General features: G+C 68.1%; 54 protein-coding genes, 1 tRNA gene and 1 pseudogene (1 of these 56 only partly in view). 33 read left to right on the top strand and 23 right to left on the bottom strand.

Going from position 1 to position 56070, the window contains the following annotated elements:
• Together DI526_RS08260 and DI526_RS08265 are read right to left on the bottom strand one after the other, a co-directional pair.
• Positions 1–629, bottom strand: a 629-nt coding sequence (locus DI526_RS08260; RefSeq protein WP_304276422.1) for a hypothetical protein, incomplete at its 3' end; no start/stop codon positions are given.
• Positions 630–729: 100 nt separating this feature from the next.
• Entirely contained in the window at positions 730–1068 is a 339-nt protein-coding gene (locus tag DI526_RS08265; protein WP_304276424.1) for a DUF3768 domain-containing protein, read from the bottom strand.
• Positions 1069–1213: 145 nt separating this feature from the next.
• Here DI526_RS08265 and DI526_RS08270 point away from each other — a divergent pair, with 145 nt between their 5' ends.
• A complete protein-coding gene (locus DI526_RS08270; protein WP_304276426.1) occupies positions 1214–1408 on the top strand; it encodes a hypothetical protein in 195 nt (64 codons plus the stop codon).
• Here the strand turns inward: DI526_RS08270 and DI526_RS08275 are convergent.
• From DI526_RS08275 to sfsA, 6 genes and pseudogenes are all read right to left on the bottom strand, one after another.
• The gene (locus tag DI526_RS08275; protein WP_304276428.1) at positions 1405–1743 is read right to left on the bottom strand and encodes a hypothetical protein; all 339 of its coding nucleotides are present in this window, start codon (positions 1741–1743) and stop codon (positions 1405–1407) included. The genes DI526_RS08270 and DI526_RS08275 overlap by 4 nt on opposite strands.
• A gap of 74 nt (positions 1744–1817) precedes the next feature.
• Positions 1818–2303 (bottom strand): annotated as a pseudogene (locus DI526_RS08280) (RadC family protein); the annotation flags it as partial.
• 27 nt (positions 2304–2330) lie between these two features.
• Positions 2331–2594 carry a hypothetical protein gene (locus DI526_RS08285; RefSeq protein ID WP_304276430.1) on the bottom strand — a complete coding sequence of 88 codons (264 nt, stop codon included), beginning with the start codon at positions 2592–2594 and terminating at the stop codon, positions 2331–2333.
• A gap of 41 nt (positions 2595–2635) precedes the next feature.
• Positions 2636–3466 carry a type I methionyl aminopeptidase gene (gene map / locus DI526_RS08290; protein ID WP_304276432.1) on the bottom strand — a complete coding sequence of 277 codons (831 nt, stop codon included), beginning with the start codon at positions 3464–3466 and terminating at the stop codon, positions 2636–2638.
• Between the two features lie 117 nt (positions 3467–3583).
• Complete coding sequence (locus tag DI526_RS08295) at positions 3584–3970, bottom strand: hypothetical protein (protein WP_304276434.1); 387 nt, start codon at positions 3968–3970, stop codon at positions 3584–3586.
• Between the two features lie 83 nt (positions 3971–4053).
• A complete protein-coding gene (sfsA, locus tag DI526_RS08300; RefSeq protein ID WP_304276436.1) occupies positions 4054–4761 on the bottom strand; it encodes a DNA/RNA nuclease SfsA in 708 nt (235 codons plus the stop codon).
• A 53-nt stretch (positions 4762–4814) separates the two neighbouring features.
• Between sfsA and DI526_RS08305 the strand changes: the two genes are divergently transcribed.
• The gene (locus DI526_RS08305) at positions 4815–5585 is read left to right on the top strand and encodes a competence/damage-inducible protein A (protein ID WP_304276438.1); all 771 of its coding nucleotides are present in this window, start codon (positions 4815–4817) and stop codon (positions 5583–5585) included.
• Positions 5586–5685: 100 nt separating this feature from the next.
• On the opposite strand, the gene DI526_RS08310 is transcribed toward DI526_RS08305, so the two are convergent.
• On the bottom strand, positions 5686–6084 hold the full coding sequence (locus DI526_RS08310; protein ID WP_304276439.1) for a helix-turn-helix domain-containing protein: 399 nt from the start codon (positions 6082–6084) through the stop codon (positions 5686–5688).
• Positions 6085–6627: 543 nt separating this feature from the next.
• Here DI526_RS08310 and DI526_RS08315 point away from each other — a divergent pair.
• From DI526_RS08315 to DI526_RS08330, 4 genes are read left to right on the top strand one after another with little or no spacing between them, the layout of a single operon-like run.
• Positions 6628–7182: a cupin domain-containing protein gene (locus DI526_RS08315; protein WP_304276441.1), complete on the top strand. Its 555-nt coding sequence runs from the start codon at positions 6628–6630 to the stop codon at positions 7180–7182.
• Positions 7179–8087: an NAD-dependent epimerase/dehydratase family protein gene (locus tag DI526_RS08320; RefSeq protein WP_304276443.1), complete on the top strand. Its 909-nt coding sequence runs from the start codon at positions 7179–7181 to the stop codon at positions 8085–8087. Before DI526_RS08315 ends, DI526_RS08320 begins: the two co-directional genes overlap by 4 nt.
• Positions 8084–8851 (top strand): SDR family NAD(P)-dependent oxidoreductase, encoded by a 768-nt coding sequence (locus DI526_RS08325; protein ID WP_304276445.1) that lies wholly within the window; start codon positions 8084–8086, stop codon positions 8849–8851. The genes DI526_RS08320 and DI526_RS08325 overlap by 4 nt, the downstream gene beginning before the upstream one ends.
• A 30-nt stretch (positions 8852–8881) precedes the next feature.
• The gene (locus tag DI526_RS08330) at positions 8882–9850 is read left to right on the top strand and encodes a fumarylacetoacetate hydrolase family protein (protein ID WP_304276447.1); all 969 of its coding nucleotides are present in this window, start codon (positions 8882–8884) and stop codon (positions 9848–9850) included.
• A gap of 197 nt (positions 9851–10047) precedes the next feature.
• On the opposite strand, the gene DI526_RS08335 is transcribed toward DI526_RS08330, so the two are convergent.
• The 3 genes from DI526_RS08335 to DI526_RS08345 form a co-directional block, all read right to left on the bottom strand.
• A complete protein-coding gene (locus DI526_RS08335) occupies positions 10048–10977 on the bottom strand; it encodes a VOC family protein (protein WP_304276449.1) in 930 nt (309 codons plus the stop codon).
• 64 nt (positions 10978–11041) lie between these two features.
• Positions 11042–13348, bottom strand: coding sequence for a TonB-dependent receptor (locus tag DI526_RS08340; protein WP_304276451.1), 2307 nt, complete (start codon positions 13346–13348; stop codon positions 11042–11044).
• Positions 13349–13621: 273 nt separating this feature from the next.
• Positions 13622–14290, bottom strand: a complete 669-nt coding sequence (locus DI526_RS08345) for a TetR/AcrR family transcriptional regulator (protein ID WP_304276452.1) — start codon at positions 14288–14290, stop codon at positions 13622–13624.
• Between the two features lie 113 nt (positions 14291–14403).
• On the opposite strand from DI526_RS08345, the gene DI526_RS08350 reads away from it, so the two are divergent.
• From DI526_RS08350 to DI526_RS08375, 6 genes are all read left to right on the top strand, one after another.
• The gene (locus tag DI526_RS08350; protein WP_304276454.1) at positions 14404–15636 is read left to right on the top strand and encodes an MFS transporter; all 1233 of its coding nucleotides are present in this window, start codon (positions 14404–14406) and stop codon (positions 15634–15636) included.
• Between the two features lie 14 nt (positions 15637–15650).
• Positions 15651–16454: a dienelactone hydrolase family protein gene (locus DI526_RS08355; RefSeq protein ID WP_304276456.1), complete on the top strand. Its 804-nt coding sequence runs from the start codon at positions 15651–15653 to the stop codon at positions 16452–16454.
• Between the two features lie 20 nt (positions 16455–16474).
• Positions 16475–17155, top strand: coding sequence for a cytochrome b (locus tag DI526_RS08360; protein WP_304276458.1), 681 nt, complete (start codon positions 16475–16477; stop codon positions 17153–17155).
• 1 nt (position 17156) lies between these two features.
• Complete coding sequence (locus DI526_RS08365; protein WP_304276460.1) at positions 17157–17837, top strand: TetR/AcrR family transcriptional regulator; 681 nt, start codon at positions 17157–17159, stop codon at positions 17835–17837.
• A gap of 399 nt (positions 17838–18236) precedes the next feature.
• Positions 18237–19313 carry a fumarylacetoacetate hydrolase family protein gene (locus DI526_RS08370; protein WP_304276462.1) on the top strand — a complete coding sequence of 359 codons (1077 nt, stop codon included), beginning with the start codon at positions 18237–18239 and terminating at the stop codon, positions 19311–19313.
• A gap of 46 nt (positions 19314–19359) precedes the next feature.
• Positions 19360–20430, top strand: a complete 1071-nt coding sequence (locus DI526_RS08375) for an amidohydrolase family protein (protein ID WP_304276463.1) — start codon at positions 19360–19362, stop codon at positions 20428–20430.
• A 196-nt stretch (positions 20431–20626) separates the two neighbouring features.
• Here the strand turns inward: DI526_RS08375 and DI526_RS08380 are convergent, their stop codons facing one another.
• Complete coding sequence (locus DI526_RS08380; protein WP_304276464.1) at positions 20627–21838, bottom strand: MFS transporter; 1212 nt, start codon at positions 21836–21838, stop codon at positions 20627–20629.
• A gap of 388 nt (positions 21839–22226) precedes the next feature.
• Here DI526_RS08380 and DI526_RS08385 point away from each other — a divergent pair.
• The 11 genes from DI526_RS08385 (at position 22227) to DI526_RS08435 (ending at position 36774) form a co-directional block, all read left to right on the top strand.
• Positions 22227–22311: transfer RNA gene (locus tag DI526_RS08385), tRNA-Leu, on the top strand.
• Between the two features lie 212 nt (positions 22312–22523).
• The gene (locus DI526_RS08390) at positions 22524–24044 is read left to right on the top strand and encodes a phosphoesterase (protein ID WP_304276466.1); all 1521 of its coding nucleotides are present in this window, start codon (positions 22524–22526) and stop codon (positions 24042–24044) included.
• A gap of 226 nt (positions 24045–24270) precedes the next feature.
• Positions 24271–26730 carry a prolyl oligopeptidase family serine peptidase gene (locus tag DI526_RS08395; protein WP_304276467.1) on the top strand — a complete coding sequence of 820 codons (2460 nt, stop codon included), beginning with the start codon at positions 24271–24273 and terminating at the stop codon, positions 26728–26730.
• A gap of 171 nt (positions 26731–26901) precedes the next feature.
• Positions 26902–28995, top strand: a complete 2094-nt coding sequence (locus tag DI526_RS08400) for an ATP-binding protein (RefSeq protein WP_304276469.1) — start codon at positions 26902–26904, stop codon at positions 28993–28995.
• A 93-nt stretch (positions 28996–29088) separates the two neighbouring features.
• Entirely contained in the window at positions 29089–30087 is a 999-nt protein-coding gene (locus DI526_RS08405; protein WP_304276471.1) for a methionine ABC transporter ATP-binding protein, read from the top strand.
• A complete protein-coding gene (locus DI526_RS08410) occupies positions 30084–30758 on the top strand; it encodes a methionine ABC transporter permease (protein WP_304276473.1) in 675 nt (224 codons plus the stop codon). Before DI526_RS08405 ends, DI526_RS08410 begins: the two co-directional genes overlap by 4 nt.
• Positions 30759–30767: 9 nt before the next feature.
• Positions 30768–31109 carry a hypothetical protein gene (locus tag DI526_RS08415; RefSeq protein ID WP_304276475.1) on the top strand — a complete coding sequence of 114 codons (342 nt, stop codon included), beginning with the start codon at positions 30768–30770 and terminating at the stop codon, positions 31107–31109.
• A gap of 81 nt (positions 31110–31190) precedes the next feature.
• Complete coding sequence (locus DI526_RS08420) at positions 31191–32009, top strand: MetQ/NlpA family ABC transporter substrate-binding protein (RefSeq protein ID WP_304276477.1); 819 nt, start codon at positions 31191–31193, stop codon at positions 32007–32009.
• Between the two features lie 184 nt (positions 32010–32193).
• Positions 32194–32925 (top strand): GntR family transcriptional regulator, encoded by a 732-nt coding sequence (locus DI526_RS08425; protein WP_304276479.1) that lies wholly within the window; start codon positions 32194–32196, stop codon positions 32923–32925.
• Positions 32926–33116: 191 nt separating this feature from the next.
• Complete coding sequence (locus DI526_RS08430; protein ID WP_304276480.1) at positions 33117–35495, top strand: TonB-dependent siderophore receptor; 2379 nt, start codon at positions 33117–33119, stop codon at positions 35493–35495.
• 1 nt (position 35496) lies between these two features.
• Positions 35497–36774 (top strand): MFS transporter, encoded by a 1278-nt coding sequence (locus tag DI526_RS08435; protein ID WP_304276482.1) that lies wholly within the window; start codon positions 35497–35499, stop codon positions 36772–36774.
• A gap of 68 nt (positions 36775–36842) precedes the next feature.
• On the opposite strand, the gene DI526_RS08440 is transcribed toward DI526_RS08435, so the two are convergent.
• Together DI526_RS08440 and DI526_RS08445 are read right to left on the bottom strand one after the other, a co-directional pair.
• A complete protein-coding gene (locus DI526_RS08440) occupies positions 36843–37547 on the bottom strand; it encodes a TorF family putative porin (RefSeq protein WP_304276483.1) in 705 nt (234 codons plus the stop codon).
• A gap of 362 nt (positions 37548–37909) precedes the next feature.
• On the bottom strand, positions 37910–38713 hold the full coding sequence (locus tag DI526_RS08445; protein ID WP_304276485.1) for an SDR family NAD(P)-dependent oxidoreductase: 804 nt from the start codon (positions 38711–38713) through the stop codon (positions 37910–37912).
• A 108-nt stretch (positions 38714–38821) separates the two neighbouring features.
• On the opposite strand from DI526_RS08445, the gene queF reads away from it, so the two are divergent.
• Complete coding sequence (gene queF / locus DI526_RS08450; RefSeq protein WP_304276487.1) at positions 38822–39277, top strand: preQ(1) synthase; 456 nt, start codon at positions 38822–38824, stop codon at positions 39275–39277.
• A gap of 1 nt (position 39278) precedes the next feature.
• Here queF and DI526_RS08455 read toward each other — a convergent pair whose 3' ends face one another.
• Both DI526_RS08455 and DI526_RS08460 read right to left on the bottom strand, forming a co-directional pair.
• Positions 39279–39569 carry a hypothetical protein gene (locus DI526_RS08455; RefSeq protein WP_304276489.1) on the bottom strand — a complete coding sequence of 97 codons (291 nt, stop codon included), beginning with the start codon at positions 39567–39569 and terminating at the stop codon, positions 39279–39281.
• Positions 39570–39608: 39 nt separating this feature from the next.
• A complete protein-coding gene (locus tag DI526_RS08460; RefSeq protein WP_304276491.1) occupies positions 39609–40226 on the bottom strand; it encodes a nitroreductase in 618 nt (205 codons plus the stop codon).
• A 98-nt stretch (positions 40227–40324) separates the two neighbouring features.
• Here DI526_RS08460 and DI526_RS08465 point away from each other — a divergent pair, with 98 nt between their 5' ends.
• From DI526_RS08465 to DI526_RS08480, 4 genes are all read left to right on the top strand, one after another.
• On the top strand, positions 40325–40930 hold the full coding sequence (locus DI526_RS08465; RefSeq protein ID WP_304276492.1) for an NUDIX hydrolase: 606 nt from the start codon (positions 40325–40327) through the stop codon (positions 40928–40930).
• A 95-nt stretch (positions 40931–41025) separates the two neighbouring features.
• Positions 41026–41826 carry a hypothetical protein gene (locus DI526_RS08470; RefSeq protein WP_304276495.1) on the top strand — a complete coding sequence of 267 codons (801 nt, stop codon included), beginning with the start codon at positions 41026–41028 and terminating at the stop codon, positions 41824–41826.
• A 110-nt stretch (positions 41827–41936) separates the two neighbouring features.
• A complete protein-coding gene (gene cysE, locus DI526_RS08475) occupies positions 41937–42776 on the top strand; it encodes a serine O-acetyltransferase (RefSeq protein WP_304276497.1) in 840 nt (279 codons plus the stop codon).
• A gap of 10 nt (positions 42777–42786) precedes the next feature.
• Complete coding sequence (locus tag DI526_RS08480; protein ID WP_304276498.1) at positions 42787–43572, top strand: glutaminyl-peptide cyclotransferase; 786 nt, start codon at positions 42787–42789, stop codon at positions 43570–43572.
• A 108-nt stretch (positions 43573–43680) separates the two neighbouring features.
• On the opposite strand, the gene DI526_RS08485 is transcribed toward DI526_RS08480, so the two are convergent.
• Entirely contained in the window at positions 43681–43866 is a 186-nt protein-coding gene (locus tag DI526_RS08485; RefSeq protein WP_304276500.1) for a hypothetical protein, read from the bottom strand.
• Between the two features lie 72 nt (positions 43867–43938).
• Between DI526_RS08485 and DI526_RS08490 the strand changes: the two genes are divergently transcribed.
• The 3 genes from DI526_RS08490 (at position 43939) to DI526_RS08500 (ending at position 45899) form a co-directional block, all read left to right on the top strand.
• Positions 43939–44904 (top strand): LysR substrate-binding domain-containing protein, encoded by a 966-nt coding sequence (locus DI526_RS08490; RefSeq protein WP_304276501.1) that lies wholly within the window; start codon positions 43939–43941, stop codon positions 44902–44904.
• 19 nt (positions 44905–44923) lie between these two features.
• Positions 44924–45130: a DUF3126 family protein gene (locus DI526_RS08495; protein WP_013078225.1), complete on the top strand. Its 207-nt coding sequence runs from the start codon at positions 44924–44926 to the stop codon at positions 45128–45130.
• An 85-nt stretch (positions 45131–45215) separates the two neighbouring features.
• Positions 45216–45899 (top strand): GNAT family N-acetyltransferase, encoded by a 684-nt coding sequence (locus tag DI526_RS08500; RefSeq protein WP_304276506.1) that lies wholly within the window; start codon positions 45216–45218, stop codon positions 45897–45899.
• A 169-nt stretch (positions 45900–46068) separates the two neighbouring features.
• Here the strand turns inward: DI526_RS08500 and DI526_RS08505 are convergent, their stop codons facing one another.
• Together DI526_RS08505 and DI526_RS08510 are read right to left on the bottom strand one after the other, a co-directional pair.
• Positions 46069–48063 carry an OPT family oligopeptide transporter gene (locus DI526_RS08505; protein WP_304276507.1) on the bottom strand — a complete coding sequence of 665 codons (1995 nt, stop codon included), beginning with the start codon at positions 48061–48063 and terminating at the stop codon, positions 46069–46071.
• Positions 48064–48147: 84 nt separating this feature from the next.
• Entirely contained in the window at positions 48148–48939 is a 792-nt protein-coding gene (locus tag DI526_RS08510) for a PhoH family protein (RefSeq protein WP_304276509.1), read from the bottom strand.
• Between the two features lie 317 nt (positions 48940–49256).
• On the opposite strand from DI526_RS08510, the gene DI526_RS08515 reads away from it, so the two are divergent.
• Positions 49257–49790 carry a gamma carbonic anhydrase family protein gene (locus DI526_RS08515; RefSeq protein WP_304276511.1) on the top strand — a complete coding sequence of 178 codons (534 nt, stop codon included), beginning with the start codon at positions 49257–49259 and terminating at the stop codon, positions 49788–49790.
• A gap of 499 nt (positions 49791–50289) precedes the next feature.
• On the top strand, positions 50290–51954 hold the full coding sequence (locus tag DI526_RS08520; protein ID WP_304276513.1) for a choline dehydrogenase: 1665 nt from the start codon (positions 50290–50292) through the stop codon (positions 51952–51954).
• On the opposite strand, the gene DI526_RS08525 is transcribed toward DI526_RS08520, so the two are convergent.
• From DI526_RS08525 to DI526_RS08535, 3 genes are all read right to left on the bottom strand, one after another.
• Positions 51951–52496 carry a PAS domain-containing protein gene (locus tag DI526_RS08525; RefSeq protein ID WP_304276515.1) on the bottom strand — a complete coding sequence of 182 codons (546 nt, stop codon included), beginning with the start codon at positions 52494–52496 and terminating at the stop codon, positions 51951–51953. The genes DI526_RS08520 and DI526_RS08525 overlap by 4 nt on opposite strands.
• Positions 52497–52661: 165 nt before the next feature.
• Positions 52662–55565 (bottom strand): pitrilysin family protein, encoded by a 2904-nt coding sequence (locus DI526_RS08530; protein WP_304276517.1) that lies wholly within the window; start codon positions 55563–55565, stop codon positions 52662–52664.
• A 105-nt stretch (positions 55566–55670) separates the two neighbouring features.
• Positions 55671–56070: the 3' portion of an ABC transporter permease gene (locus DI526_RS08535; protein WP_304276518.1), read on the bottom strand. It continues 359 nt past the right edge of the window; 400 of the gene's 759 nt are visible here — the last part of the coding sequence; its start codon lies off the right edge, out of view; its stop codon occupies positions 55671–55673.

A 56070-nucleotide genomic window follows, 5' to 3' on the forward strand; every position in this document is an offset into this window, starting at 1 on the left:
GCTTCACGTTCATCAGACACTCCTCTCCAGCTCCGAAAAGCTAGCATGGGTGTCCACTGAAACGAGGGAGGATCACCATAGCCGTTCTGGGCTTGGTATTTCTCAGACGGCTCCAGGGCGGTCTTGAGGTTGCAGATAAAGGTGCCCTTGTCGGTCGAGTAGCTGGTCGAGGAGCACTCGTCTCCGTATTCCTTGCCGAAGATGAAGGCCTGAGCGTCGGCGTCGTATTTGTATCCGACCTCCATCTGGAATGCGTAGGTCGTCTGCATTTCGATTGGGGCGATGATGTCGGTGGCGTTGGCCATCCGCGCTTCGTAGGCCGCCGTCGTCTCGAACTCGTCCTTCTCCTGCTTTTTCTCGGCTGCGGTCAGGATGTCGAGAAAGCGGAGAGCATCGGCGCCCTTGTAGTTCGCCGGCAGAGGCGCACCCGAACCCGGATAAGCAGCGGGCTTCCAGGGAGCGGGAGCCGGGGCGGGAGCAGGAATGGGAGCGGCTACGGGTGCGGGCTTGGGAGCAGGCTTGGCAGCGGCCGGAGCGGGCTTCTTAGCTGGTGCTTTTTGAGGTGCAGCAACGGCACCGGATGCGAGCGCCACACTGGCGATCGAGCACAACAGGGCAATGCGTCTCATAGATTGGTTCCCCAGACTTTGACCCACCATAGGTCGTGTTTCGATAGCGCTGCAATGGCGAAGCCCCGCTCGTGGCGGGGCTCCGGTGCGCGGATTGGGTTCAGAATTCTTCGGCTAACATCACCGTCAGGACGCGGCGGCATTTGCTTGGATCGGAGGGGTCTTCGCTGCCGAACTCAAAGGCTGGATCGTAGTAGTCGATCTTCCAGAGGACGGTTTCGCCATCGACAGTCACGCGCCCAAAGTCGTGTTCGCGGTGCGGATCGTTGCCGTTGTTGAACTGGTCGAACTCGCGAACAGCACGGCAGGCACGCTGCACGAACAGCGCGCCCTTGTCGTTGACGCCACGGGTAATCACCCACCGGCCAAGGCTGACATCCATGTCTTTGCGGAAGCGGTCGTTGAGCGTGCGGATCGGAGCCGCATCAATCGTCGTCATAGGTCCCTCACGAGCCGCGGAATTGCGGCCCTGATTGATCTACGCAGATAGACTCATGGCGTCAGCCAGAAAAAGTGAATTAAAACAGGATCTTAGGTCGTAAAAATCCTACGCGGCTGTATCTCCATTGAACAAGGAGATGCACATGCAAACGCAAACCGAAGACTTCCTGGATGCGCTGGTCGACCAAATGGTTCAGGACTTCTCGCCCGAGGGTTCGCTTGTGCAGCGCAAGTCGGGTGAAACCTACTTCCGTGGCGTGCCGGTCTACTACAAGCGCCAACGGGACCTGCTGGTGCTGATCGTCCACGAGGAACGCTTCGAGCTTCCCTTGTTCTAAGCAGCGCCTTCGGAGTGTTTCTTCCACGTCCTCCTAGGCGCGAATGTCGCGCCCGTGACTCTTGAATACCAACGACCGGTCTTAATCGCGGATACCTGGGCAGGGGTGATGCCGTATCGGCGACCGATTTCGGTGCAGTTGCCACCGGCCAGATAGACCTCTCGCGCCAAGTCATCACTCAGCCGAAGCTGCTTTCCATTCCTCGCCTTGTTGATGGTGTGGTTGGGATTGCGAGCGGCAAAGCACTCAAATGAGCAGGCGGTCCAAAGCTGCATTTGCTTGGTGGCTTCGACCATCGTGCGGCAGTTAGGGCAGATCAGAAAAAGCTGGGTCATGCTCCTACTTAGCGGCCGCGAAATGCCAGCCTGCGCTAAGCGAGCCCTAAAATGCCGTGTGCGCGGAACGCTTTTTTCCTGTCCAGGAAGAGCACCCGAAATTGCTCGCGCGACTCGTTGGCCAGCGCCACGCGGACATAGCCGAGCAGCGCGCTCCAGGACGAGATCACCGGCCGCTTGGCGATCTTGTCGCGGCCGGCGCGCAGCGTGACCTCGTGCAGCAGCTTCAGGTCCATGGCCGCCGCCTCGCCGACGCCCGGCACCGTGCGCAGTTCCTCCACGGTGGCCCCCAGCACCCCGTCCAGCGAGCCGAACCGCGTCAGCAGGGCCTTGGCCAGCGGCTTGACGTCGCCGCGCGGGAAGGTGCGGAACAGGAAGAGCTCGATCAGCTCATAGTCGGGCAGGGCGATGAACCCGCCTTTGGCGGCGCGCTCGCGCAGCCGCTCCCGGTGACCCAGGTGGTAGGCGTGGGCGGACTTGCGGACGGGCTTGGACCGAGCGGGGGCTGGCGGCGCGTCCGACGCGCCGTCGGAGATCGTCAGGGATGAAACGCTGACCATGCCGTCCCTCGACTCTTGAGGGTGATATTAGGTCAAATCAATCCAGGATTGTCGAGCAAGAAACTGGCGGTGGCGTTGCGCGTGCAACGTCCGCGATCTCCACAAGGCGTAGCCAATCGCCGGGACGAACTGAAACGCCACGCCAGCTTGAGCCATCACGAAGCGCTGGTGCGTCATCGCGCCGTCGTGAAAGCGCAGCCAGCACCAGGCGGCGATTGCGGCCCACGTGATCAGAAGCGCCAGCACGCCAAGGCGTTGTCTAAAGGGGCTGCCGGGCTTCCAGTCGCGCATAGGGCGAGCTTCACAAGAAGCTCGCTGCAGGTCAAGCGCGACTAACCGCCCAGGATCACCGGCTGGAACAGGCCGGCCGGCGAGGCCGTGAACACCTCGTAGCCGTCTCCCGTCACGCCGATCGAGTGCTCGCACTGGGCCGACAGCGACTTGTCGCGGGTCACGGCCGTCCAGCCGTCCTGCAGCACCTTCACGGCCGGCTTGCCCAGGTTCACCATCGGCTCGACGGTGAAGAACATGCCGGGCTTGAGCACCGCGCCCTGGCCGGGGCGGCCGAAGTGCAGGATGTTCGGGGCGTCGTGGAACACCTTGCCCAGGCCGTGGCCGCAGAAGTCGCGCACGACGCTGCAGCGCTGGGCCTCGACATAGGACTGGATGGCGTAGCCGATGTCGCCCAGGGTGGCGCCGGGCTTCACGGCCTCCAGGCCGCGCTTCATGCCTTCATAGGTGATCTCGACCAGGCGGCGGGCGCGCGGGCCCACTTCGCCGACGCCGTACATGCGCGAGGTGTCGCCGTGCCAGCCGTCGACGATGACGGTCACGTCGATATTGACGATGTCGCCTTCCTTCAGGTTCCAGTCGCCGGGAATGCCATGGCAGACCACGTGGTTGCGCGAGATGCAGACCGTCTTGGGATAGCCGCGATAATAGAGGCAGGCGGGCAGGGCCTTGTGGTCGAGGATGAACTCGCGGGCCAGCCGGTCCAGCTCGTCGGACGAGACGCCCGGCTGGACGTGCGGGATCAGCATGTCCAGGCACTCGGCGGCCAGCTTGCCGGCGCGGCGCATGCCCTCGAAGTCTTCCGGCTTGTGGATCTTGATCTGGCCGGTGCGGGTTTCGGCTTCGATCTCGAGGGCGGTGTCCAGGGTCATGCTCTACTCGGGGCGCGTCGCCGCGCAAAGGCGGCGATCTAGTCTGTGAAAGGCGTATCTCGCCATCCTAGCACGGATTTCAAGCCTTTGGCGGACAAGAGTGTCACGGGGGCAAGGCTACGGCGTGACGCGCCGCACCACGCCGTCGCCCGCGTGGATCTCCTTGATGAAGCGCGCGTCCAGCCAGGTCGGCTTGTCGCGCCGCACGTGGCACACGCCTTCGTAGCGCGTGACCCGGCCCGAGCCCTTCTCGGTCACGTCGGCGGTGAACTTGACGTCCCATTCGCCCGGACGCCCCGTCGGGCGCGGGTCCATGTCGTCGGAATTGACGCCCTCGATCTCCTTCAGGGCGAAGCGCTCGCGAAGCTCGGAGGTGCAGGTCTTGAAGGCGAAGGCGACCCGCAGGCCGGTCATCATCTTGCCCTCGGGCTTGTTCGGGTCGGCGCGGCCGCACCCCGACAACGCCACGGCCAGGACGGCCAGAGCCAGCACGGTCCTCTTCATACGCTTCCCCCACCGCCGCGCCCCTCTCGCGCGGGTGCGTGAAGGGGTACCGCGAGCGGCGCGGAATGCAGCTTAAATCGGTGTTAGGTGGGGGTTGTCCACAGCATCCGCCGCTCAATCCGCACCGCCTCCGTCCCCATCGCGCAGGCATAGACCAGCACCTCCACGCCAGCCTTCGCCGCCGCCTCCAGCCCCCGCGCGAACGCCGGATCCAGATCCGCGCAGGCCTGGAACGCCTCGCAGTCCTCGCGCTGGACGACGAACAACACGACGGCCCGCTCGCCCAGCGCCACGCGGGCGGCCAGTTCGGAGAGGTGCCGGGTCGAGCGCTCGGCCTTGCAGTCGGGGAATTCGGCCAGGCCTGGAACGCGGGAGAAGTGGCAGTTCTTGACCTCCAGCCAGCAGGGCGGGCGGCTCTGGCTGGTCAGCAGGAAGTCGACGCGGCTGGCCTCGCCGTACTTCACCTCGGGGCGGACGGTGTCGTAGCCCGCCAGTTCCGGGATCGCGCCGGCCGCCAGGGCCTCGGCGACCAGCTTGTTGGGCAGCAGGGTGTTGACGCCGACCAGGGTGTTTCCCTGCTCGACCATCTGCAGGGTGTAGGCGAGCTTGCGCTTGGGATCGTCGGACTTCGAGGCCCAGGCGACGAGGCCGGGCGCCTTCAGGCCCAGCATGGCGCCGGGGTTGGGGCAGTGGGCCGTGACCGCCTGTCCGTCATCCAGCACGAGGTCGGCGAAGAAGCGCTTGTAGCGCGACACCAGGCGGCCGCGAACGAGCGGTTGCGGGAGCAGCATGCGAAGCCTAAGTCGATCCTCGAAGAACAACGGCGATGTAGGGGATGCGGGCGATGACGGCCATCAAAAGCGAGCGCGTGACGGCGGCGGTGATGATCATCGGCGACGAGATCCTCTCCGGCCGCACCCAGGACACCAACCTCGCGGCCATCGCCAAGTACCTGGCGACCTACGGCGTCGACCTGTGCGAAGCGCGCGTTGTTCCCGATGTCGAGCAGGAGATCATCGACGCGGTCAACGCCCTGCGCACCAAGTACGACTACGTAATCACCACCGGCGGCATCGGCCCGACCCACGACGACATCACCGCCGACTCGATCGCCAAGGCCTTTGGCGTCACCGCGCCCGAGCATCCCGAGATCATGGCCATGCTGCGCGAGCGCTGGGGCGAGCCGAACGCCGCCCGCCGCCGCATGGCCCACGTGCCCGAAGGCGGCAGCCTGGTGAAGAACCCGGTGCAGGGCCCGCCCGGCTTCCAGAAGGAGAACGTCTTCGTCCTGGCCGGCGTGCCGGCGATCATGCGCGGCATGCTCGAAGACGTCGGCCCGCGCCTGCGGACCGGAGCGGTGGTGCTGAGCAAGACCGTGCGGGTGACCGGCACCGGCGAGGGCGTCATCGCCGCGCCTCTGGAGGCCGTCGCCAAGGCCCATCCGGACATGTCGCTAGGCAGCTATCCGTTCTTCTCGCCGCCGGACGTCTATGGCGCGAACCTGGTGCTGCGCGGTCGCGACGCGGCCGAGCTGGACGCGGCCGTGGAAGAGCTGGTCGCGGCCCTGGAAGAGGCCGGCGCCAAGAATATCGAGCGGGTGGAGGTCCCGGCCTAGCGGGCAAACACTACCTAAACGTCCACCTCATCTTCGTCATTCCCACAACAAGGCCGGGAATGACGGTTGTTTATTGATGGGGGAGGAGGCGCAACGCCCCCTACTCGTCGTCGGCGATGGCCTTGGCCAGGTCGGCCAGGTGACGGCGCATGGCCGCAGAGCCGATGCCGACATAGGCGCGGGCCAGCTCGGGGCCGCCCGGCGTCGACCAGAACGCGGCCATCTCGTTGGCGAGGTCGGCGGCGGTGCTGTCGGCGCCTTCCGGGTCGTCCAGGCCCTCGAAGAAGAAGCCGATCGGCGTCTTCAGGAACATCGCCGTCGCGTGCAGCTTGCTGGCGCTGATCCGGTTGGCCCCGCCCTCGTACTTTTGCACCTGCTGGAAGGTCAGCCCCAAGGCGTCGGCCAAGGCCTGCTGGGAATAGCCCAGATCCTTCCGGCGCATGCGCAGCCGGCGGCCGACGTGGATGTCGACGGGATCGGGAGTCTTGTCTTCAGCCATGGGATAGCACTCGAACGCAACAAAGGACGGACAGTAGCCGCGCCCGGCGACCGGGCAAGCCGTTCTCCGGACGAGGAGCGCTTTGGGCGCATCGACCAATCAGGCCCGCAGGCCGATCGCCGCATACGCCGAGGCCCTCCTCAGGAAACTCTGCAATTCTGGCGGGAGTCGAGCGGCGGAGAAATGGGTATTACACTCGCACGCGTCGATTCAGTTGGCGCGCGAACTTGAGTAGGAATTTCCACCTTAAGTGGAAAGGGCGCCATGATCTAGGCGCTTCACGCTCTTCCGGGCGATGGCCGACAGGGGCGGGAAAACCGAGGAAACCTGACCGCCCTGCGGTCCGGGTGAGCTGAATCGGTCACAAAATATTGAAATAAAGCGACTTTTAGCTCGCTTGTCGCCGCGCCAAACGCGAGTTTGAGGGCGCGTGCGAGGCTTCATAATCGGGCCGACAGGCTGTTGCGCGCGCCGGTCGAAACCGCGCAACGCCGGGTCGGCCCTCCGCGGCCGGACCAAGCCTAACAGTAGGGAGTCGCTTCCATGAGCACTGAACCTGGCGCGCCGTTCCGCCGCATCGTGACGGGCCATACGAGCGACAACCGGGCGGTGATCGCCTCGGACGCGCCACCCACTCGGGTCTTCGACAATCTGGGCGAGGAAGGCCTCGTCTTCTACGAGGTCTGGAACACGCCGCAGACGCCGGCGATCATCGACCGCAACGACGCCGAGCCGGGCGAGGCGCAGCTGACATTGGCCCCGCCGCCGGGCGGCACGCGCATCCGGGTCCTCGACATTCCGCCGGACAAGTCCGACACCGACTATTCGACGATCTTCGAGCGCATTGGCGGCGCGGACGCGCACGTCGACGAGGCCAAGCGCCGTCACGCCAGCTTCCACCGCACGCGCTCGATCGACTACGGGATCGTGCTCTCCGGCGAGATCACCCTGCTGGTCGACGAGGGCGAGGTGACGGCGTTCGCCGGCGACATCGTGATCCAGCGCGGCACCAACCACGGCTGGATCAACCGTTCCGACAAGCCCTGCCGCATCGCGTTCGTGCTGATCGACGGCGTGTTCACGGACGGCCTGGAATGACCCTGCTCGTCACGGGCGCCGCCGGCTTCGTGGGCCAGGCGATCGTTCGACGCCTGGCCGAGACGAACAGGCAGGACGTGCGGCTGGTCGATGTCGCCCCGCCCGCGGACCTTCCCACCGGCCGGTTCGAGGTGTTGACCGGCGATCTGCTCGACCCAGACGTCCGCGCGCGCGCCGTTCAGGGAGTCGACAAGATCGTGCACCTGGTGTCGCTGCCGGGGGCCAGCGCCGAGCGCGATGTCGCGCTGTCGCGGCGGGTCAATCTCGACATGACGATGGCCCTGGCCGAGGCGCTGGCGGAACAGGCCCGCGACGGCGCCCGACCTCGCTTCGTCTTCGCCAGCTCGATCGCGGTGCTGGGCGGCTTCCACGGCGCCGTCGACGACAACGCCCAGCCTGCGCCCAGCATCAGCTACGGCGCCCACAAGTGGATGGCCGAGATCGGCCTGTCCGACCTGCACCGTCGCGGCCAGATCCAGACGCTCTCCCTGCGCCTGCCCGGCGTGGTGGCGCGTCCGCGCGGGGCGACCGGCCTCAAGTCGGCGTTCATGAGCGACGTCTTCCACGCCGCCAAGGCCGGGGAGCCGTTCACCTTCCCCGTCAGCCGCGAGGCGACGTTCTGGCTGATGTCGGCCGATCGCGCCGCGCGCAACCTCCTGCACGCGCTGGACCTGCCGGCGCTCGACGGCCGAAGCCTGACCTTGCCGGCGCTCCGCTGCTCGGCCGCAAAGCTGGCCGCGGCGCTCTTCTCGTCGCTCGAGGCGGTCCGCTACGACCCCGACCCGCTCACCGATCAGGTGTTCGGGCGCTATCCCGACCTTTCGGCCGATGCGGCCGAAGCCTTGGGCTTCCGCGATGACCTGGATCTGCCCGGCCTGATCGAAGCGGTGTGGACCTCGCTATGAGCCTGCAACGCTATTTCGGGCTGGAAGACAAACGCGTTCTGATCACCGGCGCGACCGGCGGCATCGGAACGGCGATGGCCCAGGCCTGCGCCGAAGCCGGCGCCCGCCTGGTCCTGGCCAGTCAGGATGCCGAGGCCTGCGTGGCCCTGGCGGCGAGCCTGCCCAGGGCGCAGGCCTTCACCTGCGACGTCGCGCGCGCTTCGGAGCTGGAGGCGCTCGCCGGTTTTACCGAGGCCGAACTGGGCGGCGTCGACGCGCTGCTTTGCAACGCCGGCGTTTCCGGCGCCCCGGGCCCGATGGGCTCGATCCCCGACGCCGACCGCGACCATCTGCTGGCCGTCAACCTGCTGCATCCGATGACCCTGAGCGCGCGCCTGGCGCCCGTCATGGCCCGCGACGGCGGCGGATCGATCGTTCTGACCGCTTCGCTGGCGGGATTGCGCGGCAACAAGTCCTTGGGTCTCTACGGCGTGACCAAGGCCGGCGTGATCCAGCTGGCCCGCAACCTGGCTGTCGAATACGGGCCCCAGAACATCCGCGCCAACGCCATCGCGCCCGGCCTGATCAACACCAGCTGGGCGGACGCCATCCTGAACGCGCCCGCCGCCGCCGAACGCCGCCTCTCGCTGACCCCGCTGCGGCGGATCGGCGAGCCCTGGGAAGTCGCCGCCGCGGCGCTGTTCCTGGCGGGGCCGGGCGCGGCGTTCATCACCGGCCAAACCCTGGTGATCGACGGCGGCACGCTGATCACCGACGGCAACTGACCGGCGCGCGGCGCCGAAGGACGTAGAACCATGCGACTCGCCACGCTCGACCACGCCGGACCCGACGGCGTTCTGGTGGTCATCTCCCAGGACGGGGAACGCTACGCCCCCGTGCCGGGTCATCCGACGCTGCTCGGCGCCCTGGAGCAATGGGCCAGCGCCGAGAGCGCGATCGCCCGTGTCGTCGAGCGGCTGGCTGAGGGCGGCGGTCAAGCCCTGGCCGGTCAGAAGCTCGCCGCGCCCCTGCCCCGAACCTGGCAGTGGCTCGACGCCTCGGCCTATCCGAGCCATCGGTTGCTGATGGAGCGCCTGTTCGGCGTGGCCGCGCCTGCGGAGGGCCGGCCGCTGATGTACCAGGGCCTGTCTCACCGGTTCCTGTCCGCCACCGAAGACGCCGCCTTCCCGTCCGAGGACGGCGGGATCGACTTCGAAGGCGAGTTTGGGGTGATCACCGACTTCGTGCCGATGGGGACGCGCGCCGAAGACGCCTCCAAGCACATTCGCCTGATCGTGCAGATCAATGACTGGTCGCTGCGGGCCATCGCCCCGATCGAAATGAAGACGGGTTTCGGCTGGATCCAGGCCAAGCCCGCCTGTTCGCTGGCCCCCTACGCGATTTCCCCGGACGCGCTGGGCGACGACTGGCGCGACGGCCGCGTGCAGCTGCCGTTGCGCGTCTGGTGGAATGGCGCCCTGTTCGGCGCGCCCGAGGGCGGCCACATGGAGTACGGCTTCCACGAGCTGATCGCGCACGCGGCGGCCACGCGGGACCTCTGCGCGGGCACCCTGATCGGGTCCGGCACCGTCTCCAACAGCAATTTCCGCGAGGTGGGCTCGAGCTGCATCGCCGAGCGCCGCGGCATCGAGCTGCTGGACTCAGAAGCCATCACCACGCCCTTCATGGCGTTCGGCGACACGCTCCGCATGGCGGCCGGCCGCGAGGGTCAGGAGAGCCCGTTCGGCGCCATCGACCAGCGCGTCGTTCGCGCCGATATCTGAACCGTCAGTCTGCTCGGCGACGCAACCCGGGCCGCTTGAGCCCCTTCCCGACCACCGCGACAGACACGAAAGAAAGGACGGCGGCCGAGCGATCGGCCGCCGTCAGTTTGAAGGGCGCTTGAGCACGTGCGGGAGTCACGGCTGAAGGTGATCAGGTCGCCCTTGGTTGTCGAAGCCCGCCGGGTTGGACCTGGCGGTCAGGCGAAGTAGCGCTCGGGCGACTCCGAACTCCACAGGTCCATCTGCGCTTCCTTGACGTCGTAATTGCCGCCCTGATGCTGGTTGTTGACCAGATCGGTGTCCGAGAAGGTCTCGAAGCGGTAGCCGTCCGGGTCGAACCAGACATCGAACACGTGGCTGCCCAGCGGGTGACGGCCCACGCCCCAGTTCGGCTTCCAGCCGCGCGACTCCAGCCAGCGATGGGCGATGAACTGGGCTTCGAAATCCTCGATCTCGAACGAGATGTGGTGCGCGTCCGTCTTGCCCCACTGGGCCAGGAAGACCACGTGGTGGTCGACATAGTCCGCTCCCCGGTCGATCCGGAAGAAGCCGGCGATCTTGTGGTCAGGCTCGCCGGCGAACATCGTGTCGGAGGCCTTCAGACCGAGCACGCGCTCGTACCAGGCGGCCATGGTCGCAAAGTCCTTCACATAGAGCCCGATGTGGCCAAGCCGGAACAGGTGGGCGGGCTGCAGAGCGCGCGTCGATTGGGCGGCGTTGAAGCGCGTGCGCGCATCGGGCACGTTCAGGGCCAGGGGGCGGTGGCTGACGGGCAGATGCTCTCCGGCGATCCCCGTGACCAGCCAGACGCACTGGCCTTCCGGATCGGTCAGGCTGACGCTGTAGCCGCCGCCGGGCCCGTCGATCGCGACGATCGGCGTCGCGCCATGGTCGCGAACGGCTTGCTCAAGATCGCTGATGTCTTCGACGGCGAAGGCCATGCCCAGGAAGCGGCGAACGTCCGACGGCTCGGCGACATAGTTGTAGGCGTCCCCGCCGGCGGTCTTCATGTAGAGCACGCCGTTGCGCGTTTCGACCGTCTTGAGGCCGAAGTCCGTCGCGAACCGCTCGGTGGTCGCGATGTCGGTGACCCCGAACTTGACATGGTGAAATCCGACGATGCGCATTGGCGAGGCTATCCCCCATTGAAAAGGTCGGCCGCGCGCCTTCGACGCGCGGCCAGTGACGAGGTTAGAAATCGAGGTGAAGGCGCGCGCCATAGGTGCGCGGCGGCTGCAGCCAGACGAAGGTGGGGCCACCGTTGGCGATGCTGTAGCTGCGGCCGACCTGGGTCTGGGCGAAGATCACCTTGTTGGTCACGTTCAGGACGTAGGCGCTGAGGCTCCAGCGACGGTTCGGCTCGTGATAGGTCAGGTTCAGGTCGGTCTTGGTGTAGGCCGGCGCCTTGGTCTCGGGCAGATAGTTCAGCTGGGTCTCGCGGCTGCTTTCGTGACGGGCGTCCACCGAAGCGACCAGGTCGCCGCCATTGCCCAGGCGGAAGGTGTGCTCGATCCCGCCGCCCAGGGTCAGGGTCGGGGTCAACAGTAGGTCACGGCCGCTGCAATCGACCGTGAAGCCGCCCGCCGGATTGGCCGGAGAGGCGCAGGTCGAGTTGCCGCTGACGCTGAACGGCGAGGGATAGGTCAGCTTGTCGTACTGGCCGTCCAGATATTGCAGGTCGAGGTGGACGAGCGTGTCGCTGGTCACCGCGAACTGGGACTCGATCTCGAGGCCCTTGATCGTGGCGGTGCCGGCGTTGTCGGTCACGAAGATGTTGCCGAACGGCGGCGGCAGGACGCGGAAGTGCGGGATCTGCTGGTCGCGATAGCGGTAGTAGAAGGCCTCGGCGTTGACCTGCAGGCGGTTCTCCAGGAAGCGGTTCTTGGAGCCGATCACATAGGCGGTGACCTTCTCGGGCTTGTAGACGTTGTCGCCGGGCGGGCCGAAGTAGAAGCCGCCGGCCTTATAGCCGGTGCTGACGTTGGCGTAGAGCAGCGAACGCGGCGCGACATCCCATTCGACGCCAGCCTTCCAGGTCACGGCGTTGTACTTGGTGTCGCCGACGGTGGTGAAGCGTTGGAAGCCGGACTTCAAGTCGGGGAACGGGTCGAACGTGGCGTTGGCGTAGTCGAACGGCGCGGTGCCGCCGAAGCCGATGTCGCGACGCACGCTGTTGGTCGTCTTGCGCTCGTGGGTGTAGCGCAGGCCGCCGCTGAGGCGGAAGGTTTCGCTCAACGAATAGGTCAGCTGGCCGAAGGCCGCGGCGGTCTCGGTCCCGGTGTGGATTTCCTGATTGCTCATCACCGTCGGGGAGTTTTCCGTCAGGTACTGCGAGTTCAGCTTGTCATCGAGATAGAAGCCACCGACGACATAGCGCAGCTTGGTGTCGCCGCCGGACGCCAGCCGGGCCTCGATCGACTTCTGGTTGGTCTTGGCGTCCTCGCCGACATAGAAGCCGGCCGAGTTGCCGATGAAGTGGATGTCGGTGCCGCGATAGCCCGGGACGATGGTCAGGTTGCCGACCGGCGTCACCCACGAGATCGTGGCGCTGACCCCGTAGTAGTTATTGTCCTGCTTGGGGACGTTCGGATTCCGCTTGATGGCCGGCGCGTACATGTTGGCGATCGTCGGATTGCTGCTGAGATTGCCGATCCAGGGATCCACCAGGAAGTGGAGCGAGCCGACCGGTCCGCCGATCACGTCCCGCGTTCCATAGACGGCCGTGCCCGCGCCCTTGCCGCCGTCATGCGAATAGTCGCCCACCACATCGATGATGACGTCGTCGTTGGGAACGATGCGCGCCGACAGGCGGCCGGAGGCGGCCTTCTCGTCGCCGGTGCCGTCCTTGAAGAAGCCGTCGCGGTCCACGACCTGGAACGCGCCGCGCAGGGCGAGCTTGTCGTTGACCGGCAGGTTCAGCGCGCCCTGTGCATGGCGCTTGTTGTAGTTGCCGATCTCGATGTCGAGGTTGCCGTTCAGGTCACCGATCTGGGCGTGGTTGGGGATGACGTTGACGGCGCCGCCCGTGGCGTTGCGGCCGTACAGCGTGCCCTGCGGCCCCTTGAGCACCTCCACCCGCTCCAGGTCGTAGAACAGGCCATGCGCGCCCGTCGGGTGGGACAACGGAACGCCCGCGGTGCTGACGACGACGGCGGGATCGGCGAAGCCGTTGGCGGCGAAGTTGTTGATGCCTCGAACCGAGAAGCTGTCATACGGGCCCGCGCCCGGCGCCACCTGCAGGGCGGGCGCCAGCTGGGTCAGCTGGGTCACGTCGGTGACCCCCTTCTTGAGCAGGGCCTGGGCGCTCACCGCCGTCAGCGAGACGGCCGCGCGCTGCGCGCTCTCTTCGCGGCGCTGAGCCGTGACGACCACCTCTTCCAGTTCGGCGGGCTTGTTGGCGCTGGCCGCCCGGTCTTGCCCCGCAGCCAAGGCCGCGCCCGACGAGACCGACATGAATGCAGTCGCAAGGGCGATGACGGACGATGCAGTGACCTTCATGGCGTTTCCCCTTCTCTGTGTTGTTTCCCCGCCGCCTGGGCGCTGCGCTAGCCCGGCTGGCCCGGTGAGGGGCAAGGACCGGTCCGGCGGCGGCGCCAGCGGAAAACGGGCCGTCATTTGATTGACGTTACGCACAAGCCTAGAGCCGCTCCCGAAGGCGAAAAACTCGCCTTTCCGCGGCGTCGACCGACCTGTTACAGAGTTGAATATATTAGACTTTTAGCGTCGCAAACGTAGAACCCATCAGATCCTCGCTCAGTTTTTGAAGAGGGTTCAAGACTCTTCTGCTGGGCCTTGCGGCGCCAGGGCGGCCGCCATGCTCGACAGCCCGTCGATCAAGGCCCTGATCGTGAAGTCGAAGCGGACGGCCGCCGGGATCGAGATGGTCGCCTCGAAGGCCTTGGCGAATTGCGGGATCAGGTCGCGCTTTTCCTGGATCTTCCGCCGAAACGCCGACTGCTGCTTTTCATCCTCGGTGACGCGCGCCTCGTCCCGGGCCACCCACCAGGAGACGAACTCGACGACGGCCCGCGTCGCCCACTGGGCTTCAGTCTCTCGAAAGCCGCTGCGCAGGGCGACAACCATCGACATGTTGTAGCGCGTAAGCATCGAGACAGTCTGGGGAATCCGGCTGGTGGCATGGTGGGCCAGACCAGGATTGCGCTCGTAGAAATCGCGAAGATCGTGGGCGAAGCGGTACGCCCATTCGCTCCAGGACGCCCCGTCGTCCAGGGGCATCGGGAAGGGCTCCATCAGGTGCTCGGCCACCTGGTCGCGCAGCTCCTCCACGTCTTTGACGTGGTAGTAGAGGGCCTGGACACTGACGCCCAGTTCGGCCGCCACGGCCTTGACCGTAAGCCTCGACAAGCCCAGCGCCCGCGCCGCGTCCAGCACGTCGGCATGGCTGATCTTGCTGGGCCTTCCCCCTGCTGGCCTACCCATGCCTTCTCCTCAATCTACGGGTTATTGAAACGGTTTAAAAAACTGATACAGCTGAATCCAAGAAGGCGCGCGACCGATTTTTTCCGGCACGCCGCCCGCCAGAGGAAGCGCACATGACACAGGGCCCGACAACGGTCGATTCCCAAGCCGACTCGCGAACCCCGCGCCGGGTGTTCATCGCCGCCTTCGGCGGGAATGCGTTGGACAATTTCGACTTCTCCCTTTTCAGCCTGCTCATTCCCACCTTCGCCGCCCTGTGGGGCATGTCGCGGGGCGAAGCGGGCCTGATCGCCAGCAGCACAATCCTGGCCGGCTCGCTCGGCGGCGCCCTGGCCGGCGCGCTCGCCGATCGCCTGGGGCGCGTGCGCGTGCTGCAGTGGACCATCCTCTGGTTCTCCCTGTTCACGTTTCTCTGCGGGTTCGCCGGCGACGCCCAGCAGTTGCTATGGCTGCGGATCGGCCAAGGGATCGGCTTTGGCGGGGAGCTGGCGGTCGGCGCGGTGCTGATCGCCGAGTCGGTCGGCGCCAAGGCGCGCGGGCGGGTCATGGGCGCGGTCGCGAGCGGCTACGCGGTCGGCGCGATCGCGGCGACACTGGCGTATGGCGCGCTGTTCGCGCTCCTGCCACCGGAGAAGGCCTGGCGCTGGCTGTTCTGGGCGGGCGTCCTGCCGGCCCTCTTTGTCCTGTACATCCGGCGCGGAATTCCCGAGCCGCCCACCTACGCCCGCGCCCGAAGCGATGGCGAGGGCGGGTCGCTGCTGCGCCTGCTGTCGGGCGAGCTGGCGCCGCGCATGGTTCTGGGCACCCTGCTCGTGGCCGGGGTGACCGGCGCGCAGAACATCTTCGTGGTCTGGCTGCCGACCTACCTGCACGCCGAGCGCGGCTTCTCCATGCCCGCCAGCGGCGCAAACTACATCGCTAACAGCCTCGGCGCGCTGATCGGTTTCCTGTTTGGCGGCGCGGTCATCGATCGGCTCGGCCGGCGCCGAGGCTTTCAACTCGCCTCACTGGCGGCGGCCGCCGCCGTCCTGGGCTATGTCTTCCTGCCGATCTCCGGCCTATGGCTGATGCCGGCCGGCCTGGTCGTCGGCGTTCTGATCGTCGCCGCCGGGGTGGGCGCCACGCCGTTCCTGACCGAGCTGTTCCCGACCGCCCAGCGCGGCGCGGCCACCGGCTTCTGCTACAGCGTCGGGCGGGGGCTCGGCGCCCTGATGCCGGCCCTCGTCGGCTGGCTGGGCGATCGCATGGCTTTGGCGCCGCTGATCTCCGGCCTCAGCCTGGCGGCCTACGCCGTGGTGATCCTGGCGGCCACAGCCCTTCCCGAAACCCGCGGACGCGAACTCTGAGGAAGCCTGCCGCCATGACAATCACGGCCTATAGCCTCGACATCGCCACGCCCTCGGGAACCATGCCCGTCCATGGCGTTCATCCGGCCGCCAAGCCCGCCCACGCCTGGCCGCTGGTGGTGATGTTCATGGACGTCAACGGCGTGCGCTCCGAGCTCAAGGCGTTCGCCGAACGGTACGCGCGCGAAGGCTTCAACGTGGTCCTGCCGGACCTGTACTACCGGTTCGGCGAGAACATCAGTTTCGACGCGCGCACGCCGGTGCATGAGCGTCCGCAGCCCGAGATCGATCGGCTGGTGGCCCTGATGACGGCCCTGACCGACGACCTTGTGATCGAAGACGCCGTCGCGCTCGTCGAAGGCCTGCGGACGGCCGGCAAGACGGCGGAGGGGCTGGTCGGCTGCGTGGGCTATTGCATGGGCGGACGCCACGTCCTGCGCGTGATGTGCGAGCGTCCGGACCTCTTCTTCGCGGGCGCGGCCCACTTCCCCACCTATGCCGTCACCGACCAGCCGGATGCGCCTTACCGCCGCCTGGGCCAGGCGCGAGGGCCGATCTACATTGCGCTGGGCGGGTCGGACCAACTGATGCCGGCCGACCAGATAGCCACGCTGCGACACGCGGTCGAAGCCCTGGACCAGGACATCGAACTGGTCGTGCATCCCGGCGCGGGCCACGCCTACGCCTTCCCCGAGCGCCCCTCCACCTACCAGCCGGAAGCCGCCGAGCAGGATTGGGCCAAGTCCTTCCTGCTGTTCGCCAAGCTTCGCGACCGCTTCGCCGCCGACCTCGCCGGGCCGGCGCCTTCGCAAGCCTGACCCGCACCGGAGATTTCCCCATGGTCGAAGACACCGCTCCGCCCGTGACGCCCGTCCTGCAAGATGTCGCCGCGCGTCCGTCGCCGGCGAGCTGGCGCTACAGCCGCGGCGCAGTCGTCCTGCATTGGACGATCGCGGCCATGATCATCGTGAATCTTGGCCTTGGCTTCGTCGCCGCCGCCACCGAGGGCGACCTGCATCGGCAGGCCCTTGATTGGCATAAGCCGGTCGGGATCGTGATCCTGGGCCTGAGCCTCGTGCGCCTGGGCTGGCGGCTGACGCACCGGCCACCGCCCGCCGAAAGCGGGCTCGCTCCCTGGGAGACGGTCTTGGCCAAGCTGACCCACTGGGGCTTCTACCTGGTGATGATCGGCCAGCCGCTGACCGGCTGGTGGCTGAGCTCCGCCGTGCCCAAGCGCCACGCCTTCGGATGGATCGGCGTCATCGAGGTTCCGTTCCTGCCGGTGACCCAGTCGATGGCCAGCGCCGGCATGGCTCACCAGCTGCATGTGTGGATGGGCCTGTCGACGATCGGGCTTCTGGCCCTGCACCTGGCCGGCGTCCTCAAGCATCAGCTCATCGATCGCCACGAGGTCCTCTCAAGCATGACCCTGTCGAGGACCCGAGCGCCTCTCCCGACGTCGGCGCGCGTCTCCAGCGCGGGTCGGCGCCCCTGTCTCAACCCAAACCCAAGAGGTTGAAATGTCAGCGACCGCCCATTCACGCCACGACGCCTATCCGAACGTGCAGATGCGACGCCTGCCGGTCCAGAGCCGCTCCACCCAAACGATCGAGTGCATTCTGGAGGCCGCATCCCGGCTGATCGGGATGGCGGGCCGGGCGCACTATACCACCAACGCCGTGGCCGCGCGGGCCGGGGTGAGCATCGGCACCCTCTACCAGTACTTCCCCAACAAGGACGCCTTGACGGCCGCCCTGATCCTGCGGGTCCACGAACGGATAGCCGACAATCTGCGCGTCGTCGTGGAAACGACGGAAGACCTTGATCTGTCCACCGCCCTCGCTCGCGCAATCGAGGTGGCGATCACCTCCGTGGGCGAGGACGGCGCCCTGCATCGCGCGCTCGAGCAGGAGGAAGACCGGCTGCCACGCTCGGACGCGCTGGCGGCGGTCGAGGCGAAGATCGAAGCGCTGAACGCCGCGCTCCTGGAGCGCTATCTCGACCCCGATAAGGTCCAGGGCTCGGCCCGCCACACCGTGGCGATGGACGCCTTCAAGATGGTCCGCGCCATGACCCAGTCGGATGCAGTCCAGGTCGCGGGTCCGCTCGATCTCAAGGAGCGCATGCATCGCGCGATCCTAGGTTATGTCGCGCCGCTGTGCCGGCCGGACCTGGTCGGCCCCACCTATTTTTCGACCTGACATCGGGCGGATTGCGCGTCTGCGCCGCAGGCGGTCGCCCGCGCTTCTCGAACGTCACTCACGGAAAAAGCGGCGTGCTTCGACGTCGCCATCACGCTCGCCGCGACCGCGCGGACCAAGCCTGGCCGTTCCAAGCCCGCCGCCCTGCGCGACCGCTTCGCGAGCCGTCTCTCCTTCCGCCCGCCGGCGGGGCCGACACAAACCGAGCGGGCCGCCGCGGCCAAGCGCCGAACAGGCCCTATTCAATTGAAAAAAATGATCTTTTCATCCCTCGGAAGGCTCGCCAAACGCGAGTGGAAGCAAGCCAAGGTGTCCGCATAATCAGATCAACCCCGTCTCCTCGCGCGAGGCCGACAAGGGTTGAGCGCCTCCAATTTTCCTCAAGGCAAGAGTCCTCCCATGAGCCACAAGGCCAACTTCGACACCGGCGTGCTCCCGGCTGTTCCGCCCGAAAACATCGACGAGGCCACCGGCCTGGTCCGCGGCAGCTTCGGCGTCGGGACCTATGAGGACAAGGGCCGCGTCTTCCCGGGCCTGGTGCAGCCGGACGGTACGGTGTTCGATATCAGCGACCTCTATCGCGACACCCACGCCCTGTTCGACGACTGGGCCAACGGCCTGGACAAGCTGGCGGATCTGGCGGCGAAGGGCGGCGAGACGGGACTGCGCCTGGAGAACCTTCGCGCCTTGCCGGTGGTCGCCCACCCCAACGTCCTGGCGACCGGCGCCAACTACCGCCAGCACGTCGCGGAGATGATGACGCTCAACAAGTTCAACCAGCACAATCGCCGCGAAGGCGAGGACGACCAGGCGTTCTTCAAGCGCAACTACGCCGAGGTCGATCGTCGCGGCCGTGAAGGCATGCCCTATTTCTGGACGGGCCTTCACTCGGCCCTGACCGGCGCCAATGACGACGTCGTGCTGCCGCCGGTCGGCGAGCAGCATGACTGGGAGCTGGAGCTGGGCGTCATCGTCGGCGGCGCCGCGCGACTGGCCACGCCCGAGGAGGCCGGTGATTTGATCGCCGGCTATGTGATGGTCAACGACCTGGGCACCGTGGACGAGTTCCGGCGCGCCGACGTCAACTGGGGCTTCGACTGGATCAGCAAGAGCCAGCCGGGCTTCTTCCCCACCGGCCCGTTCATGGTCCCCAAGCAGTTCGTCGACCGCACGAAGATCCAGATCACCATGAAGCTGAACGGCGAGGTGATGCAGGACTGGCCGGCCAGCGACGTGATCTTCACGCCCGAGCAGGTGCTGTCCTACGCCTCCGAGCGCATCCGCCTGGTGCCTGGCGACCTGCTGCTCAGCGGCTCACCGCCCGGAAACGGCGCGTTCCATGGCGGCCGCTGGCTGAAGCCGGGCGACGTCATCGAGAGCTCCATCACCTATCTCGGGCGGCAGACCAACAAGGTCGTGGCCGAGGAGACCCATGGCCGCAAGCCCACGTGGGGCGCCTTCAAGACCCAGTGGTGAGACCAGAGGAAGCCCCCAGCGCCCTCGCTGTTTTCCGGGAAAAGTCATGAGCGACACCATCTCGCTTTGCGAGCATCGGCAGCGAAAGCCTATTCCGGTGGAGCAGCGCGGGCGCCACCTGGTGGTCGACCTGCATTGCCACCTCAACGTCATGGCCGCCGCCGCGGTGATCCGCGCCCAGGTCAGCGATCCGCCCGACCCGCTGCGGTTCATGTCGCCAGCGTCCAAGGCGGTGATGAAGCAGCTGTTCGGCCAGATCGGCCCGAAGCTGAACGGCGTGACCGAGCGGATCGCCGACATGGATCGCCTGGGCGTCGACGTCCAGGCCATCAGCCCCAGCCCCGGCCAATACTACTATTTCGCGCCGCCGGAGCTGGGCAGGGAGGCCGCGCGCGCCACGAACGACGGCGTCGCCGCAGCGGTGGGCCAGCATCCCGACCGCCTGGTCGGCCTGGGGACGGCGCCCATGCAGAACACCGAAATGGCGATCGCCGAGATGCGTCGATGCGTGAAGGATCTCGACCTGCGCGGGATCCAGATCGGCGCCAATATCAACAGACGCGAGCTTTCCGACCCCGAGTTCCGCCCGTTCTTCGCCGCAGCCGAGGAGCTGGGCGTGCTGGTGTTCCTGCACCCCCTCGGCTTCACCCACGGCGAGCGGTTGGCCGAGCACTACCTCGACAACATCATCGGCAATCCGCTGGAATCGACCATCGCCCTCAGCCACCTGATCTTCGGCGGCGTGCTCCAGGACCACCCGGGCTTGAAGCTCTGCGTGGCCCACGGCGGCGGCTATCTGCCCGGCTACTGGGGGCGGATGGACCACGCCTATCGCGCCCGCGAGGACTGCCGGCAGCACATCTGCTGCGAGCCGTCGTCCTATCTCCGCAAGGTGTGGCTCGACACCCTGGTGTTCGACAAGGTCCAGCTGGACGCCCTGGTGCGCTCGCACGGCGCCGATCGCCTTTGCCTGGGCACCGACTACCCGTTCGACATGGCCGAGCCGGACCCGGTCGGCTTCCACGACCAGCTCTCGGAGGCCGACGCGGCCAAGATGCTGGGGCTGAACGCCGCCGAGCTGCTGGGCCTGAAGGTCACCAACCGCGCTGCGCGCTGAGCGCATCGGTCGCGAGCGACAGCGAGCGCGGCGCCCGATGCGGCGCCGCGCTCGAAAGCCGTTTCAGGCTTGAGACGGATCCGGCCCATCTCCTGAGTTCACCCCCTCATCCTGACTTGAACCGCCGAGGCGCTGAGCCAGGCCGCGCCGCCAGAATGCGGGGTGGCGCGATGCCTGGCCCGCCGCGCCCTGGACCCTACTGCGCCACTTGCTCCAGGCCGCCCGACTGCAGGCGAAGCACGACCGCGGTCAAGGCCAGCGTCAGGCCGACGACCCCGATGACGAAGAAGGCCGACAAGATCCCGTCCCCAAGCGCTCGGCTCAGGAACGGTACGAGCAATCCGCTCACGAACTGCCCGGCGGCGAACATCGTCTGCCAGACGCCGGTTCCGCGCGCCCGGACGGCGAACGGCAGGCCCCGCATGGTCCAGGTGATCAGCGTCGGCAGCAGCAGCCCGGCGCCGAACAGGCCCCCGAAGGCGGCCAGGGTGAAGGCCGCGCCGCTCTCGGCGCGTCCCATGGCCATGAAGGCGCCGCCCAGCAAGGCGAACGCGATCGCCAGCAAGGTCGGCGTGCTGCGCTGGGCGATGCGCCAGAACACCAGCGTGCCCAGCGGATTGGCCAGGCTTGCGATCGCGGCCAGCTTGCCGATCTGAGCCGGATCGGTGACGCCGAGCGCGGCCAGGGCGATGCCCTGCTGGATCGCGATCGTGTAGAAGAAGACGCTGCCGACCAGCGTCACGGCGCCGGTCACGGCCATGTGCGCCCAGGGGAAACGCGGCTTGGCTTCTCCCGCCGCCGCGGCTTGTCGATGGGGGCTCGGCTCCCAGGTCAGGAGGAGCATGGCCGGCGCGATCAACAGCGCCAGACCATAGACCGCGCTGGCCGCGCGCCAGCCGTACTGCGCGCCGATCTGCCCGCCCAGGACCAGGAACACCACGGCCGACAGGCTGGCGACCGTGCTGATGCTGGCCAACCACCGATCGCGGGCCTTGCCGTCGTAATAGTCCGCCAGCATGGTCGCGCTGAGGGTGATGATCACCGCCTCGCACAGGCCCAGCACGACGCGGCTGGCCAGGACGTGCGCGAAGTCCTTCAGGACCAGCGGCGCCATGCCGATCAGGCCATAGACCGTCACGGCGACGATCAGGGGCCAGCGCCGGCCGACGCGGTCGCCCAGCACGCCGGCCAGGATCGAGAACAGGGCGATGCAGATCGAGGGCGCGGTCAGGATGAGCGGCGTCAGGTATTGCGCCCCGGGACGAGGGCCGATCTCGGCGGCGATCGCCGGCGCCAAGGGGACCAGGAGCATCGCGCCCACGGTCGGGAGCGCCGCCTGGGCCACAAGCGGAAGGCCTTGAGCGAGACCGGCGGGGCGTCCCGCCAGCGAGGATGGGGCCGTGGACATCGATTGCTCCTAAGGGTCTCCACGGTGAAGCGCAGTGACCACACAGGATGACTCGCCGGCCGCGGGGGATCTGATGGGCCGGCCAAGCCGGCGTGCCCCCTAACAATCGTTCGCCCCTCCGGCGGCGCAAACTCGCATCGAACGCGGCTGAAGACTGACAATTACCTTATTGAAAACCGGAACTTGCCCAACCAAACCGCCGCCGGGCCAGGCGTGCGCTCAGGTTTGCGCATCAGCGGCGACGCAGCGTCGTCGCGGGCGGGCCACACCTTCGCGCCCCTGGCCTATCCGGCGACGCGTTCGTCCCCGAGCCCAGACGGGGGTCTGCGATGGCTATACAGCCTGGAAGCCTTGTGATCGCCTCTGAAACCCCTTACGCCACAAGCATGGGGACGTGGCGGAATCGGTAGACGCGCCGGACTTAAAATCCGTTGGAGCAATCCGTGTGGGTTCGAGTCCCACCGTCCCTACCAGCCGCGGCGACCTGGGCGTGCGTGCTGGTTGAAGCCGGGCCCGAACGGTGGAGGCCGGCCTCGACAGGGGGCGAGCGTCTGCGGAGGCCGGAGGACGTTATTGTCATAACCGCCGGTTAGAGCGGCCGCCGGGCTTCAGGCTGTCGGAAATCGAGCCCGTTTCGCCGCTTCTGGTGTTTCCATCGGGCGCGGACAGGCTCTAGGACGTCGTCATGCCCATGCTTTCCTCGAAAACGCGCCAAGGCGTTTCCCGCGCTGTCGTCGCCATGGTCCTGATGGCGGACGTGCTGTCGGCGACGACGGCGTTGGCCCATCCGGGGCACGCCGTAGAGCCGGTCGGGCCGCAACAACGCGCCGCGCGGCCGGCCAAGGCCTCCGAACGTCGCTGGCTGGCCGGCGACCACCACGTCCACAGCTGGTTCAGCGTGTCGGTGAAGCCCGCCGCCGACCCTTCCCAGCCCCCGATCCTGGTCAAGGCCGGGGACGCCAGCAATCCGATCACCACCAACGCCCGCATGGCGGCCAAGCATGGCCTGACCTGGATGGTGGCTACCGACCATGGCGGGCCGAACCACTCCAAGCTCAATCGGGACGAGGCCTATCCGGAGCTCCTGCGATCGCGGCGGGAGACGCCGGGCGTGCTGCAGTTCTGGGGCATGGAGCTCGACACCCCGGCGGCCGAGCACTCCAGCCTGATCCTGCCGCGCTCGGCGTCGGAGCGCGACGCGCTGTTCGGGATCGAGAGCCGCTATAATCGCCGTGAGCCCTGGCCCGCCGATCCGACGCGCGACCGGGAAGAGTTCATGCTCGACGCCCTCCGGCGCATGAAGGCGCTGCCGGAGCCGCCCGTCGTCATCGCCAACCATCCGTCGCGGTCCGCGACCGGGGTCGGTCGCTATGGCCTGGTGTCGCCGTCCGAGCTGCGGAACTGGAACGACACCGCGCCCGACGTCGCCGTCGGCATGGAGGGCGCGCCTGGCCACCAGGCGTCCGCCCTGAACCCCGACGGTTCGCTGAAGCCGAAAGGCGACCGGGGCGGCTATTCACGCGCCCCGACCATGGGCGGCTTCGACCAGATGACCGCACGGCTGGGCGGCTTCTGGGACGCCATGCTGGGCGAAGGGCGCCGCTGGTGGATCACCTCGACCTCGGACTCGCACCGCCACTACACCGACGGCGGCGAGGACTTCTGGCCCGGCGAATATTCCAAGACCTATGTGAAGGCTGCGCCAACCTACGATGACGTGCTGGACGGCCTGCGCAACGGACGGATCTTCGTGACCCTGGGCGACCTGGTTTCGGAGGTGGACGTCACGGCCATGGCCGGCGGCCGCAAGGCCGAGATCGGCGGGCGCCTGGAGGTTCCGGCGGGAAGCGACGTCACGCTCGTGATCCGCGTTCGCGATCCGGCGGGCAAGAATTTCGGCGGGCGTTCGCCGAGCGTCGCCCGGGTCGATCTGATCCAGGGCGAGGTCACAGGCCCCGCGCGCGACCGGGCGCTGGACGCCAACCCCACCACCCGCGTCGTCCGCGCCTTCACCCCCACGTCCTGGGCGCGCGAGGGCGAGGTGCTGTCGATGGTCCACGTGCTCAAGAACGTGCAGGGGCCGACCTATATCCGGGTTCGCGGGACCAATGGCGCCGAGGGTGAGCCGTCGCCGGATCCGCTGGGCGAGGAACCGTGGTCTGACCTGTGGTTCTACGCCAATCCCATCTTCATCGCCGTCAAATAGGAAAAGGCAGGGCGCGGACGATCGGCGGACGGAAGATTTCGGGCGAGAAACGAAGTTTCGTCCTCGCAATCGAAATTCGGCGGATTGTTCGAAAATCAATGCGCCAGGCTCCCCTCTTGCGGGATGTTCGTGGTGAAAATGGGTTCTCCTCTTCGTGGTCTGCGCATAATCATGCCTCTTTGAAAGGCGCCGGGTTGGGCGGCGCGCGACAGTTGAGGGGCTCTCGATGATGCAGACTTCATTCCGGCGGCGCGCCATGGCGCTGGCCGCTTCGGTGGCTTTCATTGCGCTGTCGACGAGCGCCAGCGTGGCGGCCGAGGTCTATCGCACGCCCCCCGCGCCGATCGCCCAGATCCTCGACTCGCCGCAGACGCCGGGCGTCGCCGTCAGCCCCGATCGCAAGGTCCTAGTCCAGCTGGGCCGCGAGAACCTGCCGTCGATCGCGGCGGTGTCCGATCCGATCCTTCGGCTGGCCGGCTATCGCATCAATCCGCGCACCAACGGGCCGATCGAGGCCCGCGCCAACTGGATGAACAGCCTGGCGTTCGAGGACGTCGCCACCGGCAAGGTCCGTCCGGTCAGCCTGCCCGCCGGCGCGCGCTTCATCGCGCCGAGCTGGGCGCCCGACGGTTCGAAGATGGCCTTCGTGCTCGACGCCAAGACCGGCCTGGAGCTGTGGGTCGCCGACGTGAAGACCGCCACGGCCCGCAAGGTGACCGAGCCGGTGGTCAACGCCGTGTTCGGCGGCGGCTACAGCTGGCTGCCGGACGGCTCGGGCCTGCTCGTCCAGACGATCGTCCCGGGACGCGGCGCGCCGCCGGTCGCGAGCACCACGCCGACCGGCCCGACCGTCCAGGAGTCCAAGGGGCGCGCCTCGGCGATCCGCACCTACCAGGACGTGCTGACCAACGCCCATGACGAGGCGCTGTTCGACTACTACTTCACCTCGCAGCTGACCCGCGTCAGCCTAGCCGACGGCAAGGCTACGCCCATCGGCCAGCCGGGGATCATCGCCAGCGCCTCGATCTCGCCCGACGGCCAGTACCTGCTGACCTCGCGCCTGAAGCGGCCCTACAGCTATCTGGTCCCGGCCAACCTGTTCCCGACCGAGATCGCCGTCTCGACCATCGACGGCAAGCCGGTGAAGATGATCGCCGACCGGCCGCTGGCCGACACCCTGCCGCCGGCCTTCGACGCGACCTCGACCGGCCCGCGCTCGGTCGACTGGCGCGCCGACGCCCCGGCGACCCTGGTCTGGGCCGAGGCCCAGGACGGCGGCGATCCGCGCAAGAAGGTCGCCGTGCACGACAGCGTCTTCATGCTGGCCGCGCCGTTCTCGGCCGCCCCGACCAAGCTGATCGACCTCGACCAGCGCTATCGCGGCATCGAATGGGGCAAGAGCGACTTCGCCCTGCTGACCAGCCGCTGGTGGCAGACCCGCGCCGAAAAGCGCATCGCCATCGATCCCAGCAAGCCCGGCGCCGGCCGCGTGCTGCTCGAGCGCAACTACCAGGACCGCTACAACGATCCGGGCCGCCCGGTGACCCGCCGCGACGCCCATGGCGAGGAGCTGCTGCACTTCACGCCGGACGGCAAGGCGGTGTTCGTGTTCGGCGACGGCGCCTCGGCCAAGGGCGAGTTCCCGTTCGTGGGCCGCATGGCCCTGGCCGATGGCAAGACCACCAAGCTGTGGCAAGCCGAAGCGCCGTATTACGAGGCCCCGGTCGGCCTCGCCGACGAGGCGGGCAAGACCGTGATCACGCGCCGCGAAAGCGCCAAGGATGCGCCGAACTACTTCATCCACGCGGTCGCCAAGGGGGCCAAGGCCAAGCCCCTGACCAGCTTCCCCGACCGCGCGCCGCAGTTCGCCGGCGTCACCAAGCAGACCATCACCTACAAGCGCGCCGACGGCGTGACCCTGTCGGGCGTGCTCTACCTGCCCGCCGGCTACGACAAGGCCAAGGACGGCCCGCTGCCGCTCTTGATGTGGGCCTATCCGGCCGAGTTCACCGACGCCAGCGTCGCCAGCCAGACCGTCGACGAGGGCAACCGCTTCACCCGTCCGGGCGGCATCAGCCACCTGTTCCTGCTGACGCAGGGCTATGCGATCCTCGACAACCCGGCCTTCCCGATCATCGGCCAGAACGGCGCCGAGCCGAACGACACCTATGTCGAGCAGCTGGTGGCCGACGCTCAGGCCGCCGTCGACGCGGTGGTGGCGATGGGCGTGGCTGACCGGGACAAGATCGCCGTCGGCGGCCACAGCTATGGCGCGTTCATGACCGCCAACCTGCTGGCCCACACGCGCCTGTTCCGGGCCGGCATCGCCCGCTCGGGCGCCTACAACCGCACCCTGACGCCGTTCGGCTTCCAGGCCGAACAGCGCACCTACTGGGAGGCGACCGACACCTATACGAAGATGAGCCCGTTCACCTACGCCCCGAACATCAAGGACCCGATCCTGCTGATCCACGGCGAGGCGGACGACAACCAGGGCACCTTCCCGATCCAGAGCGAGCGCTTCTATGCCGCGCTGAAGGGCGCGGGCGCGACCGTGCGCTACGTGACCCTGCCCAACGAGGCGCACGGCTACCGGGCGATGGAGTCGACCAAGCACACCCTCTGGGAAATGGTCGAGTGGATGAACAAGTACGTGAAGAACGCCCCCAAGCGCGACGCCAAGTAAGGCTCGCCAAGCCGGGATTTCCGTCACGGATCAGCCAACACCCCGGGGTCCGAAAGGGCCTCGGGGCGGTTCCGCTTCCATATGTCGCAGGCGCTCGGCGTCTTGATAAGGGAGAGTGCATAGCCGCAGTGCTAGGTCGGATACGGTGGCTTTTGGAGAGACGCGCCGTTCATGAGTCGGACATCCGCTCACCGCGCCTTTCGGCGAACGATGAACCTGATCGCCGGCGGCGAGTCGCTGGCGAGGGCGCTGGAGGCCATCGTCCAGGCGGTCGAGGCCGAGGACCCAACCATCGTTTGCAGCATCCTGCTGCTTGACGCCGAGCGCTGCCGCTTGACGCTGGGCGCCGCGCCCAGCCTGCCGGATTTCTACAACGCGGCGATCGAGGGTATCGAAATCGGCCCCGCCGTCGGGTCCTGCGGCACGGCGGCCTATTTCGGCGAACGCGTGGTCGTCGAGGACATCCAGTCCAATCCTCTGTGGTCCGAGTTCAAGGAACTGGCGGCCCGGGCGGGGCTGGCGGCGTGCTGGTCGCAGCCGGTCAAGGCTCCGGATGGGACGGTGGTCGGCACCTTCGCGATCTACCATCGCAAGATCGCCCGGCCGGACGAGGAAGACATCGCCTTCATCGAGGCGGCGGCCGACCTGGTAGCCCTCGCGATCGACCGGCGCCGCGCCGAACAGGAACTGGCGGCCAGCGAGGTTCGAGCGCGGCTCGCGGCCCAACAGGCCCTGGACACCGCTCAGAACCTGTCGAGCTTCTTCGACGTGTCGGCCGACCTGATGTGCATCCGCGACATGGACGGGCGTTTCGTCAAGGTGAACAGCGCCTGGGAAGCGGTGCTGGGCTATCCGGTCGAGACGCTGCAGGGCGAGCCCTTGCTGTCGCTGCTGCATCCCGACGACCTCGCCGCGACGCGCGAGAACATGGATCGGGCCGAGAGCGAAGGCGACGTCAACGGCTTCGTCAACCGCTATCGCCGCGCGGACGGCTCCTACCGGCAGCTGGAATGGCGCGCCCGGCGGCGCGGCGGGCTGGTGTTCGGTGTCGCGCGGGACGTCACCGAGCGCTGTCGCATCGAGTCGGAGATGGCCGAAGCGCGCAACGCGGCCGAGGCCGCCAATCGGGCCAAGAACGACTTCCTGGCCAATATGAGCCATGAAATCCGCACACCGCTGAACGGCGTCATCGGCATCGCCGCCGCGCTCCGTCAGACCTCCCTCACGCCACAGCAGGCCGAGATGGTCGCCCTGATCCGCCGCTCCGGCGAGACGCTTGAACGGCTGGTGTCGGATATTCTCGATGTCGCCAAGATCGAGGCGGGGCAGATGACGATCCAGCCTCAGGCCTTCGATTTGGATGCGGTGCTGGACGGCCTGCTCGACGTGGCGCGGCTGCGGGCCGAGGAAAAGGGTGTCGACCTCCGTGTCGAGCGCGCCGCCGCGGCGCGAGGCGCCTTCGTGGGCGACAGCGTGCGGATCGGCCAGGTGCTGAACAACCTGCTGTCCAACGCCATCAAGTTCACCGACCAGGGCGAGGTGATCGTCCGGATCGACGTCGACGACTCCGGTGAGAGTCAGGTCGCGCGCCTCTGCGTCGAGGTCGAGGATACGGGCGTCGGCTTCGCCGCGGACAAGGCCGAGACCATCTTTCAACGCTTCAGCCAGGCCGATGGCACGATCACCCGCCGGTTCGGCGGCTCGGGTCTTGGCCTCTCGATCAGCCGGACGCTGGTCGAGATGATGGGCGGGGAGATCACGGCGTCGTCGCGGCCGGGTGTCGGCAGCTTGTTCCGGGTGGTCCTGCCGCTGGAGCGGACAGTCGTCGAGGCCGCCCCCGACCCCTGCGACACCGTTGTTCTCGACGTGCGAACCGAGGGGCTGCGGGTGCTGCTGGCGGAAGACCATCCGATCAACCAGCGCGTCGTTCAGCTGATCCTGGAGCCCTGCGGGGCGGCGGTGACCGTGGTCGAGAACGGGGCCGAGGCCGTCGAGGCCCTCTCGACCGGCGCCTACGACGTGGTGCTGATGGACATGCAGATGCCGGTCATGGATGGCCTGGCGGCGACGCGCGCCATCCGCGACAACGAGGCCCCGGGCCGGCGCACGCCGATCATCATGCTCAGCGCCAATGCCATGGCCAGTCACCGCGAGGACGCCTTGACCGCCGGGGCCGACCTGCATGTGGCAAAGCCGATCACGGTGGCGGCCTTGCTCGACGGCATCGGCCAGGTGATGAGCCCCGCGTTGCGTCGCGCGGGCTGACGACGCGGGTTTCCCTTCACCTTTGCCGGCTGAACGCCTAAATCGGGCGGCCTGCGGCCCTGGGCCGCGAGACCTCCGTTTGGACTTGGCCGCGTGATCACCTTCCAGGACGTTTCGAAGACCTATGGCCAGGGCGGCCATGTCGCCTTGCGCGAGGTGTCGCTGTCGGTGGGCGCGGGCGAGGTGTTCGGCGTGATCGGCGCGTCGGGCGCGGGCAAGTCGACCCTGATCCGGCTGATCAATGGTCTTGAGACGCCAACCGGCGGTCGGGTGGTCGTCGACGGCGACGACGTGTCGGCCCTGGGCGTCGAGGGGCTGCGCGCCCTGCGCCGCCGGGTCGGGATGATCTTCCAGCACTTCAACCTGCTGTCGGGCAAGACCGTCGCCCAGAACGTCGCCTTCCCGCTGAAGCTGGCCGGCCGTCCCGCCGCCGAGGTCAAGGCGCGCACGGCCGAACTGCTGGAGCGCGTGGGCCTATCCGCCCACGCCGACAAGTATCCGGCCCAGCTGTCCGGCGGTCAGAAACAGCGCGTCGGCATCGCCCGCGCTCTCGCCACCGCGCCGAAGGTGCTGCTGTGCGACGAGGCCACCAGCGCCCTCGATCCCGAGACCACCGAGCAGATTCTCGACCTGATCTCCGGCCTGAACCGGGAGCTTGGCCTGACCATCGTGCTGATCACCCACGAGATGGACGTGGTCCGGCGGGTCTGCGATCGCGTGGCCGTGCTGGAAGCCGGCCGCGTGGTGGAAGAGGGCGCCGTCGAGGACGTCTTCCTGCATCCGGCCAGCGACACCGCCCGCCGCTTCGTGCGCGAGGCCGACGGCGAGGCGGCGGCCGCGCCCGGCGTCGGCGGCCGCCTGGTGCGCCTCACCTTCAAGGGCGAGGCGACCTACAAGCCGGTGCTGGGCGAGGTCGCCCGCGCCACCGGCGTCGACTATTCGATCCTGGGTGGCCGCATCCACCGGCTGCGCGAGACGCCCTACGGCCAGCTGACCCTGGCCCTGACCGGCGGCGATGTCGCCGCCGCGATCGCTCAGTTCGAGGCGTCCGGCGTTCGGATCGACGACCTGACCGGGGAGGCCGCCCGATGAGCGCCGGAACCTTCGACTTCTCGAACGTGGATTGGAGCGAGATCGCCCAGGCCACGCTGGACACCCTGGCCATGCTGGGCGGCTCCATGGTGCTGACCATCGCCCTGGGCCTGCCGCTGGGCGTGATCCTGTTCCTGACCGGCAAGGGCCAGATGCTGGAGAACCGCCTGGCCAACGGCGCGCTGTCGCTGCTGGTCAACATCCTGCGCTCGGTGCCGTTCGTGATCCTGCTGATCGTGATGATCCCGCTGACCGTGGCCCTGGTCGGCACCTCGCTGGGCGTGGCCGGCGCGATTCCGCCGCTGGTCGCGGGCGCCGCGCCGTTCTTCGCCCGCCTGGTCGAGACCGCCCTGCGCGAGGTCGACAAGGGCGTGGTCGAGGCCAGCTTCGCCATGGGGGCCAAGCGGCGGCAGGTGGTGCTGGGCGCGCTATTGCCCGAGGCCCTGCCGGGCCTGATCGCCGCGGCGACCGTCACCGCCATCGCGCTCGTGGGCTACACCGCCATGGCCGGCGTGGTCGGCGCGGGCGGCCTGGGAGACCTGGCCGTGCGCTTCGGTTACCAGCGCTTCCAGACGGACGTGATGGTCGTGACCGTGGTGCTGATGCTGGTGCTGGTGCAAGTGCTGCAGATGGTCGGCGACGCGGTGGTGCGCCGCGTTTCGAACAAGTAGGAGCGGGCCATGACCGACGAACACATCGAAACCCACTGGGACCCCGCCTTCGCCGCGACCCTGATCGGCAAGACCCTGCTGATGAACCTGACCTTCCTCGACGACGACGGCGAAGTGGTCGAGCGCCAGCAGTTCTTCGGCGTGGTGATCGACGCCGACGAGGGGGAGGGGATCGTCCTCGACCTCCTGGGCGAACACGATGGCGACACCTATACGCTGCCGCCGCAGACCTCGGCCATCAAGGCGGCCGAGCCGGGCGTGATCAGCCTGGGCGGCGACAAGCCCGACTTCGTGGCCAGCTGGATCATCCACGGCGAACCGGAGCCGGAAGCGGCCAACGACATCGAATAGGCGAGCCTGGCGGACCTCTCAGGAAATCTGATTTCCTCGTCTTGCCGTATCAGGGCAAAAGCCTACCTCTACGATCGCCTTATGGAGCCGTTCATGGCCGCCCGCCGCGCTGTTCTCGTCCTCGGTCTCGCCGCCATGACCCTCGCGGCTTGCGGTCCCAAGACGCCCAAGGCCAGCGACCCCAACACCCTGACCGTCGCGGCCACGGCCATCCCGCACGCCGAGGTGCTGGAGTTCATCAAGCCGAAGCTGGCGGCCGAGGGGCTGAACCTGCATATCAAGGTCTTCAACGACTACGTCCAGCCCAACGTCCAGGTGGCCGAGAAGCGGATCGATGTCAGCTATTTCGAGACCCTGCCGTACCTGGAGACCTTCAACCGCGACAAGGGCACGAACCTGATTCCGATCCAGGGCGTCCACGTCGAGCCGATCGGGACCTATTCGGCCAAGTGGAAGTCGATCGCCGAGGTTCCGACCGGCGCCACGATCGCCATCCCGAACGACGCCAGCACCGAGGGCCGAGCCCTGATCCTGCTGGCCAAGAACGGCGTCATCGGCCTCAAGGACCCGGCCAACGCCCTGTCGAGCCTGAAGGACATCACCAGCAATCCCAAGGACCTGAAGTTCAAGGAGCTGGAGGCGCCGTCGCTGCCCCGCGTGCTGAACCAGGTCGACCTGGCGGTGATCAACACCAACTACGCCCTCGACGCCAAGCTGAACCCCAGCAAGGACGCCCTGATCATCGAGGACAAGACCAGCCCCTACGTGAACTACCTGGTCGGCCGTCCGGACAACAAGGATGACCCGCGGGTGAAGAAGCTGGCCGCGGCGCTGACCTCACCGGAGGTGAAGGCCTTCATCGAGAAGAAGTATTCCGGCGCGGTGGTGCCGGCGTTCTAGGGGCAGGCTCTGCTCCCCCTCTGGGGGAGCTCTCACGAAGTGACTGAGGGGGGCTAATGCGGGATAGACCGAGCTGCCCCCTCCGGCCCGCTGTGCCACCTCCTCCTGAGGGGGAGGAGAGGATTTTGTAGCGCCCTCTAACATTTCAGCCTACCTATCAGCGCTCGCACGCCTCGGAGTCTCCATGGCCTCGCCTTCGCTGAAGTCGCCCGCCGATCGTCGGCTGGTGCTGGACGTCGCCAATTCCTCCGGCCTTGAGGACTGGGCGCCCGACCTGCAGAAGACAAAGGTCTACGAGCAGATCCTGCTGGACCTGATCCTCGGCGAGTTGAAGGCCGGGTCGCGCCTGGACGAGCAGTCGCTGGCCGCGCGTTACGAGGCTGGGCTGGCGGGCGTGCGCGACGCCCTGGGGCGGCTGGCGCTGGAGGGCCTCGTCATGCGCCGCGCGCGATCGGGCACCATGGTGGCGCCGCTGGATCTGGTGGAGCTGCGCCAGGGCTATGAGGCCCGCGTGCTGATCGAGCCGCATTGCGCCGCCCTGGCGGCCCGCAACGCCTCCAAGGCCGAGGCCCAGGCCATGTACGACGTCTTCGCGGACGGGGAGGCGGCCGCGCGAACCTGCGACCTGCCGGCGCTGGTCGCCATGGACCTGCGCTTCCACGCCGCCGTCGCCCGGGCCTCCGGCAACCTAGCCCTGGCCCGCATTCTCATCCCGCTGCAGCACAAGGCGGCGCGGTTCTGGGTGTTCTCGTTCAACGGCGCCAGCGAGCAGGAGCTGATCGACGAGATCGAAGAGCACCGCGAGGTCGCCCGCGTCATCGGTGGCGGCGACGCCGAAGCCTCGCGCGCGGCGATGCTGCGAATCCTGAATGTCCAGCCCGAAGCCCAGACCCGGCCACACGTCGGCGCGGCCTGATACGCACCTCCCGCCCCGCCAGTTCGCGGGCGCGCCCTTTCGTCGCAATTTCCGCTGAGTGACCTGAGACTTCGACGCCACACCCTCTTCGTAATCCCTTCTGAAATGTCAGAAGGGATTTTGACGATCATCAAGGGATCACCAGATATCGGGGCCGCAACCGCCGAGCTTCGGCGCAAGGACCCGATGCGATGCGAACCCTGCTGCTGTCCGTAAGCCTGCTGGCCCTGGCCGCCGGAACCGCGCGCGCCGAGACTCAGGTGGCCGACCAGGTCGATGCGGTGGTGATCGTCGCCCGCGACAAGGCCGGCCTGCTGGAGAAGGCGCCCAGCCACACGGTGTTCGGGATCGACAAGCCGCTGATCGAGACGCCGCGCTCGGCCAGCCTGGTCAGCGACCTGACGCTGGAGCGCTACGGCGTCGAGACCCTGGACGACGCCACCAAGGTCGCGCCCGGGACCCACACCGCCAGCTTCTACGGCGTGCCCGGGTCGCTGAACATCCGCGGGGCCCTGGCCGAGAACTATTTCCGCGGCTTCAAGCGCGTCGAGAACCGCGGAACCTATTCGACCCCGATCGGCGGCGCGGCGCGTCTGGAGATCCTGCGCGGCCCGCCGACGCCGGTCTATGGCGCGGGCAAGGTCGGGGGTCTCGTCAACTTCATCCCGAAGTCGGCCCGCGACGAGGGGCGCTTCCTAGCCGAGCCGGAAGGGGAGGTGACCGCCACCTTCGGCAGCTACAACAAGAAGCTGGTCACCGGCCAGTTCGGCGCGCCCGTCACGCTCGGGCCGGCGGAAGGCGGCGTCTGGGTCTATGGCGAGGCCGAGGACAGCCACAGCTACTATCGCGGGATCTACCCGCGTCACCAGACTCTGGAGGCGTCGGCCGACTTCGATCTCGGCGATGGATGGAGCACGGCCTTCGGCGGCATGGCCTTCCACAGCGACGGCGACGTGCAGACGCCGGGCTGGAACCGCCTGACCCAGGACCTGATCGACCACCGGACCTATGTCACCGGCCGCGACACGACGCTGAAGGACGCCAACGGCGACGGGAAGCTGACGCCGAACGAGATCGGGGCGTATCCGTACGCCAGCGCGCTCTACCTGCCGTACTACGGATATCCCACGACGGACGCGGTCCACACGCTGGATGTCGGCGTCGGGACGACCAAGCTCGACCGTCGGACGGTCTATATCAGCCCGGCCGACTTCTCGAAGACCAACACCCAGACGCTGTATTTCGACCTCGCCAAGGACCTGGGCGGCGAGCGGTCGCTGACCCTGCAGCTGTTCCATGATCGCCAGGACAACAGGCGCTTCGTCAGTTACGGCTATCCCTCGGCGATCGACGCCAAGGTCAGCGAGGTCCGCCTGACCTACGCCTTCCCGACGGACCTAGGCCCTGTTCGCGCGCGGACCCTGACGGGCGTCTCGCACCGCTGGTTCGAGGGGCGCCGGCGCGAGAGCTACAACAGCGGCCTGATCGCGCTCGATCGCCGCGACATCAGCTTCGGCGCCACCGCCACCGACACGATCGACAGCCCCTTCGACGACGAGCCCGGCGGCGTGCGCTGGGAGAACGACAACCGCTCGAGCTGGAAGGAGACGGGCGCCTTCGTCACCTCGGACATTGTCGCCGGCCGTTGGAACCTCGTCTTGGGCGGCCGCTGGGACCACTATTCGGTCGAGAGCCAGGACACCGGCTTCCTCAGCTACACGGTGGCGGGACGCCAGGCGGCGGACCGCGACAAGGCGACCTGGAGCGCCAGCCTGACCTACAAGCTGCCGGTCGGCCTGATGCCCTACGCCAGCTACGCCAAGGCCTCGGCGCTGGAGATGAGCCAGGCGGGCGATATCGCGCCGGGCCTGGTGGCCGACGGCTCCTGGCTGTCGAGCTCGGACCTGTCCGAGGCGGGCGTGAAGTTCCAGCTGCTGCGCGGGACTCTGATCGGCTCGCTGGCCGCCTACCGCCAGAGCCGCACCCAGATCGCCGGCGCGATCTCGCCACCGACCGTGCAGGGCCTGCGCTCGAAGGGCGTCGAGCTGGAGGTGCGCTGGCTGGCGTCGGAGCAGCTGTCGTTCACCTTCGCGGGCAACAATCAGCGCACGACGGTCAAGGGGCCGGACACGTCGTTCCAATATATCCCGGCCTATACGGTGGGCGTTTCGGGTGCCCAGGGCTACGGCGGCTCCTACGTGGTCTGGAGCTTCGCCGGCCTGCCGGGGCGCGGCGGCGACTACGCCTACACCCTGATCCCGAAGTCGGTGCTCAGCCTCTATGGGACCTACACCGGCAAGGCCCAGGAGTGGGGACAGGCGGGCGCGACCGTGGGCGTCAGCCATGTCGGCCGCACGGCCGGCACGGTGCAGAACGCGGTGCGCTATCCAAGCTACGAAGTGTTCAATGCGTCGGCGTTCGTCAGCCGCGGGCCTTACACCTTGTCCGTCAATGTCGATAACCTGTTCGACACGTTCTATGTAACGCCAGACGCCGACACCTACGCCAATCTCGGCGCCTTGCCGGGCAAGGGGAGGGAGTGGCGGGCCACCCTGAAGCGGACGTTCTGATTTGACCCGACCCGACGACCGCTTCCGTCCCTGGCTGCTGCTGGCGGCGTTCAGCCTGCTGCTGTTCCTGATCACCGCCTCGACCTACGGCTCGCTGGGCGTGGTCTTGCCGGCGATGATCGGCGAGCTGAAATGGAGCTTCGAGAAGGCGTTCCTGGGCTTCTCCGTGCTGGGGGTCTTCACCGGCGCCTCGTCCTGGCTGCCAGCCATCCTGATCCGCCGGATCGGCGTGCGCGGGACGCTGTTGGCCGGCGCGGCGGTGCTGGCGGCGGGCTTTGTCGGCATCGCCAACGCCGAGAGCCTGATCAGTTACTACGTCGGGGCCGCGGCCTGCGGCGTCGGCTTCCAGATGGCGGCGTTGATCCCGGGCACCCACGTGCTGTCGTCGCTGTTTAAGAAGCGCGCCCTGCCGTTCGGAATCTACTTCACCTTCGGCTCGCTGGGCGGGGCGGCGGGGCCGTGGATGGCCTTGACGCTGATGGGCGCCAGCGGCGGCGACTGGCGTGAATACTGGCTGGTCCAGGCCGTCCTCTCGGCGGTGGTCGGCCTTGTCTGCGCCCTGATGGTCGGCGGCTCGAAGTGGCTCGCGGCGGCGGCGCACGAGGTCGATCTCGAGGTCGAGCAGGAGGCCCGCGAGGCGCCCGCCACCGCGCGCGTCTACCGCACGCCCTACGAATGGACCGTGCCCCAGGCGCTGCGCACCCCGCAGTTCTACGTGCTGGTCGCGGCCTATTTCAGCCACCTCTTGGTGGGGGTCACGGTGGCCAGCGTCTCGGTCACCCACCTGACGGAGCTTGGCGTCGCCGCGGGCGTCGGGGCGGTCGCCGCCGGCGCGCTGGCGGCCAAGATGCTGAGCCTGGAGTCGCTGATGCAGACCCTGGCCCGGCTGGGCGGCGGCGCGCTGGGCGACCGCGTCGATCCGCGCTGGCTGCTGGTCTTCGCCCAAGGGATGCTGGTCGCCGGCCTGCTGGCCCTGGCCCAGGCGGCGACGCCGGTCCTGATGCTGGTCTATGCGATCGGGACAGGCGTCGGCTTTGGCCTGACGGTGTTGGCGGTCACCGTGCTGCTGCTGAACTACTACGGCCGTCAGAGCAATCTGGAGCTCTTCTCGCTGACCTGCCTGGTCGGCGCGGTCTCGGCGGCGGGGCCGTTCGTGGCCGGCGCCATGCGCGACAGGCTGGGTGGCTTTTCGCCGACCTTCCAGCTGTTCGCGGCGGTGACGGCGGTGGTGTTCGTGGCGGTGCTGCTGATGCGGCCGCCCAAGTCGCCGGGCGCCTGATCTCGCAAAAGAAAAGCCGCCCCGGCGAACCGAGGCGGCTTCCTGTATCTACCCTGGGAAGACCCGGTTTAGAACGCGGCCTTCAGGCTGACAGCGACGCGGCTGTCATAGATGTTGCCCAGGCTGTGCTCGTCGGTGTCGAAGTAGCGCAGATCCGCCGACAGGTGGTCGGTCAGGGCGTAGCTGACGCCGAGGTTCCAGGTGGTGTAGTCCTTGTAGTTCTTGATCGCCTGACGGCCGAGCGCGCCGCTCAGGGTGATCTTCTTGGCGATCGGCACGGCGGCGTTGCCTTCGACGTAGGTCGCGCTACCGCCCTTGGCCGGGAATTCCGGCGAATAGTAGACGGCGGCGCCCAGGGTGGCCGGGCCGAAGGTGCGCGAGGCCGCGGCCTTCACTTCGACATAGCTGAACGAACCGAGGCCCGTGTCGCTGGCGCCGCCCTTGTCCTTCGAGTAACCGTAATACAGGACGCCGAAGTCCAGCGAGGTGTCGCCGACGGTCGGGCGCACGCCCGCATAGAGGTCGATCTCGGCCGACGGATCCTTGGTGCCGAAGTCGACGTTCGAGGCCCAAACGCCCGCGTAGCCGACGCCGTAGGTCAGGTCGACGCCGCCTTGGACCGCGGGATCTTCCTGGGTCTGGCTGACGCCGCGGAAGACATAGTCGCTGGTCACGCCGACGTTGTAGGAGAGCTTCAGCTCCTGCGCCATCGCGGCGCCGCTGAGGGCGACGGTGGCCGCAGCGGCGGCGAGCGCAATCTTCATGGCTTTCATTAACTTATCCCCTTCTGTGTGTCGTCCCGGGTTGGCTCCCGAGCCCCGACGCGCCTGCAAGCGCAATTGCGTCCCCAGCCGATTAGCCAAGGCCGCGCGCTTTGATGCAATTGGGGCGTGCGAAGCGCCAGCGAGAAGGGCGCCTCGCGGCTAAAGTTTAGGCATAGTGTGACGATTTTGCTTCAGAACGGACGTGAATACGCAACAGGCGACACAAAGTGAAAACCGGCTTGGACCGTGGCGTCTTGTTCACAGCCGCGGCGCGAGTCTCCGCCGCGCGCGGCCATGCCTTGGCCCGGCCCGATCTGCTTCGTCAGAGCGGTTCGTGTCGCCTTGGCGTCTCGCGCTTGACCTGGAGCCGCCTACCGCATCCCCAGGCTGGCGCCGCCCAGGTGCAGGCCGGCGTCGACCAGCAGGGTCTCGCCGGTGACATGCCGCGCGGCGGGTGAGGCCAGGAACACGGCGGCGCCGGCGACGTCCTCGGCGGTCGAGGCGACCTTCAGCGGCGTAGCGGCCGCCGCGCCGGTCCGCAGGCGATCGACCCGCTCGGCGTCCATCGCCTTGCCGAACCAGGGCGTGTCGATGAAGCCGGGGCAGATCGCATTGACGCGGATGCGGGGCGCCAGGGCGCGGGCCAGCGACAGGGTCATGGTCGTCATGGCGCCCTTGGAGGCCGCGTAGGGCACCGACGAGCCGTTGCCGACGACGCCCGCGATCGAGGCGGTGTTGACCACCGCGCCGGGCGCCGGCGCCGCCTCCAGCAGCGACCGGGCCGCGCGCACCATCTGGAAGGCGCCGACGACGTTGACCGAATAGAGGCGCAGGAAGTCCTCGGCGTTGACGGCGTCGAGATCGGCGTGGTTCGGCGCGAACTTGGTGACGCCGGCGTTGTTGAACAGGGCGTCGATGCGGCCGGTGGCGGCGGCGGCCTCGGCGATCTTGCGGCAGTCTTCGTCCTGGGCGACATCGCCCTGGACCAGCGCGGCCTTGGCGCCCTCCGCTTCGACGAGCCGGGCGGTCTCCTCGGCCTCTTCGGCGCTGCGCGCGTAGTTGACGACGACAAGTCCGGCGCCTCGGCGGGCGGTCTCGACCGCCATAGCCCGGCCAAGACCCGTGGAGGCTCCGGTGATCACCACGGTGAAGCCGTCGAAGTCGCGTCCCAGCATGGCCTTCTCTCCCCAAACGTCTGTTTGACCTTGTTGTAGCGAGGGGCGCGCGGCTTGTCTCGCGGCCGCAGGCTTGTCTTGCGGAGGGGGCGGGCCTAAATCGCGCCGATGACCGATCTCAACGTCACCCAGCTGGGGCGCGTCGTCGATGCGCCCGACAGCCCCGAAGCCGCCGTCCTCGAGCGCGTGCCCAATCCGCAGAGCGACGTGCTGTACCTGGCCCGCTTCGTCGCGCCGGAATTCACCTCGCTGTGCCCGGTTACGGGGCAGCCCGACTTCGCGCACCTCGTGATCGACTACGCGCCCGGCGACTGGCTGATCGAGAGCAAGTCGCTGAAGCTCTATCTGACCAGCTTCCGCAACCATGGCTCGTTCCACGAGGACTGCACGGTCAAGGTGGCGCGCAAGATCGTCGAGATCGCCGAGCCGCGCTGGCTGCGCATCGGCGGCTACTGGTATCCGCGCGGCGGCATCCCGATCGACGTGTTCTGGCAGACCGGCCCGGCGCCGGAAGGCCTCTGGGTTCCGGACCAGGGCGTCGCGCCCTATCGCGGGCGCGGCTGATCTAGAGCTTCGAGAGCCTGCGCCGGTTCGCTCGGACCTTGCGGCGCAGGTGGGCGAGGGAGCCGGACGCCATGGCCGGTCCGTTCGCGCCCAGCTTGCCGGTCACGGCCATGGTCTGGAGCGCCAGGCCCGCCGCCACCTTCTCGCTGACCATCAGCTGGGCTTCGGCCTGGGCCGCCGCGCCGCCGGCGGCCAGCTTCATCATGCGCAGGCCGATCACGGCGGACGCCTCCATGCCCAGAGCCCAGCTGTCGAAGGCCAGGCTGGTCCAGGGATCCTTGCGTCGGGCCATCTCGGCTTCCTTCCGTGCTGGCCCATCAACGCCTGAAGCCTAGTTCGGGCTCCAGAAACTGGTCAGCGCCGTCGCGTCCGGACGCTGGCGCTCCTGCGGCTGCTCGGTGACCGTGCCGAGGTAGAGATAGCCCGCCACCTTCTCGTCGGGGCCGACGCCGAGGATTTCCAGCGCGCGCGGGTCATAGCTGTACCAATCGGTGATCCAGTTGGCGCCCCACCCCAGGGCCGAGGCGGCCAGCAGCAGCTGGTGGCAGACCGCAGCGGCGCTTTGGCGCTGCTCCCATTCGGGGATTTCGCCCGGCAGGTGGCGGGAGATCACGGCGACGCACACCGGCGGACGGGTCAGCTTGCGAAGGGCGGCCGTGGCCTTGGCCGGATTGGCCTGGCTGGGGGCGAGGGCGGTTATCCGCTCCGCGAAGACGGCCTTGGCTTCGCCTTCCAACACGATGAACCGCCAGGGCGCGAGCTTGCCATGGTCGGGAACGCGGACCGCCAGGCGCAGCAGATCGGCCAGCTGAGCCCTGTCCGGTCCCGGCGCGGTCAGGGTCATGGCGCTGGCCGAGCGGCGGCGCGCCAGGAACGCCACCGTCTCGGGCGAGGCCTCGACCGGCAGGGTTTCGCCGAATTCGGGAGCAGGGGGGACGGAACCGGCCAAGACGGCCTCCTCATGGGCGTTGCGGCGTTGTAAGGCCGTTCAGTTAGGCTTCGCGCGGCCCCGATGGAACCGCCGAGCCGGAAAAATCTGGAGCGTCCATGTCCGACAAGCCCGCCTGGCTGAAGCCGCACGGAAAGCCGTGGAGCGTGGCCTCCAGCAAGATCGTCTACGACAACCCCTGGATCAGGGTCACCGAATACCAGGCGATCGCGCCGACGGGGCGGCCGGCGCTGTACGGCAAGATCGGGTTCAAGAGCCAGGCCACGGGCGTGGTGCCGCTGCACGACGACGGCACGGTGACGCTGGTCGGCCAAAACCGCTTCTCGCTGGCCAACTACAGCTGGGAGCTGCCCGAGGGCGGCGCGCCGCACGGCGAGGACCCGCTGGACGGCGCCAAGCGCGAGCTGGCCGAGGAGGTGGGGCTGCAGGCCGCCGACTGGCGTCCGATCCTGCGGATGGAGCTCTCCAACTCGGTGACCGACGAAATCGCCTACGGCTTTCTGGCGATGGACCTGTCGCCGACCGAGACGGCGCCGGACGAGACCGAGGACCTCGCGGTGGTCCGCGTGCCGTTCCGCGAGGCGCTGGACGCGGCGATCGCCGGCCACATGCCCGACGCCATCACCGTGGCGCTGCTGTTGCGGACGCATCTGATGGCGGTGCGGGGGGAGTTGCCCGCCGAACTGGCGGCGCTGATCCTGTAGCGAGGGTGCGGTCCCCGAATTGATCCTGATCGTGTCGCACCGCGGCGTTCCGGTCCAGAACCGGTCCCGCCCCACGCGCGGAGTCGAGCACAGTCATGACGCAATCGCCCCACCTCACGCCCCAGAGCCTGGTCGGCCGCCGGTTTCCGCCCCACATCTTCGGCGACGTGAAGGTCGCCCTGGTCGGCTACTGCCCGCCGCCCTCGGCCCTGGACCGCTACGACCCCCAGCGCGTCGAGGGCCAGCATTTCATCCACGTCTCGCCCGACAGCGTCCGACTGCTCCGCCACGGCGGGCGACAGTTCCTGTCGCTGGCCCACGTCTATGGCGGACCGGTGTCCAGCTCGACGGCCGAGGAGCTCGCCTATTACGGGTTCGAGCTCGTTTTGGCCTACGGCCTGGCCGGGGGACTGGGGACCGGCGACCTCGGCATGGGGGACTTCTACCTGGCGGAGGACACCCTGGCGGCCGACGGCACGACCCCGCACTACACGGGCGCCCGCATCCTGCGCGCCGACCAGGCCCTGATCGACGCCGCGCTTGAGCTGTGGCCGGGTCAGGCCCCGTTGCATCCGGTCCGCGTCGCCACCGGCGATGCGATCTATCGCGAGTACGCCCCGACCCTGGACTATTACCGGCTGGAGGGCTGCGAGGTCGTCAACCTGGACTGCGCCCACCTGTACGCGGCCGCCCAGATCAATTCCTCGGCGCGCCGGATGCGGGCGATCCAGTGCGGCGTGATCTCCGACGTGGTGCCGGCGGGGCCGGACGCGGAGGCCAGCAGCACGCTTTCGGCCATGCTGGCGGGCGGAAACGAAGGGCTGAACCCGTTGGAACGGACGGGCGATCTCGTGTCTTTCTTCATCGAGACCTTGACGCCAGCGCTTTTGCCCTGATCTGAGCGGGGCGCGTCCGATCGGATAAACTTGAACATCCGTTCGGTGTTTGTGACGCATCTGGTCTATAGATGCGCCACGCGCCCAGCCTGCTGGGGAGGGAGAGCCCGATGGCCAAGCACTTGGAAGTGGTGACCCCCGAGACGGAAACCCCCGTCTGGGTCGCCCTGCGTAACCAGGCCGAACACGCCGCCAAGGCCGAGCCGGCGCTGGCCTCGCTGCTCAACGCGGTGATCCTGAGCCACGACAACCTGGCCGACGCTCTCAGCTTCCAGCTGGCGCGAAAGCTGGGCGACCAGGAGATGCGGGCGATGACGGCGCGCGAGTTCGCCGCCGACGCCTTCAAGAGCGATCCCGCGATCGTCGAGGCGGCCGAGGCCGACCTGAAGGCGGTGTTCGAGCGCGACCCGGCCTGCAAGGGCTATGTCCAGCCGTTCCTGTTCTTCAAGGGCTTCATGGCCCTGCAGACCCACCGCGTGTCGCACTGGCTGTGGAACGAGGGCCGCGAGACCCTGGCCTTCTACCTGCAAAGCCGGGCCAGCGAGGTCTTCCAGGTCGACATCAACCCGGCCGCCAGGATCGGCAAGGGCGTGTTCATCGACCACGGCACCGGCATCGTCATCGGCGAGACGGCTGTGGTCGGCGACGATGTCTCCATGCTGCACGGCGTGACGCTGGGCGGCACGGGCGCCGAGCGCGGCGACCGCCACCCCAAGATCGGCAAGGGCGTCCTGCTTGGCGCCGGCGCCAAGGTGCTGGGCAACATCACCGTCGGAGACTACGCCAAGATCGCCTCGGGCTCGGTGGTGCTGCGCCCGGTTCCGGCCCATTGCACCGCCGCCGGCGTGCCCGCGCGCCTGGTCAACTGCCCGACCTGCGAAGAGCCGGCCAAGACCATGGACCACACCCTGGCCGAGACGGTCTACGCCGCCGGCGATTACGTGATCTGAGTCCCGTCCGTTGAGGTCCAAGCGTCTCAGCCTGTGCGGCCTGCTGCTGTCCGCCGTCCTGGCCCTAGGCTCCGCCGTTTCCGCCGCGCCCGCCCCGGTCGGCGGCTACACGGTGGTGCGCAGCTATCCGCATGACACCGCCGCCTTCACCGAGGGGCTGTTCTATCGCGACGGCTTCATCTTCGAGAGCACGGGCCTCGCCGGCCGGTCGTTCATCCGCAAGTGGAACCTCGAGACCGGCGCGGTCGAGCAGGAGCGGCTGATCGACAGCCGCTATTTCGGCGAGGGCATCGTCGACTGGAAGAACCGGCTGTACGAGCTGACCTGGACCAACCAGATCGGCTTCATCTACGACATCGACAGCTTCGAGAAGCTCGGCGAGTTCAGCTACCCCGGCGAGGGCTGGGCCCTGACCCGCGACGACAAGCGGCTGATCATGAGCGACGGCACCGCGTTCATCCGCTTCCTGGATCCCGACACCCTGAAGGAAACCGGACGGGTCGAGGTCACCGACGACGGCGTCCCGGTGCGCAATCTCAACGAGCTGGAATGGGTGAAGGGCGAGCTGCTGGCCAATGTCTGGCAGACGACCCGCATCGCCCGCATCGACGTCAAGACCGGCAAGGTGCTGGGCTGGGTGGAGCTGGGCGGCCTTCTGAAGGAAGCCGGCGTCACCGGCCAGCGCGACGACGTCCTGAACGGCATCGCCTATGACGCGGCCGCCGATCGCCTGTTCGTCACCGGCAAGCTGTGGCCGAAACTTTTCGAGATCAAACTGACCCCTTCCACGCGATGACGCGGAACCGCGTTCGGGGGACGGCGTTTATCTCGTGTCCGCCCCCCTACGCCCCCCCGACCTAGTGGGCGGACCTGAGCCCCGGCCGCGCGAGACGCCGCCGGGGCTCTACCCTATCTGGGGTCGTCCTGCCCGCAACGCCTTGGCGCAAGACACCGTCGGCGGCACCTTGGCGGCCAGCGCCCGCGCGTCGCGGTCCGCAGGTTTGATCAGGCCAAAGATCGCCGCCGTCCAGATGACCAGCAGCGCCAGGACCTGGGGCAGGGTGATGCGGGGCGAAGCGGTGTCGGGCATGTCCGTCTTATCCCGTGATTGCGCGTCGGCGGATAACGACTTATCCGTCAGCCTTCTGTGAGGTTTCTTCACATGGCTCGCCGCACCCTGCCGCCGCTGAACGCCCTGCGCGCCTTCGAGGCGTTCGGGCGGCATGGACGCATGACGCTGGCCGCAGACGAGCTGTGCGTGACCCACGGCGCGGTCAGCCGCCAGATCCGGCAGTTGGAAGAACACCTCGGCGTCGCCTTGACCGAGGGGCCGCGCACGCGTCTGCGCATGACCGAGGCGGGGCTCAAGCTCGCCCAGGCCCTGTCACCGGCCTTCGACCAGATCGAGGCCGCCACGCCGCGTCCGGCGGAGGCTGGACCAAGGCCGCTGGTGGTGTCCTGCCTGCCGACCTTCGCCATGAAGTGGCTGATCCCGCGCCTGCCGCGCTTCCAGGCGGCGCATCCGCACATTCCGGTGCGGGTGGCGGAGTCGAACGGGCCATTCGATTTCAAGGCCGACGGAATCGATCTGGCCGTCCGGATGCGCAGGCCGGAGGATCCGGTGACCTATGACTCCATCGCCACGCCGTTCATGGATCACTTCCATGGTCCGGTTCTGTCGCCGGAGCTGGCGGCCTCCGGCCCCATGACGCTGGACAGCCTCTTGGACATGCCGCGACTGCTGACGCGAACCTATCCTCAGAGCTGGAGCGACTGGATCCGCGACATAGGCGTGGAGACGCTCCCGCCGGCGGTGCGCGAGCAGGAGTTCGATCACTTCTTCTATATGCTGGAAGCCGCCGCCGCCGGGCTTGGCGTGGCCGTCGCGCCGTGGGCCTTTGCGCAGCGCGACCTCGCCAGCGGACGCCTGGTCGCGCCGCTGGGCTTTGCGTTCGGAAAGGCTCGGATCGTGGCCGTGACGCCGCCGGACGGGTGCACGCCGCAAGCCGCCTTGTTCCGTGATTGGCTGGTCGCCGAAGGAGCGTCCACACCTCTTCCGCCGGAAGCGCTTGCCAGCCGCGCGGCGGACGCTAGTTTCGCGTCGAGAAGCGCGCCCCGGGCGCTGTAGCTGAAGACAAGGATCCCCCGTGGACGCCAACACCATCGCCAAGATCGAAAAGCACCTGAAGCGCACCTTCGGGAACCCGCATATCCAGCTGAAGCCGCGCCCGAAGCAAAAGGACTCGGCCGAGGTCGAGGTCGCCGGCGAGTTCATCGGCGTCATCTTCCAGGACGAGGACGAGGACGGCTCGTTCATGTTCGAGATGGCCATCCTGGCCGAAGACCTGGACTAATCCTTCCAGCCTTCGGGCTGCCTGTGACCGGACGGGGGCGCGCCGACGCGTTGATCCCCGTCCGCCGTCCCTGTTCAATAGGGACATGACCGCTCACATCCTAGATCGCCCGGCCTGGGCCACGCTGAACGGACGCCAGGCGGATGTCGCCGTCCGACACGGCCCCGCGATCCGGATGCGGCCCGAGTACGGGCTCTTCGCCGCCATTCCTGATGAAAGCCCTGAAGCCCTCGCGGCCGTGGGCGAACTCGTGCGCGAGATGGGGCCCGTCGGCTTCGTCGAACTCGCCGCGCCGCCGCCGATCCCCGGATCCGAGGTCGTCTCCAGCGCCGTCTGCCTGCAGATGGTCGCCGAGACGGTCGCGCCCGCCTGGGACGTTCCGTTCGAGATGCTGCCGCTTGGCGACGCCGACGCGGCCGAGATGCTGGCCCTGGCGACCCTGACCAAGCCCGGGCCGTTCTTCGCGCGCACCCATCAGCTCGGCGCCTTCATCGGCGTGCGGGTGGAGGGACAACTGGTCGCCATGGCCGGCGAGCGGATGCGTCCCGATGGCTATACCGAGGCCAGCGGCGTCTGCGTCCATCCCCACCATCGCGGAAAAGGCTACGCGGCGCGGCTGCTGCGCGAGGTGACGGCCGGGATCCTGGCGCGCGGCGACAAGGCCTTCCTGCACAGCTACGCCGACAACGCCACGGCGATCGGGCTGTATGAGTCCTTGGGCTATCGCGGTCGGCGCGAGGTGGTGTTCACGGTGGTGAGGGCCCTCTGACAAGGCCTGCCGACAAATCCTGTCATCCCGGCCGAAGCGTAGCGTAGAGCCGGGAGCCAGGGGCTGCGCATACGGCGCTCGTTCACCCCCTAGGTCCCGGATAGCCTCTGCGAGGCTTCCGGGATGACACCAGTTGTGGGCTCTGGGACGGAGGCGATCACAATCGCCCCTACGCCTCCAGCGCCTTCGCGCCGGCCTTGCGGGCCCAGCGGTAGAGGCCGACCACGACGACCGCCGCGGCGATCAGCGACAGGATCATGCCGACGTGCTCGGGCGGGGCGAACGGGACGGCCAGGGGCTCGCCCTTGCCGCTGGTCACGATCATCAGCGCCAGGGCGACGTTGAACAGGCTCTCGCCGACGATGAAGCCCGAGGCGATCAGCACGCCCAGGCGCTTGGCCGGCTCGGCGGCGCGGTCCTTGGCGACGATCTTCTCGAACAGCCAGCCGGCGACGGCGCCGACCACGACCGGGGCCGTGACGGTGCTGGGCAGGTAGATCGCCAGGCCAACGCCCAGCGGCGGAAGGCTGTAGCGGTCCTTGCTGGTCTTGCGCAGGATCGTGTCGACGGCCACCAAAGCCAAGCCGATCAGGGCGCCGACGCCCAGCAGGCCCCAGTCGAGGTCGCCGCCCAGCACGCCCTTGGCCAGGGTCGAGATCAGGGTGGCTTGCGGCGCGGCCAGCGGCTGGTCCGAAATCGCCTGCAGGTTCGGCGCGCCCGCGAAGCCGTTCGAGCGGTTGAGCAGCTCCAGCACGAACGGGATGACCACGGCGCCCGACAGCACGCCGATGACCAGGCCGACCTGCTGCTTCCACGGTGTGGCGTCGACCAGCTGGCCAGTCTTGAGGTCCTGCAGGTTGTCGTTGGCGACCACGGCCACGGCCAGGACGCAGGTGGTGACATAGAGGGCGAAGGCGACGAGGGCCTTGGTGACGTCAGGGCCCACGAGGCCGCGGCCGACCACGCCGACCATCAGCGAGGCGCCCAGCACGGTCAGGATGGCGATGCCGGAGACGGGGCTGTTGGACGAGCCGATCAGGCCGGCCATGTAGCCGCAGACGGCGGCGGCCAGTAGGCCCGCGAAGATCAGGTAGCCGATGCCGATGGCGACCAGAGGCGCGGCCAGGCTGGTGATCGGGCCGCCGGCCAGGAAGTGGGCCAGGAACCAGCCGGCGGGCGCCAGCAGCAGCAGCGAAACCAAGCCGACGATGCCGATCGGGATGTCCTGCTCGACGCGCGGAATGTCGCCGGCGCCGCTCTTGCGAGCCTTGGCGGCTTCGAGGGCGGACTTCAGGCCGGCCACGATCGGGCTGACCAGCTTGGCCAGGGTCCAGATGGCGGCGGCGCCGATGACGCCCGCGCCCAGGAATCGCACCTGGGTCTTCCAGACCGTCAGGGCGTGGGTGGCGGCGTCGGCGTCCGGCATCGGCGTGGCGACGGTGAGAATGGGGACCAGGATCGCCCAGGCGATGAACAGGCCGGCGAACATGGCGACGCCGACGGTGATGCCCATCAGGTGGCCCGCGCCCATCAAGGCCAGCGAGCTTGAAGCGCCCAGGCCCGTGGCGCCCGCGCCGGCCTTGAACTTGAAATAGCCGGCGACCTCGGCGGCGAACAGCTTCGCCGCGCCCAGGGCGCCGAACAGGGCCGAGGCGATCGCGCCCAGGCTGACGCCGACCAGGCCCGCCTTGCCCTCGGCCGCGCCCTCGCGCGAACCGGTGCCGACCTTCAGCACCTCGGCGGCGGCGACGCCTTCGGGGTAGGGGAGGTTGGAATTGGTCACCAGGGCCCGGCGCAGCGGGATGGTGTACATCACGCCCAGGATGCCGCCGACCGCGCAGGCGCCGAAGGTGGGCAGGAACGGGACATTGGCCCACCAGCCGATCATCAGCAGGCCCGGCAGGACGAAGATCACCGACGACAGCGTGCCCGCCGCCGAGGCGATCGTCTGGACGATGTTGTTTTCCTGGATGGTCGAGGTCTTGAACGCCCGCAGCAGGGCCATCGAGATGACGGCGGCGGGGATCGAGGTGGCGAAGGTCAGGCCGACCTTCAGGCCCAGATAGACTTGCGCGGCGGTGAAGACGAGGGTGATGGCGATGCCGAGGAGGATCCCTCGGAGGGTCAATTCCGTGCGCGGCGCGGTCGAGTCGGCCATGAACATGTCCAGGAAAGTCAAAAGGCGGCCGGACCTTGCACGTCCGACCGCCCAAAACTCAAGCCTTCAGTTCAAACCGTTGTTACAAACTTACAGGACGCCGAGCATCTCCGCGACGAGGGGGTGACGAACGATGTCGCGATCGGCCAGGCGGACGACGGCGATGTTGGAGACCGCCTCGAACCGGGCGGCGACGTCCGCCAGGCCCGAGATGCCCGGCAGCAGGTCCGACTGGTTCGGGTCGCCCGTCACGACCATGGTCGAGTGCCAGCCCAGGCGGGTCAGCAGCATCTTCAGCTGCATGTAGGTGCAGTTCTGGGCCTCGTCGATGACCACGAAGGCGTTGTTCAGCGTGCGGCCGCGCATGAAGCCGACCGGCGCGATCTCGATCGCGCCTTCCGCCATCAGCGCCCGCATGCGCTTGACCGACAGTCGATCGGTCAGGGCGTCGTAGAGTGGGCGCAGATAGGGGGCCAGCTTGTCCTCCATGTCGCCGGGCAGATAGCCGATCGACTCGCCGGCCTCGACGGCGGGACGCGAGAGCACGATGCGGCTGACGCGGCCGGCCTCGAGCGCCTCCACGGCCTTGGAGATGGCGATGTAGGTCTTGCCGGTGCCGGCCGGGCCCAGGGCCATCACCAGGTTCTTCTCGTCGATGGCTTCCATCAACTGAGCCTGGCCAGGCGATTTGGGTTTTATGGTTTTTAGATAGCTCTGGTCCCGACTATCCCCCCTCGCGCCTCCCTCATCGGGCAGAGGCGACCAGCCGCCGCGGTGATCGACAGGCAGGCGGCGCACCTTGGCGTCGTCATATTGGCCGGTCTCGTACGCGCCTTCGCGCGCCATCCGCTTCAGGGCTCGCTTGGTCATCAAAGCCTCCATTCGGGCATGAAAAAAGGACGAGGCCGTAAGGCGTCGTCCTTGGCGGTGAGCTGGATTGAAACGAAGCCGCATGCGCGGCCGGGCGGCTCGGAGGAGCTCTCCCCATGAGTGGGGGACGGTGCTGTACGCCGAAACGCCAAGTGCGACACCTCGTCTTCGTCAGCGGGCGAGCAGGGGCGTCGCCGCCCCGGCCCGTCGCGATCAGAGAATGATCCCCGCGAGAGGATGTTCCCTCTCGAATCGCGAGACTACAATGGCGGTAAGATGGTTTCCGGGTCGTTAACCGCGAAATCGTGGGCAAGAAACGAGGCGTACGGATGAATGTATATTCCCTTGGGGCGCTAAAGCCGGCTCTTCCCGCCGAGGATGAATACTGGATCGCGCCCACGGCCAGCGTGATGGGGAACGTCATACTTGAGAAAAACGCCAGTATCTGGTGGGGCGCGGTGGCGCGCGGGGACAACGATCCGATCAGAATTGGCGAGAACAGCAATATCCAGGACGGTTCGGTGCTTCACACTGATCTTGGCTCGCCGCTGACCATCGGGGCCAACGTGACCATCGGTCACATGGTGATGCTGCACGGCTGCACGATCGGCGACGGCTCGCTGATCGGTATTGGGGCAATCGTGCTGAACGGCGCCAAGATCGGGAAGAACTGCCTGATCGGCGCCGGCGCCCTGATCACCGAGGGCAAGGAGATTCCCGACAACTCGATGGTGGTCGGCGCGCCCGGCAAGGTGGTGCGCGAGATCGGCGAACAGCACGCGATGATCCTGCAGGCCTCGGCGCTGCACTATGTCGAGAACTGGAAGCGCTACGCGCGGGAGTTGAGGCTGGTCGAGGTGTAGGGGCCCCCATCTGACGAGATCAATTTCATCGTCATCCCGGCCGCAGCGCGTAGCGCGGAGAGCCGGGACCCATGGGCGACTCGCTCGGCGCTCTTTCACCCCCTGGGTCCCGGATAGCCTCTGCGAGGCTTCCGGGATGACGAGAGCTTTTAGGCCATCAGCCGCCAAGGAGTGCTTTCATCCGCGAAAAGCAATACGCCGTAGGGAGCGCCGCCTGCTGCTTGGGGGATCGCAAGGCGGCGCTCCCGCTTCCCGCGTGGGAAGGGCCAACGCGGGAAGGACCCACCCTGCTGGAGGCGTCTTCCGCAAGGCAGGACGGTGCGCTGTACTGCGCTCCGTTCATCCATGGATTGTATATATCAGGTTCCGGGTAGAGTTAAAATGTGGGACTCGCGTTTTCCGGGTTGCGACCTTACGTCGCGGCATGGCTTGCGCGGCGACCAAAGCCGGATCACTCTCGCCTGAACAACGATAACCTTCCAGGGAGGGCGTCCGGGCCATGGCCAGCGAACGCTATGATTACGTCGTCATCGGCGCCGGATCGGCCGGCTGCGTGCTCGCCGCGCGCCTGACCGAAGACCCCAACATCAAGGTCCTGCTGCTGGAGGCCGGCGGCAAGAACACCTCGGTGCTGGTGAAGATGCCGGCCGGGGTCGGCGAGCTGATCAAGGCCAAGGGCGAGCAGAACTGGGGCTTCTGGACCGAGGCCGAGCCCCATCTGGACAATCGCAAGCTCTGGTGGCCGCGCGGCAAGGGCCTGGGCGGCTCCTCGGCGATCAACGGCATGATCTATATCCGGGGCCACGCGCGCGACTACGACCAGTGGCGGCAGATGGGCCTGACCGGCTGGTCCTATGCCGAGGTGCTGCCGTACTTCAAGCGCTCGGAGACCCACCACGGCGGCGGGGACGCCTATCACGGCGACAAGGGCCCGCTGCACGTGTCGAAGGGCGAGTCCGACAGCCCGTTCTACACCGCGCTGATCGAGGGCGGACGCCAGGCCGGCTACAAGACCACCAAGGACTTCAACGGCTTCCAGCAGGAGGGCTTCGGCCCCTACGACCTGACGATCCGCGACGGCAAGCGCTGGAGCGCGGCCATGGCCTATCTCAGCCAGGCCCTGTCGCGTCCGAACCTGACCTGCGTGACCGAGGCGCGCACCACGCGGATCCTGATCGAGAAGCGCCGCGCCGTCGGCGTCGAATATGTCGTCGGCAAGGGCGGCGAGCGCAAGACCGCCTATGCCGACGCCGAGGTGCTGCTGAGCGCCGGCGCGGTGCAGTCGCCGCACATCCTGCAGCTGTCGGGCGTCGGTGCGGCCGATGAGCTGAAGGCGCAAGGCATCGACGTCGTCCACGAGTCCAAGGGCGTCGGCGCCAACCTGCAGGACCACCTGGATGTTTGCGTGTCTTGGACCGCCAAGAACCTGAAGACCGCCTATTCGGCCAACAAGGGCCTGAACAAGCTGGGCGTGGGGCTCAACTACATGCTGTTCGGCAAGGGGCTGGGGCGCCAGCAGTTCCTGGAGAGCGGCGCGTTCCTGAAGTCGCGTCCCGACCTCGACCGGCCCGACCTGCAGATCCACGGCGTGCTGGCCATCATGCAGGACCACGGCAAGGTCGTGGTCGAGAAGGACGGCTTCACGCTGCACGTCTGCCAGCTTCGCCCGGAGAGCCGGGGCCACGTGGGGCTGCGCTCGGCCGATCCGTTCGATGATCCGACCATCCTGGCCAACTATCTCTCGACCGACGAGGACCGCCGCGCCATCCGCGAGGGCGTCCGCATCGCCCGCGAGACGGTGGCCCAGGCCGCCTTCGATCCCTATCGCGACGCGGAGTACGCCCCTGGCGCGGATGTCCGCTCCGACGCCGAGCTCGACGCCTGGATCCGCGCCAAGGCCGAGACCATTTATCACCCGGTCGGCACCTGCCGCATGGGCGTAGCCGGCGATCCGCTGGCGGTGGTCGACGATCAGCTGCGCGTGCAGGGCCTTTCGGGTCTCCGGGTGATCGACGCCTCGGTCATGCCCAACCTGATCGGCGGCAACACCAACGCGCCCACGATCATGATCGCGGAGCGGGCCTCGGACCTGATCCGGGGCAAGGCGACGCTCGCGCCCTTGGACGTCCCCGTCTACGGCGACGAGACGGCGGTGGCGGCTTAAGCGATCCGGCGGCCGTCGAGCGTCGCTAGGCGCAGGCGGGGCAGGTCGCGGTTGCCCTCGCCCAGCGGCCGGACCTCGCGCAGGCCCAGCTCGAAGGCGGGGCGGCCCATCAGGCGGGCCGTCGCGCCGATCGGCTGGTAGAGGCCGAGGAACCGGTCGGTCTCGCCGCTGGCGCCTTGCAGCGGGGCGAACAGCACTTCCATGCCCACGGAGGGAACGCCCAACGCCCGGATGTCGGCGAGGACGACCACGGGCGTGCGGCGCTTACGCGCGACCTCGAGCGCGCTTTTCAGCTCCAGGCGATGGGCCAGGGCCCATAGCGATAGGGCGTCCTGGCCGCGCAGGTCGCGGGCGTGGAGGTCGCTGACGAAGCCGCCGGCCAGGCGGAACGGCAGCCGACCTCCGTCGCGGCCCAGGACGAAGACCTGCGGCAGCAGCTCCAGGAAGTCGCCCGGATCGATGTCGGTGCGGCGCGGCAAGGCGGCGTCGCCGCGACGCTCGCGCCAGTAGGCGATCAGTCGTTCCGTGCTGGGATGGAACATCCTTGTTCCCTGGCGGGCTCCTGCGCGGCGGGTTTGGGCCGCACGGACCTTGCTGGAGGAACCGCGCCAGCAGCTGGGCTGTGCCGTTTTGGCGCAAAACGGGCTTCCAGCATGACGCCGCAAGAAAAAGGGCCCCGCCGGCGACGGAGCCCTTGGCCTTGAACCCTACTTCGCCGCGGCTTCCGGCTTGACCAGAAGTAGCCAGGACTTGTCGTCGGCCAGATAGGTCTTGGCCGCCTTCTGGACGTCGGCCGGCGTGACTCGGGCCAGGCCCGCGAGCACCGAGCGGGTGGCGTCCAACAGGCGCGGGTCGGTCTGGGCGCCGGAGAGCGCGCCGACCCAATACTCGTTAGTGACCCGGGCCTTCTCGATCTGGTCGATGCGCGGCTTCTTGGCCCGTTCCAGTTCGTCAGCCGACACGGGCTTGTCGCGCAGATCGGCGGCGATTTTGCGGATCGAGGCGACCACGCCGTCCAGCTTTTCGGGCGGGACCTCCAGGCTGACGGCGAGATAGCCCCAGTTCTTGAACACGACGCTGGCGGTCGAGGAGGCGTTCGGCGAGTAGGTCGCGCCCTGCTTCTCCCGCAGTTCGTCAATGAGGCGCAGCTGCAGAACCTGGCCCAGCACCGAGACGTCGCGCGAGCGCTGCAGGTTCGAGAACAGGTCGTCGGTCCGCCAGGCCATGAACAGGGCGGCCTGGTCGGCGCGGCCCTTGTGCGTGCGGATCACCGGCGTCGCCGACGGCGCGGGGAAGGGCGCCGTGCGCGCGGTGTCGGAAGCCGGCACGGCGGCGCGAGGAGGCAGGGCGCCGAAGGTCTCGGCCACCGCGGCGATGGCCTTGTCGACGGTCGTGTCGCCGACGATCACCACCTCGATGTCGTCCTTGGTCAGCGGATTGGCGACGGCGGTCTTCAGGTCGTCCAGCGAGGCGCCGGCGATCTGCTCGCGCGAGGGGAAGGTCCAGCGCTGGTCGCCGCCGTGCATCAGCCCGCCCAGGTCGCGCCCGAGGACGCCGCCGGTGGTGCTCTGCAGCTGGTCGTGAAGGGTGCCGTAGCTGGTCTTGACGCGGGTGAAGGCCTCCGGACGCCAGCCGGGCTCGGTGGCGAAGGCCGCCAGCACCTGCAGCTCGGTCGACAGGTCCTCGGGACGGGTGCGGCCGCTCAGGGTGAAGGCGTCGTCCTCGACGCCCAGCTGGGCGTTCCAGATCTTGCCGGTCAGCACCCGCTCCATGTCCTGGGCGGAGATCTGCTTGAGGCCGCCCTCGACGAAGGCCGAGCCGGACCATAGCGGGCTCTGCTTGTCGGACGGCAGGTCCAGCAGACCGTTGCCGGCACGCACCTTCACCACGACCTGACTGTCGCGGTACTTGGTCGGCTTGACCGTCAGGCGCACGCCGTTCTCGAAGCGGACGAAGACGGTGTCGAGGTCGCTGACCTCTTTCTGCTCGACCACCTTGCCGGCGGGGCCGAAGCTGGAATAGGGCCAGACGGTCACGCCCGGCGCGGCCGGCGGCGTGACGGGCTGGGCCTTGAGATCCTCATAGGCCTTGAGGATCGCCGGTTCGCCGCCCTCGATGTTGCTGGGCGCGGCGATGACCAGGAGCGGGCCGGAACCGGCGAAGGCCGTTTTCAGCACCGCATTGACGCGCTCGGCCGTCAGGCCCTTGGTCATGGCGTCGAAGAAGGCGAGGTTCTGGCTGGGCGAGGTGACGACTTCGGCGTCGCCCAGGGTGTCGACCAGCTGATTGGCCAGGGCCGGCGTGCGCTGGGTGGCCTCGCCCGCGGCGGCTGCGGCGAGACCCGCGCGCAGGCTGGCGATTTCGCGGTCCAGCTCGTCCTGGCGCACGCCGTATTGCAGGGCGCGGCGCTGCTCGGCGTCCAGCGCCCGCATCGCGTCTTGCCATTGGCCCGGGCGAGCCGTGGCGCCGAGAGTCGTTACACGCACCGCGCCATACTGGTCGCCCTTGAAGGCGCCGCCGGCGATGAACGGGGGCTCGGCCGAGCGGCCAACGGCTTGCAGGCGGCGGTTCAGCACGGCGAAGGCCAGGTTCTCCAGCATGTCGCGCTCGTCCAACGCCTTGGTCTCCACCAAGCCGTCGGGCTTGCGGGTCCAGGTCATCTGGACGCTCCACGGCGCGCCGGACTCGACGATCAGCTTGGCGGTCGGACCGCGCTTGGCGACGGGGCCGACGTCGGGGTTCTTGCCCGGCTGGCCCTTGCCGACCCAATCGCCGAACTTGGCCTTGATCTTGGCCTCCATGGCGTCGACGTCGAAATCGCCGACCGCCACCAGCACCGCCCGCTCGGGGCGGTAATAGGCCTCGTAGAAGTCGCGGATGCGCTGGGCCGAGGCGTTCTTCAGGATGTCCGTCTTGCCGATCGGAATGCGCTTGGGCGGCAACTGGCCTTCCATCTGGGCCGACAGGGTCTTGATGGCGACGCGGTAGCCGGGCGTGTCGCGGGCGCGTTCCTCGGACAGGACCACGCCGCGTTCGCGGTCGACCGCGTCGGGGGCGATCGTCAGCTCGCCGGCGGCCTCGCGCAGCAGCATCAGCGAGGTGTCGACGGTGTCGGCGTCGGTCTTGGGCAGGTCCAGCTGATAGGTGGTCTCGTCGAAACTGGTCTGGGCGTTGGTGTCCGCCCCGAACGCCAGGCCGTGTCGCTCCAGGATCTTGATCATCTCGCCTTCGGGCACGTTCTTGGAGCCGTTGAAGGCCATGTGCTCCAGGAAGTGGGCCAGGCCCTGCTGGTCGTCGGCCTCCATCATCGAGCCGGCGTCGAACCACAGACGAAGCGACGCCTGGGCCGGCGGGGTCGCGTTCTTGCGGATCGCGTAGCGCATGCCGTTGGGCAGCACGCCGAAACGCCAGGCCGGATCAGGGGCGATGTCCGACAGGGCCTGGGCCCACTGGCCGGGCTTCAGGTCGTCCTTGCGCGGGCCGGCCAGGGCGGGCGCCTCGATGGCGGGCTCGCGCTTCAGCGTCGGCAAGGCGGGCTTGGGAGCATGGGCGCAGGCGGCGAGCGAGAGGCCGGCGGCGGCGACGAGGGCCAGGCGCGAAGCGCTGATCATAGAGAATCCAAGGCAGACGGAATGGAGCCCGCAACTTGGCTGTCCCGCATGGCGCGCGCAAGGCGTGAGGAAGGCGGGTTTTCGACCTCGCCGGTCGCGCCAGCCCTAACGTCCGCGCCACACGGCGAGCAGGCGGCGCTCGGCGAACTCCATCGCGGCGTTGAAGGCCACGCCCAGCACGGCCAGGGCCGCCAGAGCGGCGAAGACCTTCGCGGTCTGCAGCCGATTGTAGGCCTCCAGGATCCGCCAGGCCAAGCCCTGGGCCCCGCCCGAGCCCGCGACGAACTCGGCCACGACGGCGCCGATCACCGCCAGCCCCGCCGCCACCTTGTGCCCCTCCAGCAGGGCCGGCACGGCCGAGGGCAGGCGAAGGCGGACCAGGCGTTGCCAGGGCGTCGCGCCATAGAGGTCGAACAGGCGGCCAAGGTCCGGATCGACCGCCTTCAGGCCCGTCAGCGCGCCCGAGAAGATCGGGAAGAAGGCGACGACGGCGGCCAGGCCCGTC

The organism is Caulobacter segnis (genome assembly GCF_003243465.1).
In the GTDB taxonomy this organism is placed as follows: Bacteria; Pseudomonadota; Alphaproteobacteria; order Caulobacterales; family Caulobacteraceae; genus Caulobacter; species Caulobacter segnis_A.

Excerpts from the sequence above, each read along its gene's own strand:
- DI526_RS08270 (WP_304276426.1), top strand. The coding sequence starts at position 1,214 with ATGCAAACGCAAACCGAAGACTTCCTGGATGCGCTGGTCGACCAAATG.
- DI526_RS08445 (WP_304276485.1), bottom strand. The coding sequence starts at position 38,713 with ATGCTGGGACGCGACTTCGACGGCTTCACCGTGGTGATCACCGGAGCC.
- DI526_RS08465 (WP_304276492.1), top strand. The coding sequence starts at position 40,325 with ATGTCCGACAAGCCCGCCTGGCTGAAGCCGCACGGAAAGCCGTGGAGC.
- DI526_RS08530 (WP_304276517.1), bottom strand. The coding sequence starts at position 55,565 with ATGATCAGCGCTTCGCGCCTGGCCCTCGTCGCCGCCGCCGGCCTCTCG.
- DI526_RS08330 (WP_304276447.1), top strand. The coding sequence starts at position 8,882 with ATGCGACTCGCCACGCTCGACCACGCCGGACCCGACGGCGTTCTGGTG.
- DI526_RS08265 (WP_304276424.1), bottom strand. The coding sequence starts at position 1,068 with ATGACGACGATTGATGCGGCTCCGATCCGCACGCTCAACGACCGCTTC.
- DI526_RS08380 (WP_304276464.1), bottom strand. The coding sequence starts at position 21,838 with ATGTCCACGGCCCCATCCTCGCTGGCGGGACGCCCCGCCGGTCTCGCT.
- map (WP_304276432.1), bottom strand. The coding sequence starts at position 3,466 with ATGACCCTGGACACCGCCCTCGAGATCGAAGCCGAAACCCGCACCGGC.
- DI526_RS08425 (WP_304276479.1), top strand. The coding sequence starts at position 32,194 with ATGGCCTCGCCTTCGCTGAAGTCGCCCGCCGATCGTCGGCTGGTGCTG.
- DI526_RS08485 (WP_304276500.1), bottom strand. The coding sequence starts at position 43,866 with ATGCCCGACACCGCTTCGCCCCGCATCACCCTGCCCCAGGTCCTGGCG.
- queF (WP_304276487.1), top strand. The coding sequence starts at position 38,822 with ATGACCGATCTCAACGTCACCCAGCTGGGGCGCGTCGTCGATGCGCCC.
- DI526_RS08305 (WP_304276438.1), top strand. The coding sequence starts at position 4,815 with ATGACGGCCATCAAAAGCGAGCGCGTGACGGCGGCGGTGATGATCATC.
- cysE (WP_304276497.1), top strand. The coding sequence starts at position 41,937 with ATGGCCAAGCACTTGGAAGTGGTGACCCCCGAGACGGAAACCCCCGTC.
- DI526_RS08275 (WP_304276428.1), bottom strand. The coding sequence starts at position 1,743 with ATGACCCAGCTTTTTCTGATCTGCCCTAACTGCCGCACGATGGTCGAA.
- DI526_RS08505 (WP_304276507.1), bottom strand. The coding sequence starts at position 48,063 with ATGTTCATGGCCGACTCGACCGCGCCGCGCACGGAATTGACCCTCCGA.
- DI526_RS08415 (WP_304276475.1), top strand. The coding sequence starts at position 30,768 with ATGACCGACGAACACATCGAAACCCACTGGGACCCCGCCTTCGCCGCG.
- DI526_RS08395 (WP_304276467.1), top strand. The coding sequence starts at position 24,271 with ATGATGCAGACTTCATTCCGGCGGCGCGCCATGGCGCTGGCCGCTTCG.
- DI526_RS08420 (WP_304276477.1), top strand. The coding sequence starts at position 31,191 with ATGGAGCCGTTCATGGCCGCCCGCCGCGCTGTTCTCGTCCTCGGTCTC.
- DI526_RS08355 (WP_304276456.1), top strand. The coding sequence starts at position 15,651 with ATGACAATCACGGCCTATAGCCTCGACATCGCCACGCCCTCGGGAACC.
- DI526_RS08490 (WP_304276501.1), top strand. The coding sequence starts at position 43,939 with ATGGCTCGCCGCACCCTGCCGCCGCTGAACGCCCTGCGCGCCTTCGAG.
- DI526_RS08520 (WP_304276513.1), top strand. The coding sequence starts at position 50,290 with ATGGCCAGCGAACGCTATGATTACGTCGTCATCGGCGCCGGATCGGCC.
- DI526_RS08470 (WP_304276495.1), top strand. The coding sequence starts at position 41,026 with ATGACGCAATCGCCCCACCTCACGCCCCAGAGCCTGGTCGGCCGCCGG.
- DI526_RS08310 (WP_304276439.1), bottom strand. The coding sequence starts at position 6,084 with ATGGCTGAAGACAAGACTCCCGATCCCGTCGACATCCACGTCGGCCGC.
- DI526_RS08340 (WP_304276451.1), bottom strand. The coding sequence starts at position 13,348 with ATGAAGGTCACTGCATCGTCCGTCATCGCCCTTGCGACTGCATTCATG.
- sfsA (WP_304276436.1), bottom strand. The coding sequence starts at position 4,761 with ATGCTGCTCCCGCAACCGCTCGTTCGCGGCCGCCTGGTGTCGCGCTAC.
- DI526_RS08370 (WP_304276462.1), top strand. The coding sequence starts at position 18,237 with ATGAGCCACAAGGCCAACTTCGACACCGGCGTGCTCCCGGCTGTTCCG.
- DI526_RS08345 (WP_304276452.1), bottom strand. The coding sequence starts at position 14,290 with ATGGGTAGGCCAGCAGGGGGAAGGCCCAGCAAGATCAGCCATGCCGAC.
- DI526_RS08320 (WP_304276443.1), top strand. The coding sequence starts at position 7,179 with ATGACCCTGCTCGTCACGGGCGCCGCCGGCTTCGTGGGCCAGGCGATC.
- DI526_RS08515 (WP_304276511.1), top strand. The coding sequence starts at position 49,257 with ATGAATGTATATTCCCTTGGGGCGCTAAAGCCGGCTCTTCCCGCCGAG.
- DI526_RS08360 (WP_304276458.1), top strand. The coding sequence starts at position 16,475 with ATGGTCGAAGACACCGCTCCGCCCGTGACGCCCGTCCTGCAAGATGTC.
- DI526_RS08430 (WP_304276480.1), top strand. The coding sequence starts at position 33,117 with ATGCGAACCCTGCTGCTGTCCGTAAGCCTGCTGGCCCTGGCCGCCGGA.
- DI526_RS08375 (WP_304276463.1), top strand. The coding sequence starts at position 19,360 with ATGAGCGACACCATCTCGCTTTGCGAGCATCGGCAGCGAAAGCCTATT.
- DI526_RS08335 (WP_304276449.1), bottom strand. The coding sequence starts at position 10,977 with ATGCGCATCGTCGGATTTCACCATGTCAAGTTCGGGGTCACCGACATC.
- DI526_RS08285 (WP_304276430.1), bottom strand. The coding sequence starts at position 2,594 with ATGCGCGACTGGAAGCCCGGCAGCCCCTTTAGACAACGCCTTGGCGTG.
- DI526_RS08390 (WP_304276466.1), top strand. The coding sequence starts at position 22,524 with ATGCCCATGCTTTCCTCGAAAACGCGCCAAGGCGTTTCCCGCGCTGTC.
- DI526_RS08400 (WP_304276469.1), top strand. The coding sequence starts at position 26,902 with ATGAGTCGGACATCCGCTCACCGCGCCTTTCGGCGAACGATGAACCTG.
- DI526_RS08315 (WP_304276441.1), top strand. The coding sequence starts at position 6,628 with ATGAGCACTGAACCTGGCGCGCCGTTCCGCCGCATCGTGACGGGCCAT.
- DI526_RS08325 (WP_304276445.1), top strand. The coding sequence starts at position 8,084 with ATGAGCCTGCAACGCTATTTCGGGCTGGAAGACAAACGCGTTCTGATC.
- DI526_RS08365 (WP_304276460.1), top strand. The coding sequence starts at position 17,157 with ATGTCAGCGACCGCCCATTCACGCCACGACGCCTATCCGAACGTGCAG.
- DI526_RS08455 (WP_304276489.1), bottom strand. The coding sequence starts at position 39,569 with ATGGCCCGACGCAAGGATCCCTGGACCAGCCTGGCCTTCGACAGCTGG.
- DI526_RS08350 (WP_304276454.1), top strand. The coding sequence starts at position 14,404 with ATGACACAGGGCCCGACAACGGTCGATTCCCAAGCCGACTCGCGAACC.
- DI526_RS08500 (WP_304276506.1), top strand. The coding sequence starts at position 45,216 with ATGACCGCTCACATCCTAGATCGCCCGGCCTGGGCCACGCTGAACGGA.
- DI526_RS08410 (WP_304276473.1), top strand. The coding sequence starts at position 30,084 with ATGAGCGCCGGAACCTTCGACTTCTCGAACGTGGATTGGAGCGAGATC.
- DI526_RS08525 (WP_304276515.1), bottom strand. The coding sequence starts at position 52,496 with ATGTTCCATCCCAGCACGGAACGACTGATCGCCTACTGGCGCGAGCGT.
- DI526_RS08510 (WP_304276509.1), bottom strand. The coding sequence starts at position 48,939 with ATGGAGGCTTTGATGACCAAGCGAGCCCTGAAGCGGATGGCGCGCGAA.
- DI526_RS08440 (WP_304276483.1), bottom strand. The coding sequence starts at position 37,547 with ATGAAAGCCATGAAGATTGCGCTCGCCGCCGCTGCGGCCACCGTCGCC.
- DI526_RS08295 (WP_304276434.1), bottom strand. The coding sequence starts at position 3,970 with ATGAAGAGGACCGTGCTGGCTCTGGCCGTCCTGGCCGTGGCGTTGTCG.